Genomic DNA, 56,006 nt, shown 5'->3' with positions numbered 1-56,006 from the left:
CTCGGGGCCACGGGTGGTGATTAGCCACCATGCGCCGTTGCCGGAGTGTATCCCACCGAAATACCAAGGGGACTCGTTGTCGCCGGCCTTTGCTTCGGATTTGCGGGCACTGATGGGAAAAATGGATCTGTGGGTTCACGGCCACGTTCATGAGCCCGTTGATATACAGGTTGCAGGCACTCGCGTATTCGCTAATCCCGGTGCCTACCCGAATGAATATGAGCCGCCACTGTTTACTGCAGATAGAATTATTGAGGTGTAAGCGCATACCCTGCGCCGTTAATAAAGACTCAATTCAAGCAGATAAACGGTGGTGGCCGTTGCCTGATTTGACGCGAAGATAATGAGCTGGCGAATATCGGTCATATCCATCAGGCGTGTTGCGGGTGCTTGCTGAACATCAGCCAAACTCACAGTAAAGCGATTCACTCCGGGGTCGAGAACAAGTCGGGTGTTGAAACGGTCTTCATACGCATTGCCACTTCGCTCATGGGTGCGGTCGTTGATGCGTAACACCACGGTCAGTGGCGTTTGCTCGGGATTAAACAATGTCAGTGCCAGGTTCTGATAGTTGCTCCAGTCGCTCGCCAAATTGTTCAGCGATGCCCCTGAGTACTTTTCGGTTGTGATGTTCACTTCCAGGCTGAACTGATTGCCTACCGAATCGGCAAAGCGCGTAGAACGTTGTACGTTGCCATCCCAGAATATCTGGGCATTGGTAGTAGCGAAGTTATAAAGTTGCGGCACTTGTCGGGTTATCTGCCACTGTTGGTGACCGATGGCGGCCACGAGCCAAAGCTCCCATAGCAACAATATGGCTACGCCAATGCGGGCCAGCCACACGGCAAGTGATTTTTTTTCTGGCCATGAGAGGCACGCCAGCGCCAGCCAGGCACCTACTAGATTGCGCAGCATATCGTGCCAATCAACGTCGCGGCCTATCTCACTCTGAACCAGTTCAATCAGCCCGCCCGCAACAAGTACCACCACAGTGGTGACAGTGACTAATCGCCAGCCACCAAGTTTGCGTTGCGGCTGAAGTAACAGCGTTATCAGAAAGAAGAACAGGATGTGCCCCAGGTTCCACACGGCTTCATAAAACAGGCCGTTAGCCCAATCCGGGCCCCCGATGAAAAATAAAGGGAACAACGCAAAGATCAGGCTCGCCTGGGTGATTTTAGCACCCCAATGGGTGGAGTCGTTTTTATAACCCAATATCAGTTCCTGTAAGGCTGGGTGATAGGCTGGCACAGTTGGCTGGCCCTACCTGTGGCGAATGCTGCGCATTATGCTGGTGCCGAAGCTGTTTGTCGCAGATAGCATCCTTGAGGTGAATGGAGAACTCAATGAAAGAAGTTAAGCGCCCTGTTAATTCCCATAAGGCTTACCACGCCCATATATATTTTGAGAAAGAGACATTGTCTTTTGCGACCTCTTTGTGTGAGCAGGCGGGTCAGAAATTCGGCCTGAAGGTTGGTCGAATTCACCAAAAGATGGTTGGGCCTCACCCAAAGTGGAGTTGCCAAATCACATTTGGTGCTCAGCATTTTAATGAATTTGTAACCTGGCTCGACTTAAATAGAGAAGGTCTCACGGTTCTAATACATGCATTGTCCGGCAATGATTTAGAAGACCATACAATATACGCGTATTGGTTAGGAGACAGTGTTGAACTCGATTTATCCATGTTTGAGCCAAACACGTAATTTGTATGCGCAGTACTTGCGCTGGTGCTTGGCCGCAGCCGCTGCAGCAGGCAATATGAAGGCAGTTAAACAACTTTGAGGCTTGTCGTGACACTTTCTCGTGCTGATGATTTTATTGAAGTGACCACCCCTGAAGCGGCGGTTGATCGCCTTGCTACCTTGTATGGGCAAGCAACCAGCGCACTGCGCGCGGCTTTGAAGCAGTATATTAATGATCGCCAGCTACCGCAGGATGCCCAAAGCGCCTTCCGTTACCCTGAACTGCGCCTGACATATCAAACCCAGGGCGAGGTGCCCAGCAGCATACGTGCTTACGCGCGGCTGCAGGTGCCCGGTGTTTACAGTATTACGGTAACTCAGCCAGAGCCTTCAGGCGGTATTTGGAGAGCCAGCTGGGGTACATGATGCGGGATTTCGACGTAGTTGTGGAAGTGGGTTTGAGCCAGCTCAACATTCCCTATCCCTATGTTGTCGAGGAAGGTGACGAGCTGGGCGCTTCGGGCGTTACCGCCATCGAGCTGGCGCGGGTATTCCCCAGCACGGATCTGTCTGCCACCAACGATGGCACTGCTGATGGCCTATACGACTGGCAAGAGCTGGAGCAAATGCCGTTGGCGTTGTTTGATGCGGCGCGCACGGATTTTTCATTGCGCCGGCTGGTGCATTACACCGGCAGCGACTGGCAGCATGTACAGCCGTGGATATTGCTGACTAACTACCATCGTTATGTTGACCAGTTTATTCGGCACGGGCTGGATATGCTGCTGGGCGAATCACGCTTTCAGAGCATGGTATTGCCCGGTAATGTGGTGGTTGAGCGGGGGATGGCCGAAGATGAAATGCAGGCGATTATCGACTCCGTGGTCTGGCACCGGTTCCAGATGCCAGCCTACCACCTGAAGGCGAATGAGCCCGACCAGGGTATTACCCTGGTGAACATTGGCGTGGGGCCTTCCAACGCCAAGAACATTACCGACCACCTGGCCGTACTGCGCCCGCACTGCTGGCTGATGATTGGTCATTGCGGTGGGCTGCGGCAGTCGCAGGTGATTGGTGATTATGTGCTGGCTCATGCCTACATGCGCCGAGATGGCATCCTTGATCGGGTACTGCCGCCGTACATTCCATTGCCGGCGTTAGCCGAAGTACAGCAAGTGCTGCAACAGGCTGCGGCGGAGATCACCGGCGAGGAGGGTGACACGCTCCGGCGTCGGCTGCGTACTGGCACCGTTTTAACCTACGATGATCGTAACTGGGAGCTGCGCTGGGCGCAGGAGCGCCCGCAGATTAACCTCGCCCGCGCCATCGCGGTTGATATGGAGAGCGGCACGGTCGCCGCCCAGGGTTATCGGCTGCGTGTACCTTACGGCACCTTGCTGTGTGTGTCCGACAAGCCACTGCACAGTGAAATCAAGCTGCCCGGAGCAGCAGGGGCGTTCTACGAGAGAGCGGTTGCCCAGCATTTGCATATTGGCATCCGCGCGCTGGAACTGATGCGCAGCGAGCGTTACACCCTGCATTCGCGCAAGCTGCGTAGCTTTGATGAGCCGCCGTTTCGGTGAACCTGGCTCGCGTGGCTAATCAGCCACTGCCACGGCGGTGCATCCAGCAATCCCTGGCCTTGAATGATTGTCTCCCCGAGCTCCTTATTCAGCGCAATAGAATTGCACTCCCCATCTTGTTCCAGCGTGGCAACTAGCCGTGGTGCATGGGAAACCACCCAAACCTGGGTCTCCCGCGAGGCGCGGATAATCAAGCGCCCAAGGGCGGGCAGCAAATCCGGGTGCAGGCTGGTTTCGGGCTCGTTCAGCACCAACAGGGAAGGGGGCCTGGATGTGAGCAATGCGGCCACCAGAAGCAGGTAGCGAAGCGTGCCATCTGAAAGCTCGGCCTGGTTTAAGGGTCGCAAAAGCCCGTCCTGCAAAAACTGCAGCACGAAGCGGTTACCGGAATCGGCGGTAAAGTTAACTGTGGCTCCTGGAAACGCATCCTCAATTGCGTGATACAGCGCCTGCCGGTCACCAATCTCGTAGATGGTTCGCAGTGCTGCGACCAGGCTATGGCCGTCGTGATCAAGCACCGGGGTTCGGGTGCCTATCTGGGGTGTGCGAATGATGGAATCGGTATCGGTTCGGAACTGATCGTAAAAGCGCCAGTTGCGGATGGTTTGTCGAACCGCATGCACCTCTGGTACGGCCACCGGGTCGCTGATTTCGTTCAGAATACTTTCGTAGGAATTGAGGTGGGTGTTATACACGGCCCACTTTTGGCCGGAGCGCACTTTTACCACTGGACCAACCCGGTCGATCAGGCAGCTGCTGGGTCGGTAAACATCGCCAACCCAGATGCATTCACGCTTTATCTCCGGGTCGAACTGAAACATGGATGGGTCTTGGTAGCCGGCAAACCCCTGCGGCGCCGGCATGCCCAAGGATATGCCGTAACTGAAGTCCTCGCCGACAAAGCCCAGCCTCAAACGGGCATTTTGCTTTTTGGCGGCGCCTTGAACGGGCGCGGAGCCTCTCTCATGCCCTTGGTGAAGTTATCCGGCCCGGCCCAGAATGTGTAGTCTAGGCCGCCTTCCTGAGCAATCGACGAGATGAGGTTCCCTTTCGCGGTTTCCGCGAGTAACCGGAGCGATTTGTATAGGTTTGATTTGCCACAACCATTGGGCCCGGTAACTACGTTGAGGCCCGATAGGGGCGAAACAACGTTCTTCAGGCTGCGATAGTTGGATACGGCAAATGCGTTGATCATACGCTCAAGCTCAATGATGACTGGTTGAGCATGAAAGCGCCTTCACACTCCGATAGGGTGCAATGTTACGCGAAAAACGATCAGGCGACCGCATCGACCGGCCGGCCCAGATCCCGAAGAACGGTTTCAATGACCAGTGGGCTCCACAACAGCCGGTGATGCCCCAGGCCACTCGTGCGCAGTACCTGGGCGGTTTGCCAGTTGGTAGAGATTCGTTCACTTTCATCTGGCGCAATCGAAGTATCGTCGTCGTCAATAACGATCATGCCACGCTGGGTCAGTGATCGGGATAGCGCTTCCAGATCCAGCCTATCCCAAACCGAATTCCCGAAACGCTCTTCCATTAGCCGAAGATGAACGTCGAGAACGTTCTGACTTAACCCCCATTGCCGCCCCAGATTGTCCATCACAGCCGTTAAACTGAGTGGGGGCGCCAACATGACCAGATGCTGGGAGTGAAGTCCGTCCTTAATTGCTCTTACAGCCGCTATGCAACCCATGGAGTGCGCCAATATTCCGTGAACCCGGCCAACACTGTCAGCCACTTTCGCTGTGACCTCGGCCATCTCAAAGAGGTCGGTACTGCTGCCCTGAGCGCGCCCATGTGCGGGTGCGTCAAACAGAACCACGCGATAGCCAGCGTTTACCAACGGATTCACCCAGGCACCAAATTGAACGCCTGCGCCGGCCCAGCCATGAACGCCAAGAATGACGGGCCCCTTGCCCCAGGAATACACCGGAATGCTGTGGGCACCATGTTGGAGTTGGGTATAGCTGTCTGTATTGTCCAGCAGATGTTCATAGCGTAAGGGCAGTGGCAGGCGTGATGGCCGGAATGCCATGCGATTTACCAGTTGGCCCGCTTTCTGCGGTGCCATCCGAGCGTAAAGCTGCAAAGCCAGCCGAGTGGCTGAACGACCGACATGGCGAACTCCAGGCTTTTGAGAAATCGAGGTTTGAGTCTTCAGTGGTGAATTCATAGTGAAAGTCCTTCTTCCTGCTTTGGTTGATTACAGCTTCAGGTTAGAGCTTGCGGGCAGTCAGCAGGAGTGTCATATTCGACATATAAAATGCGGAAAGAGTCATTCTTATGTTTAATGTCGCGATTGTCGCTTTGCCTGGATGCCATGCCTCGGGTGTGCACGGAATAATGGATTTCTTTACTGTTGCCAATTTCGTTAGTGACAAACCGGCGGGTAGGCGCCAGCCGCTGTTCGATTGCCAGATAATCACCGTGGATGACCAGCCAGTGCGTGGCTACAGTGGTGCTGTGGTTACTCCGACCATTTCGCGCGGGGCCTTTCAGGCAGATTTGATTGTGGTGGGATCCTCAGTGGAAGCGGTTGTTGGTGCAAATCGCCTGGATCAAGCACTGGCCCCGGCGATACCTCTGCATGGTTGGCTTAAGAAGGCCGCGGCACGGGGTACGGTGATTGCGAGTGTTTGCACCGGCAGTTTTATACTGGCGGAGGCCGGCTTACTTGACGACCAGGTGGTCACCACCCATTGGCGCGCCGCCCCAATGTTCCGCAGCCGTTATCCACATATCCGCATGGATGCGGACCAATTGCTGGTGGATAACGGCCAGATCATCTGTGCTGGCGGGGCTTCGGCGTTTGTGGATCTGTGTGTTCATCTGGTGGAAAGGTTTGCCTCGCCTTCGGTCGCTCTTGCCTGCAGCAAAATGCTGGTGCTGGACGGTCGCCGAATGGAGCAAACGCCCTATATGGCGTTTTACAGCCAGAAGGTTCATCAGGATGATGCCATTCGCAAGGCACAAGCTTGGCTTGAAGGGCATTATGCCGACCCCGTGACCATCGATGAGGTTGCTGTCGTTGCGGGTCTTGGCGCCCGTACGTTCAAGCGCCGCTTCAAGGAGGCCACCGGAGAAACACCCATTGGTTATCTGCAACACCTGCGGGTTGAGGGTGCTAAACACTTGCTGGAATCCAGCCGTGAGCAAACTGCGCGTATTATCTGGAGTGTGGGTTATGAAGACGCCAGCTCGTTCCGACGTCTTTTCAAAAGGATGGCGGGCTGCACCATGGAGCAGTACCGCAAGCGTTTCAGTTATGTATCGCTATCTGCAGCTTAGGTGCTCCCCAGTGTCACCCGCAGTGCCAGCGGATACTCATCACAGATGAAGGTATTACAATACTTCGGTATCAGGATACTATTTATTGATAAAACCTGTGATATTAACACTCAGGTTGGCAGGCGCTGCATCCGGTAGCGCCGTTCCGGCCGGCCAATACTGCCATAGCTGACTTCAGCCACCAACGTGCCGGTGCCGGTCATGTATTCCAGGTAGCGCCTGGCTGTGGTGCGCGATGCGCCCATGGCGCTGCCCACTTCCTCTGCACTCCAGGGTTTGCCGCCGGCAATCAGTTCGCGAATCTTGTCCAGCGTAATGACATCTATGCCTTTTGGCAGCCGGTGGTGGCTGTCGTTGCCCGTGTCGCTGGCGTTGCGCGGGAGCAGGGCGTCTACTTCCTCCTGGCCCAGGTGTTTTAATGCCGATAAGCGCTCGTGGTGTTCACAAAAGCGGTTGATGGCTTCTTCCAGGCGCTCGAATACCAGTGGCTTCAGGATGTAATCAAACACCCCGCCGCGTAGGGCAGTGCGCAGCGTGTCCACTTCTTTGGCGGCGGTAATCAGAATCACGTCGCTGCTGTTGTTACTGGCACGCAGCTCGCGCAATAAATCCAGACCGCTGCCGTCGGGGAAATACACGTCCAGCAGTATCAAGTCAGGCTGCAGCACTTCTGCCTGTTCTCGGGCATCGGCCAGGGTGTGTGCAATACCGCACAGTTCCACCTGATCCAGGCGCTGAATAAAGCGGCGCTGGATTTCTGCAATCTGGCGGTCGTCTTCGGCGATCAGCAGTCGGATGGGGGTCACGGTTGGCTCCTGCCTGTGGGGTTTTTGGGTAAGTATAAGGTAAAGCGACTGCCGCCTGTCTCGCCCAGATTTTCTACCGTTACCGAGCCGCCCCAGCTGTCCAGAAACTGGCGGACGAGGTGCAGCCCAAAACCGTGTTCGTGGCCGGCTTTGCTGGTCACGCCTTTTTCAAAGATCCGGTTTTGCACTTCTGGCGCCACACCTGGGCCCTGATCTTCAACCTCAAAAATCAGCTCCTGGCCAAGATCGGTCATCGACAGCTGCACCCGGCCATTTGCCCCGGTGTGGCGGCGAGTGGCTTCCAATGCGTTATCAATCAGGTTGCCCAGCACGCTCACCAACTGATCCCGTGGCAGGTTGTTGGGCAGGTTGGCCATCTGGCTGCCTGGGTCTATGTCCAGGTGCAGGCCCATTTCCCGTGCCCGGTTGTGTTTGCCCAGCAGGCAACCGGCAATGATAGGATCTGGCACCGCCTCAAGCAGCAGGTGAATCAGCGCCTGATGGCTGCTGACTTCGCTGCCGATGAGCCCCAGCGCATCGTTGTATGCGCCCAGCTGAATCAGCCCGGCAATGGTGTGCAGCTTATTGGAGTATTCGTGGGTCTGGCTGCGCAGGGTGTCGGCGTATTGCTGGATGCGGGTCAGCTGCTGGCTGACCTGATCCAGCTCGTTGCGCAGGCGAAAACTGGCCACCACGCCAATAATCTCATCACCCTGGCGCATGGGCAGCCGGTTAACCACCATCTGGCGGTTGCGCAGCCATACCTCGCGATCGAAATCCGGTATGCCGCTGGTCAGTACCGACATCAGGTCGCTTTCGGGCAGCACTTCCAGAATGGGGCGCCCTGCCACCTGGCTGTCGGTGCTCAGCCCCAGGGTGGTCAGGGCCGCGCGGTTTACGGTGGTAATAATGCCGTGGCGGTTGATGGCAATAATGCCCTCACGTACCGATTGCAGTGTGGCGTCGCGCTCTTGGAACAGGCCGGCGATTTCTTCTGGTTCCAGGCCAAAAATAGCACGCTTGAAACGGCTTGCGATGACCACCGCCGCAAGAATACTAACCAGCAAAACCACACCCAGAACGCCGTACAGTACAAAATTATAGCGCTGCACCGTTGCCTCCACCTGGCGCACGCTGTATCCCACCGACACTATGCCAATAATGTCGCCGCTGCCGGGATCGAACACTGGCGCTTTACCACGCATGGATTCACCCAGATTGCCTAGCGCACGGGCCACATAGCCCTCACCCTCTACCAGTGCACGGTGGCCGTCATCGCCGTCGTCGTCTGCCATGGAGTGGCCGATACGCTCGGGTGATGGGTGGGCCAGGCGGATAGCGTTGTGGTCGCCAATCACAATAAACAGGGCTTCGTTGGTGGTGGCCAGTGTGCGGGTAAGGGTGTTGAGGGCGCTAATGTCCCGTTGCTGTATCCCCTGAATAATGGCGGGGCTGGCGGCAACGGTTTTGGCTACCATTAGCGCGCGCTGGCCAATTTCGTTGTACAGGGATTCGCTAAGGTAATAGCCGGCAAATACGCCGATAAACGCCGCTTGCAATGCGCTCACCAGGCCCAGGGTGAGAATCATGCGGGTTTTAAGTTTTGTGCGTCGCTTTGCAGGCATAGGCTTTGATCAAAGTTGTCCGTCGGCGAGAGGGTAAAGGGTAGAACACCGTCGTCGGGTTTGCCCGTGAACTTTATGCACACAATGCGCAGTAGTTTTTTTAAATGCGTTACGCCCGCAAACTTCAGCAACTACGCATTGCCTTCTACTCTGTTTACTGAAACAACAAAGAGGCAATGTATATGTTCATCAAAACAACAATAGCATTTGCGGCAGCGGCTGCGTTCAGTATGTCTGCCATGGCCTGGGAGCCCAGCGGCAAAGTAGAGTGCCTGGCACCGGCTGATCCGGGCGGCGGCTGGGATTTCACCTGCCGCAGCGTGGGTAACGTCATGCAACAGCTTGACTTGGTAGACGGCTCGGTACAAACCGTGAATATGGCCGGCGCAGGTGGCGGCGTGGCCTACGCTCACACAGTGAGCAAGCGTAAAAACGACGACAAACTGATCGTCGCGGCGTCTACTGCCACCACCACCCGGTTGGCGCAGAAGCAGTTCCCCGGTATGGATGCCTCCATGGTGAAGTGGATCGGCGCGCTGGGTGCAGATTACGGCATCATCGCGGTAAGCAAAGATTCCAAATATGAAAACCTGAACCAGCTGATGGACGCGTTGAAAGAGAACCCGCGCGCAGTCAAATTTGCTGGCGGTAGTGCCCGTGGCGGCTGGGATCATCTGAAAGTGCTTATTACGGCAAAGGCCGCTGGCGCTGAAAAACTGCCATCCATTCCTTACCTGTCGTACAACAACGGCGGCGAAGCCATGACCCAGGTTGTGGGTGGCCAGGTGGATGCCTTCACCGGTGATTTGCGGGTGCTGGCGGTGTTGTCTGAGGAGCGTCTGCCGGGCAAGTTCAGCAACATTCCTACCGCCCGCGAGCAGGGGATTGATGCGCTTGGCCCGAACTGGCGCGGATTTTATATGCCCAAAGATACCTCGGATGAAGCTCAGCAGTATTGGGTAGACGCAATCGACACCCTGTACGCCAGCGAAGAGTGGAAGGCGGTGATGAAGAGCAATGGCCTGATTCCGTTCCACCCCAAAGCCGGCGAGTTTGAAGGCTTTGTGACCAATCAGGTTCAGGAAATTGAAGACCTGTCCCGGGAAATAGGTCTGCTGAAATGACCGGCATGGGTGACCGTATTCTGGGTTTGTGCCTGCTGGTATTGGCGGTTGCCTATGGCTGGGTAGCGCAGCAATGGCCTGAACCCTTCGGCGGTGCCGAGGGAGTAGGGCCAGAAACCTTTCCCACCATGCTGGCGATCGTGCTGGTGGTGGGCAGCCTGTACCTGATGATCAAGCCAGATGCCGACGCCCGATGGCCCGTGGGGAAATCGGCACTGGAGCTGGTGATCTCAATCATTGTGCTGGTGGTTTACGCACTGCTGCTGGAGCCGTTGGGCTTTATTATCTCCACTACCCTGGCCGTTGGCGTTTTGAGCTGGCGCATGGGCGCGCCGCCCAAAGGGTCGTTTGTGACGGGGCTGGTGAGTGCCGTTGTGGTGTTTGGGTTGTTTAACTATGGGCTGTCTCTGAGCCTGCCCAATGGCTTGCTGGGAGGCTTTTGACCATGGAAACCATTGGCTTTCTGATGGATGGGTTTGCGGTGGCGTTGACACCGTACAACCTGATGTTTGCGCTATTTGGTGCCTTTGTGGGCACCTTGATTGGCTGCCTGCCAGGCCTGGGCCCGGCGAATGGCGTTGCCATTCTGATTCCGTTGGCCTTCACCTTGGGGCTGCCGCCTGAAACCGCGATGATTCTGCTCACTTCGGTTTACGCCGGCGCTATGTACGGCGGCCGGATTTCGTCGATTTTGCTGAATATTCCGGGCGACGAGCCGGCCATGATGACCTGCCTGGACGGCTATCCCATGGCACAACAAGGCCGTGCCGCAGATGCGTTGGCTATTTCAGCGATTGCGTCCTTCGCGGGCAGTCTGATCGGTACCATAGGCCTGATCATGCTGGCTCCGGTGCTGGCGCGCTTTGCGCTGACCTTTGGGCCGGCGGAATACTTCGCGCTGTTTTTGCTCGCGTTCGCCACGCTCGGCGGTATAACCGGCAAAAACCCGATGAAGACGGTAATCGCCGCAACACTGGGCATTATGATCTCTACCGTGGGTATCGACATATCCACCGGCACCCAACGCTACACCGGCGGTGTGCTGGAGCTGTATGAGGGCATCGACTTCATTTTGGCGATTGTGGGTCTGTTTGCCATATCCGAGCTTCTGTTTTTTGTAGAAGCGCGTATGGGCAAAGGCCGCAGCAAAGTGAAAGTGGGCAAGCTAACACTGAGCTTTAAAGAGATTGTGTCGACAATTCCCACCCAGCTGCGTGGTGGTGTGCTGGGCTTTATTGCCGGTGTGCTGCCGGGTGCCGGTGCGTCTTTGGGCAGCTTTATAAGCTACACCCTGGAAAAATCGGTGCTGGGCAAAAAAGGCCGCTTTGGCGAAGGCGACATTCGTGGCGTAGTGGCGCCGGAGGCGGGCAATAACGGTGCGGCGTCTGGCGCCTTGGTGCCAATGTTAACCTTGGGTGTGCCGGGTAGCGGCACCACAGCGGTGTTGCTGGCTATGTTGATTTCCCTGAACATAACGCCAGGGCCGCTGATGTTCACCCAGAACGCCGACATTGTGTGGGGTGTGATCGCCGCGCTGTTGATTGGTAACGTATTGCTGTTGGTGCTGAACATTCCGATGATTGGAGTGTTTGTAAGGCTGTTATCTGTGCCGCCGATGTACCTGCTGCCAATTGTGACCATGGTGGCGTTTGTGGGCATTTACTCCATCAGCCACAGCACCTTTGATCTGTATTTCATGATTGTCTTTGGGGTTGGCGGGTTCATTCTGCGCAAACTGGAAATTCCCATGGTGCCCATTATTCTGGGCCTGCTGTTGGGGCCAGAAATGGAGAAAAACCTGGGCCATGCGCTGATACTGTCTGACGGCGACTGGACAACGCTTTGGTCAAGCCCCTTGGCCATTGGTTTGTGGCTGGTAGCCGGCCTGGGCCTGGTGTTGCCACCGCTGTTCGGGCCCTTGCTACGCCGGCGCATGCGCTCCGCCATCAAGGAGGGGCCAGTGAGCGATTAAACGCCTTGGCACACCGTTTTGGCGGATAGGTAAGGGATAACGCACCGGGCTTTGCCCGGTGTTTTTTATGGAAAACCGTTATACTCGGGCTGAAATTTTCATACTACTCAGGATGTTATGTCAGATCTTTCACTAATTCAGTATGGCCTGGTTGCGCTCATTTTCATCTGGAGTGGGTTTGTACGTTCTGGCCTGGGCTTTGGCGGGGCGGTGCTGTCGCTGCCATTCCTGCTGCTGGTGAAAGACGACCCGCTGGTATTTCTGCCCATCATCGCGGTGCACCTGCTGGTGTTTTCATCGCTGACCATTTGGATGAACAACCGCAGCCACAACGGTAAAGGTGGTAAGGGCAGCCAGAAATTAACCGGGTTTGGGCCGGATGCTGCCGTAAAAGCGACGGAGAGCACGGTTGACTGGCCCTACCTGTGGCGAATGCTGCGCATTATGCTGGTGCCCAAGCTGATTGGCGTGTTTGGGTTGTTTACGCTGCCAGCAAATGTGTTGAGTGCGATTATTTTTGTGATCGTCGCAATTTACTCGGTGTCGTACATCATTAATCGGCCGTTTCGCAGCAACAGTAAAACCGTGGATGTGGCCCTGTTGATGGCAGGTGGTTACATCAGCGGCACCTCGCTGATAGGCGCTCCGCTGATTATTGCGGTTGCGGCGCAGCATGTTGCGCGGGAGAAACTGCGCGATACGCTGTTCGGCCTTTGGTTCATTCTGGTGTTGATCAAGCTGGCAGCGTTCATTTGGGTGGGGCTGGACCTGCAACTGATTCACCACCTGTGGTTGCTACCCTGCGCCGCCGCAGGGCATGTGATCGGGCTACGCTTTCATGAGCGCATTATGAAAGCCGAAACACCGGTGTTTTTCCGCCTGCTGGGAATAGTGCTGTTGATTGTCAGCAGTGTGGGTATGGTCAGCGTGTTGCTTTAACGGCATTAGGGTGCACCGGTAGGTTGCAGCCTTCGATAGGTCCCAGCCTTCGATAGCTTTCAAACTTTTTTGAAAAATACTGCCTCCAATTTCGGAGTTGTTGAGTAGTCATCCTGAGGCCTGCGCCAACAGAGTTACTTTGGGAGGGTCAATAACCAAAATTTGAGGATGACGCTATGAAACCTAATAACTTTTCAGAACATGGAAAATGGCCTAAAAAAACACTTCTTGCGCCGTCTGTATCCGGCATTCTGGTTGGGCTTTCAGGTTGTGGTTCCGACAATGATAACGATGACGTGGTCATAGATGGGCCGCCAGAATTTGCACCTGCGACCATTTTTGTGGCGAGTAACAGTGCATCGGACAATAACGTCCGGGTCCGTGATGAGGACCTTGGGCTGCAGAATACTTACACCACTGGCGCGAACGAGGGTGTGCTGATCAATCAGGCCGGCAGCCTGGTTCAGGCTGGTGATCTTGGAAGTACCGGCAACCTGGTAACAGCTTGCAGCGCGGCGACGCGGATGAGCGGTGACGCAAGTTATGAGATTACCGGCGCCAACACCACATTCGCCAACCCCAAAGGTATCGCCACGATCGCCAGCGACGGTCTTGTTGTGGTGGCTAACAACGGCGCCAGCACTTTATTGCTGATGGGTGCAGCGGCTGCTGGAAATGTTGGGCCGGTAGCAACAGTTGCGCTCACGGCCAATGCCTGGGACCTGGTTTACGATGATGCTTCCGATCGGCTGTTTGTTGCCCAGGTGGATGGCACGATTGCGGTTTTCGATGCCTTTTCTGCAGATCGCGGTGTTGGCGGTGCAAACCGCACGTTCTCCGTGGTTGATGGTGACGGCGAAGCGTCGGTCAACATGCACGGTATTGATTACGATGCCGAGAGTGACAGGTTGGTCATAGGCGATGTAGGTGTGGCCAGCTCAGCTGACGACGGCAAACTCTATGTGATCAACGATGCCAGTGTGGCAGATGGTGAAGTTACAGCGGCCACAACCTTTAAAGGCCCCAACACGCGTCTCGGTAACCCGGTTGACCTGCAGTTGGACGGCACGGATGTGCGTATTGCTGAGAAAGCCAATGGCGGCGGCGCGATTCTTGTCTACCAGAACATTTTCAGCCGGGCTGGTGGTGATGTTGCGGCGGATCTGGTTCTGGACACGCCAGCGCCTGAATCACTGGCTGTTGTACCGGATGCTGATCCGGCTCCCGGTGTGACCGATATTGTTGACCCTGCGACGGCATACCAGGTACTGACGACTAGCAATCCGGCAACGGGTTCGGCAACGTCCGGCCAACTGTTCACTAACGCCCGCACGCTGGCTGCAGCGCCCCAGCTGGCATTCGATACCGGCCTGGGAAGCATTGAGAATGTCACGCTTGACCGCGATGGCAATGCCTACATCACCTTTGATGATGGCACCACGGCCAATAGCGGCATTGCAGTTATTGGTGCACTCGGTGCACGTGATGGCTTTGATGCCAACCAGGACCGTACCATCACCGGTGCGAATACTCGCCTAATGTCGCCCAAGGGTATTGAGCTTGCAGATGATCTCGGCCTGATGATTGTCGCCGAAAATGGCGGCGCCGAAATGCTGGTGTTCAGTGCGTGCGCCAGCGGTAATGCAACCCCGGTTGTTGTCAGCACTGGCGGCGTGGCGCCATGGGAAAGTGATTATGATCCATCCGGTGATACGCTTTATGTCGCACTGACCAATGGCACAGTTGCCGCGTATGACGACTTCTCCCAGGACATGGGTGCGAGTGGGCCAGACCGGACTATTACTCCGGCTGTCGGTGGAACAGCGTTTTCCGCCCCCACAAACATCCATGGTATTCGCTACGATCAGGCTTCTGATACGTTAATTCTGGCAGATGTCGGGGCGGGTGGCGCTGACAATGACGGTGCATTGGAAACCATTTTGATGGCATCAACCGCTAACGGTGTGACCAACGTTGGTAAACGAATTGCCAATACTGGTGACGGCACTGATGTGACCGGGCTGGGTAATCCCGTTGATATCGCGTTTGATGGACAGGACTTGTATGTGGCTGAGAAAATTAATGGCCAGATCCAAATATGGAGAAACTTCCTGACAGATGCGTCTCTGGTTAACAACGCCGCTCCGAGCGACATTGTTGCAGCGACTGCGCCGGAATCGATTGTATTGATGCCGGAATAAAGCGACGCGGGTAATACAGGAAGCCCGGGCGATGCCCGGGCTTTTTTGTGGCTGGATATTCTCGGGTTTCCTAGATCGGAATTGCCCGTCCGATGTATTCGATCGGGCCGGTTGGTTTACCAATCGGCGAACCGGCTTCGTCTTCCAGGGTGATCTCGAACAGCTGGTTTTGCTCCAGCGGCGGCAGCTTATCCACATTGATGCTTAAGGTCTGGCCGGGCTTGACCAGCCCCAGCGACACAGGTGCGCTCCAGTCATCCGCCTTGGTCCAGAACTCGAGAGATTTACCCTGCGGCACTTCATAGGTGCCCAACGCCTTCAGGGTTAGTGTCTGGTGATTGCTGGCTTGCACCACCCATCCCGGTGAGTGCCCCTCTGGCGTCGCCAGTACCACCAGATAAGAAGGCTGTTGCGGCTGGCCTGAGAGCGCTACGCCAAGCAGCAACGCCGTGGCAAAGCCTGCGGCTGTCAGGCCACGCCACAGAGGCAGGTTGTGCCACCAGGTTTTCAGGAGCGGCAGTTGCGGTTGTTTGTCGTGCGCGGCGGCGAGGGCCTCAGCTTGGGCGCTATTGCTGATGCGCGCCCACACGCTGTCTGGCAACGGCATGGGGTCAACAACATCGCATAGCGGCACCAGCCTCTCTTCCCAATAGGCAACCAACTCCGCCAGCTCCTGATCTGTCTTCAGGCGTTCAATAACAGCTCGACGTTCTGCCTCTGGCAGTGTGCCCAGTACATACTGACCGGCAAGCTCATACGGAGATTCATGATCACTGGTTTTCATCCGAGGCACTCCCGTAACGACAGCAGGCTGCGCTTTATCCAGGATTTCACACTGCCCAAAGGGGCGCCGAGAAGGTCACTGATCTCACTTTGGGAGTAACCGTTAACGTACGCATGGTAAATACATGACCTGCGCTCAGGTTCCAGTTCCATAATGCAGTCCTGCACCCGGTTGTTGCTCGTACTACCCCAATGCGTTGAATTAATGCGCTCGCACCAATCACCGTCACGAGCATCGGGAATATCTTCGATGACCTCACTTTGAGTCACTTGCCGTTTTGAAAACCTAATAAAATCAAGGGCCAGGTGCCGTGCAATCGAGTAAATCCAGCTTCGTGAGTTGCCACGGGATGCATCGAACGTATGTGCTTTCTGCCAGATTCTCAAAAAGACGTCGTGTATCAGGTCCTCCGCAGTGGCACGGTCCTTCACAATATTAAAAACAACACCCATCAGGCGGCCGCTCTCTTCGAGGTAGAGCTCTCGCAATGCCTCCTTGCTTTGGTTGGCACAGGCGTGTAAACAGGCCTCATAATCAAACGCATCCGTCGTTATTGACACATTGTCTCCGCCAAGTTGTTTTATGATGTTATCGCCGTAGCTTTGCTCTGCAATACGGCTGAATCATGCCCGATTGTTAGTGACTTTGGCGCGTTATGCAATTCGTGTTGGATAATACGTTTTACCGGCGTGATCGGAGGCACCAAAAGCATATAATGTTGGTTTGGACTAGAGCTAAACACTTTAAATCAGGCTGTTATTCATCTTGGGGAGGGACTGCAATGTCCAACATAAATCAGAATTCCAAAGCGCGCGCCGGGCGCCGTATCAGCACGGGGTTGCTGATGTCCATTTTGCTGATCATTGGCGGATGTAGCTCACTGTACTACGACACCATGGAAAAACTGGGTATCGAGAAACGGGAGATTCTGGTTGATCGTGTTGGCGATGCCCGGGATGCTCAAAATGAGGCCCAGGAAACCTTCCGATCAGCGCTGGAACGCTTCCAAAGTGTGGTGAGTTCGCCCGACACCGAGCTTAAAGAGCGGTATGAGAAAATCAATGACGCCTATTCAGACAGTGAGTCCATCGCCGAAGAGGTGCGCGACCGGATTGATGCGGTGGAAGAAGTGTCCGGCGCATTGTTTGAAGAGTGGGAAGACGAGCTTGATCGATACAAAAGTACGTCTTTGCGCCAGAGCAGTGAGCGTAAGCTGAATGAAACCCGCGAGCAGTACAGTCAGCTGATTGACCGGATGCACAAAGCAGAAGAGCGTATGGACCCGGTTTTGCAAGCCTTTGAGGATCAGGTGCTGTTCCTCAAGCATAATCTCAACGCGCAGGCGATTGGCTCGCTTGAAGGCGAGTTGGGGCAAATTCGTCAGGATGTGGATGCCTTGATTCGGAATATGGAACAATCGATTGCCGAATCGGAAGCGTTTATTAAGCGCTTCCGAACGGAATAAGCCTCAGTGCAAGTGCTTTTAAACGATTCGCTTGCCATCCACTAGCTGAGAAACCTTCAGTGGGTTTCCATCGCGGAGCGCTTCAGGCAACAGCGCCTGAGGGAGGTTTTGGTAGCAAACCGGGCGTAAGAAGCGGTGGATAGCACTGCTTCCGACGGAGGTAGAGCGCGAGTCTGACGTTGCCGGGAACGGCCCTCCGTGCACCATCGCATGGCACACCTCAACACCGGTCGGCCAGCCATTTACCAGTATCCTGCCTGCCTTTTCTTCCAGCGTAGGCAGCAATGACCTGGCCTGTTCAGTATCAGCCTCTTCCATCTGAATGGTGGCCGTTAGCTGCCCTTCGAGTTTTTCTGTAACACGCTTGAGTTGTGCCATATCGTCGCATTCGATCACCACAGAGCTGGATCCGAACACCTCGTCCTGGAGGTTGTGATCGTTGATAAATGCTTCGGCAGAGGTGGTGAACAGAGCGGCCTGGCATTGATTTGGAGCTTCGCTTTCCACGCCATTACCCAGCGAGCGAACGCCGGCGTTCTCAGACAGCGCTTTGACGCCCTGCTGATATGCGCTGTGGATTCCCGGTGTCAGCATGGTCTGAGCTGCAACGGCGGTGATCGCCTTGGACGCCGCTGATACAAAATCATCAAGCGCCTGGCTGCGAACCGCAATGACCAGACCCGGGCTGGTGCAGAACTGGCCCGCGCCCATTGCCAGAGAGCCGATAAAGCCTTCAGCCAGTGCCTGGCTTCGTGTCTCGAGCGCTTCGGGGAGCAGATATACCGGGTTGATGCTGCTCATTTCAGCATAAACAGGAATCGGCTGAGGGCGAGCCTGGGCTGTTGCCATCAAGGCCATGCCACCGCGGCGTGAGCCGGTAAAGCCGACTGCCTTTACTCGCGGGTCCGATACCAACGCCTGGCCGATGTCGTTGCCGGAACCAAACAGCAGCGAAAACACCCCTTCGGGCATCTTGCATTGCTTGGCCGCAGCCTGCACCGCGCGCCCTACAAGCTCGGAGGTGCCGGGATGAGCAGAGTGTGCTTTGACAATAACCGGGCAGCCCGCAGCCAGGGCCGAAGCGGTGTCACCACCGGCGACGCTGAATGCTAGCGGGAAGTTGCTGGCGCCAAACACCACAACAGGCCCCAGGGCAATATGTTGCTGGCGCAGGTCAACTCTGGGTAGAGGTTTGCGCTCGGGTAGGGCCGGATCGATACGAACATCGAGCCATTCGCCTGCACGCACCACGGATGCGAACAGACGCAACTGGCCACAAGTCCGGCCCCGCTCGCCTTCTAAACGTGCGCGAGGAAGGCCGGATTCGAGCATACCGCGCTCGATCAGTTCATCGCCGATCGCCTCGATCTGGTCTGCAATAGTGTCCAGAAATTCAGCACGTAGTTGCGGTGATAATGTTCGAAATTCGAGACTTGCCGACTCAGCTAGCCCGCATGCGCGTTCGACCTCGGCCGAGCTGCCGCTTGCATAACCCGGATCAAGTTGCTCACCGGTGGCGGGGTTGATCGCGTGGATCGCAGCTCCGGTTGCGAAAAAAGCGTCTTGGCCGATTAGTTGCTGACCTTTAGGTTGCATATTTTTGCTCCTACATTGCACATAACAGAAAAAGGATTAGATCCTGGCGTATCGAAAATTAGCCCTGCCCGGCGGCCTGGAGTCGCCGAAAAGAGCTGGTTAAATAACTTCTTCAGAGCTCTGAGCTTTACTGGCTGGCTGCTTGAGCGGTTTTTTAATCGCAAGAAAGTAAACAAAAACGAGTGTGAGAACGACGAAGAACAAGCTGTCGAGGCTGGTAAAGAATGTCATCGGGTTGCCATTGGAAAGGGCTAGCGAGCGGCGTAGAAACTCTTCCAGGTTAGGGCCGAGAATGAATCCAAGTAGCATGGTGATGATCGGGAAATCATTCTTTCTCATGTAGTACGCCAGTACACCCAGCGCCAGCGCCATCATCATTTGAAAGGTTGAATACGTAGCCACGTAGCTGCCTACCACGGCAAGAAGGGCAATAGACCCATAGAGTACGTCCTTGCGGATTGCGACAATTTTGATGAAGTAGGGGCCTAGCAAAAACAGCGTTAAAGGAATCAATATCACAGCGCTGAATAAAAGTGAGGCAAGCACCGGCGCAATCAGATCAGCTTGCCCTGCCATCAGCTGAGGGCCCGGCTGAATACCGTTAATCACGAGTACTCCGAGCATGATTGCGGTAATTGGATCGCCAGGGATGCCGAACGTCAGCATCGGTACCAAGGCGCCACCGCACACGGCATTGTTGGCACTTTCGGATGCCGCAATCCCTTTTGGATTGCCCTTGCCATAGCTGTCAGGGTTTGAGGAGGTGCGTACCGTTTCAACGTAGGCCAGAAAGCTGCCCATCGATCCACCTGCTCCGGGTAGCGTTCCCACAAAGTAGCCAATCAACGACGATTTGACGTAACAGACAACGCCAATTTTACGAATGTCTGCTAACGGCGGGATGAAATCGCGACGTCTGATTTTTACCTTGCTCATCGCTTCTGTAGTTTGGCGAGCCTCTTTTTTGGCCCCGACTTGTATCAATATTTCACTGATCGCAAAGGTGCCAATAATCACCGGCATCAGATCTATGCCTGCCGTGAGGTCGCTGAACCCGAAGGTGAAGCGGGTAACGGGCTCCATCGCATCCAGGCCTATGGTTGCCAGCATTAAACCGATGCATGCCGCCATGGCAGCTTTAATCATCTTGCCGCGTTGCGCGATGACGATAACGATCACAGCAAACGCCAATAACGAAAATTTACCGGTGGTTTGTACCAGCAACGATGCCTCGGCAATGAATGGCGCGAGGCCAATCAGCAACATGGCACCTAAAGCCCCACCAACCATCGAGCCAATGGCAGCGTGCCCCAGTGCCAAGGCTCCTTTGCCCTGTTGTTGCATTGGATAGCCATCGAGGGCTGTCATCATTGATGAGGGCGCCCCAGGGATATTTATGGTGGTCGCTGTAATGCTGCCGCCACACATGCCCGCCATATAAATACTGGCGCAAGCCATCAACGCTGTGGTGACATCCAGGCTGTATGTCAGAGGTAATAACAACGCCAGCGCCAATGTTGCGGTCAACCCTGGAATGGCGGAAAAAACAGTACCGATTATAAAACCTGCTATTACGTAGGTCAGTACCAGAGGATCGAGCAGCGTTTTGAAGCTGGTGACTACAAGTATAATGAATTCCATAAGTTAACCCCTCAAGGTCGGGAGTCTAACTCCGAAAAGTAGTTCGAATATGAGATGCCCAAGCGCAACTATCACTATTGAAATTATGGCTTTTTGAACAAATTTTTCTTTTGATGAAAACATCAACATCATTGAAAAAACAAAAAGCACTGAGGGGATGAAATATCCGATAGTTGAAAAGGCAATAATGTAAATAAAGATGAGGCAAACAATGATTGGAGCAGCATATGGCTTGCTTTCATCACCTGCATCTGCCGCTCTTCTTTTTACAAGAACCCATTCTTTAAATAGGAGTATTCCACTGAACATCACTGCAAGTGAGCCTATGATCAGAGGAAAAAAAGATGGTTGAAGCCCCCCGTTCAGCACTGGGCTTCCGATGTTAATGGCAGTGACGAGATATCCGACAGAAACAATAAATATTAAAAACTGAAAGATGATTTTTTTATAAAAATAAAGCATATCAAGCACCTCTGGGTATCATCCCCCTGTCAGCGTTGCAGGGGGGCGCGCCGCATCGTTATAGATCGAGTTCGTCCATAACTTTGAACGTTTCAGATTGCAGGGTATTGATCCATTCCTGCACATCATTAACGCCTAACCAGTTTGGCGTTACACCTACACCCGATACCCAGGTTTGAAACTCTTCGCTATCAAAAGCATCTTTGAACGACGTTTCAAGCGAAGCGATCACTTCTTTCGGCGTATTCTTCGGAGCGGCCAGCAAGATGAAGCTTCCGGTCTCCAAGTCATAGCCTAGAGTGCTAATGGGTGAAACACTTGGAAACGATGGGTTCTGTATCGATGACAGCTCTACCAAGCTTTCACATCGCCAGACTCTATGACCCCGCTAAAATCACCCAGGCTTGAAATCGCTGCATCCAATTCACCGGACAGCAGAGCTTCGGCCTCAGCGCTTGACGATCCAGGGTAGGTGATAACGTTAAACTTGACCCCAGCCTGTTTCTCAAGGCGACGTACGGCAAGAAAAGGCCCTGACCCTCTGGGCGCAACGCCCACGCGTACGGTATTTGGTTCTGCTTTGGCAGCTTCAATCAGTTGCTCGAAACTGGTAAAGCCAGACTGTTCCGACACCACTACCGCGTCGGCTTCGCTTGTGATTCGAGCAATCGGCGTCATGTTGTCAAGCGAATAGCCTGGAACCATTTTGCCGCGCGGAAGCGTGATCACGCTGTCGTAGGTCAGCACACCGATGGTGTGGCCGTCGGGGCGAGCACGAGACATCTGCATCAAACCGGAAGCGGTCACGGCACCGGCGATATTTTCAATGTAAATTGAAACCGGCATTTTCTGCTCTGCAATACTGCCGAGCTTTCGGGATATGGCGTCGGCGCCACCGCCGGCTGGCCAGGGTACGATGAGGCGAATATCACGGGAAGGATACTCAGCCGCCGCGACGGTTGAGGTGAGCAGGCAAGCGCCAATGACGCAAAGGAGTTGGTTCTTCAATCTTTTTAAGATCATGATTATGTCTCTTTTTGTTTGATTGTGATTATTGTGTTCACCTCACGGGTCTGATGCCCACTATGCCTTTTGGTTGTTGTACTCCTCCAGAGTTTCCGCGTTGGGAGGGTACAGCCCAATGACTTTGCTTCCCGCCCGAACTTTATTCAGCACAAAATCCTCGAAGAGTTCCATTGCTAGTGCTTCTTCGGAAATTTCCGGTGCAATTTCCAGGGGGATAACGATGATGCCGTCACCATCGCCTACCAATACATCACCCGGATTAACCATGACGCCGCCACAACCGATCGGTACTTGTATGTCTACGGCGTGGTGCTTGGTGAGGTTGGTTGGGGCGCTTGGTTTGGCGCAAAAAATCGGCATGTTCATTTTAGATGCGTCGTTGAAATCTCTGATGCCCGCATCGGAAACAAAACCTGCACATTTGCGAACTTCCAATCGAGTGAGAAGGATGCTCCCTGCAGAAGCAGCTGTTGCGTCCTGACGACAGTCAGAAACCAACACCATACCTTCCGGGACGGTTTCAACGGCAAGGCGCTGAGGGTGCTCAGGGCTTTTGAATGCCGCAACGGTATCAACGTCTTCACGAGCCGGGATGTAGCGCAGGGTGAATGCCTGGCCGACCATCTTCAGGTTTTGGTTGTTGATGAGGCTGACACCCTGGATGTAGGTGTTGCGCAAACCTCTTTTGAACAGCGCTGTGTGCAGAGTTGCTGTCGACACGCGACGCAGATCGTCAATAACCTTCTGACTTGCCTGCATATTGTTAGTACTTGTTGTCATGCATATCTACCTTGACTGAATGGAACACACCCTGACTGTACGATATGAAATTTTACAAATCAAACAACTTTTTACAACTTGGTTGATTTTGTAATATTCTATTAGACCGTAGTCGATAGAAGGGCGTTTCAGAGAAGCGGCCTGCAGGAAATTGTCTTGCGGAAAAATGCTTTAAAATGATAAAGTTCGGCGATGTTTCCGCTCGTTTAGCGATGATAAACATACTGTGAACGAAGATTTCATAGTCGCTGTGTAAATGATTTGTTCGCCATATTGGTCATTAGAGCTGTTAAAAGTTGTCTATTTTGGCATTTTTCACCCTGTTTTTGGTTGTATAACTATGCAGATGCAAAAACAAGAAATCAGTCGGTCGCTCTCTTCAGTGGCTTACCAGAAAATTCTGGTGGCAATCATTAGTGGCGAGTATCCGGCGAACGAGAAGCTTCCTAGTGAGGCGAAGCTTTGCGAAAAGTACAGTGTTTCCCGACCTGTGTTGAGGGAGGCGTTAACCCGACTAAAAGAAGACAACCTGATTGTGTCACGGCGAGGGTCAGGTAGTTTCGTCATTAAGCGCCCGGATGATGCGGTCCTTTCATTCTCCAAGATTTCCAGTATTTCCGGTATTCAGCGGTGTTTTGAGTTTCGCACCGATCTGGAAGGCAGCGCCGCGGGTCTCGCTGCTACGCGGCGTACAGCTGATCAGCTTGCTCGCATCGTTGCAGCGGCAGAAAAAATTGATGAAGCAAACAGGCTTCATGCCATTGCCAGCGAAGAAGATTTCGAGTTTCACCTTGCGATTGCCGAGGCGGCTAATAACCAGTATTACTCGACGGTGATGAAATCGTTAAGGGAGAATATTAAAGAAGGGATGAACATCACCCGGACGCTATCATTACAATCCACGGACGTTAATCGCATGATATTGGTTCAGGATGAGCATAAGGCGATTCTGAAACACATCATCGATGGCGATGCCGAGAACGCAGAGTTAGCTATGAAAAGACACCTGAATAGCGCCAGGATCAGGATGTTTGAGGGAACCGATGATTAGCCGTGTGAGTTTGGTTAGCGTGTTACTTTAAGGGTACTGATTGAGCCGGCTGCGCGGCTTTCGACGTGAAGGTGAACACAGTTGGTTACTGCGTCGCCACAACCGATAGCGGAGGCATGTATGAAGTACATCTTTGAAGTGCGCATCAGGGAAGGCTATACCGCCGAGGACTATGCGGATGCCTGGGTGCGTGCAAGCGAGTTGATTCAGCGTGCGCCGGGCGCGAGGGGAACGGAGTTGCATCGCAAAATCGATGATCCGAATACGCTTATCGCCATTGCCCACTGGGACAGCAAAGCCAGCCGGGATTCGATGGAGGCGCAACCCAACCCCGACGTAGCTGAAATTATTCGCAGTGCTGCGCCGTTTTGTGAAATCCGGCCTCTTGGTGAGTTTGAGAATCCCGAGTGGGTGGTTAATCCAACCCCTGGGGTTGCCAGTACGTGACCGGTTCTCTATGACCTCAGTGGGTTACAGGCAGTTCAGTTGTTGGCCCGAACACTTCGTAGTGTAGTTGGTCGTCTGTAAACCCGATGCTGTTAAGTATGCCCTTAAGAGCCGACATAAAGGGCATAGGGCCGCAGAAGTACACATGGGCTGTTTTGTCGGTGAGCCACTTATCGAGAATATCCGCGGTTAAGTACCCAGCCCAATCGGCACCCTCGCCAAACTCAAATGCACGTCGCAGATCCAGCCCAGATGACTTTTGTAGCTCTGCCAGCTCTTGGTGAAAAATCTGGTGTTCGGCGCTGCGGCAGCATTCAACGAACTGGACGTTTTCGGCAGAAATGCCAGATGCCAGAGCTTCTTTGAGCATACTGAACAGAGGCGTGATGCCAACGCCACCGGAAATAAAGACGTGTTTCGGGGCATCTTTGTTCAGCATGAATTGCCCATTAGGCGCACTCAGTTCAACCGTATCACCAGCCACACATTGGTGAAGTTGCTGCGAGGCAGCCCCTTGAGTTTCGGCCTTTACAGAAATCCGGTAATAATCCTCTGTGCCCCAGGACGAGAGTGAGTATTGCCGGATTTCATCATAGCTGTCACCGGTTCCAGTCAGTTTGATGCCAAGGTACTGACCGCCGGAATACGCGCAAATATCGCCACCATCGTTTGGCTTGAGGTAAAACGATTTAACTTCCGGTGTTGCCTCAATAATCTGATCAATGGTGAAGGGGCGAAATCCGCGCCAGCCACCTGGCTGAGCTTCCTTTTCGCTGTACATGCTTTCTTCAGTATCGGTAAAAATCTGTGCCAGCACGCCGTAAGCTTCTTCCCACGCGGTGAGTGCTTCGTGGTTATCTGGCAACTGCAATACATCTTTAATAGCTGCGATCAGGTTTTCCCCTACAATTGGATAGTGCTTGGGCTCAATGCCAATGCTGGCGTGCTTGCTGGCGATTCGCTGTACGGCGGGTACCAGCACTTCAATTTGATCAATGTTTTTGGCGTAAGCAAAAACGGCATCTGCCAAGGCTGATGACTGGCCTCCGCCGCCACTGCGCTGATTGGCCATGTTGAATATGTGCTGCAGGTCGGGGTTGTTGGCAAACAACCTTTTATAAAACTCTTGGGTGATGGCTTGGCCGTTTTCGGCCAGTAGTGGCACCGTTGACTTAACGGTCGCAATAGTATGTTCAGAGAGCATGAGGTAACCTTTAAAGAGTATGTTAAATACATTTTAAAGGTTACAGGGTGATATCAGATGCAGTCAAGGTGGACTTTTGGGGGCGACCATTCGAAAGGGTGTGGGGAATGAATGATAATGGCTAAACGATCAACGCTGGGCCATCAAGGCTTCTGCAGGGAAGCGCAAGGGCCGGATGAAACAAAATCCAACCAGTGTTGTCTAATTGGTCACACCTCGACTGGAAGGAATGCAACATGGCCAGGCTTTTCGCTCTCGTGACTGTAATGCTGCTTTTTACCAGCAACGCCCTGGCGTCGGAGCCGCCTGTTTACACCGGGCTGCTAGGCAACACTGCCGTTGGTGGGTACGACGCTGTAAGTTATTTCGAAGCAGAGGCCCAGCCGAGGGCTCCGCCAAGCACACAATCGAGTATAAAGGCGCTACCTGGAGGTTCGCGAACTCCGAAAATCTTGCGCTCTTCAAAGAAGATCCGGAACGATACGCGCCAGCCTACGGTGGTTATTGTGCCTGGGCTATAAGTCAGGGCACCCTGACCAAAGGCGATCCGAAATACTGGTCTGTCAGAGATGGGCGGCTGTACCTGAATTATAGCAAATCAGTGCACGATCAATGGCTGGAAGATCCTGAAGGCTTTATTCTACAGGCGAATGAAAAATGGCCAAAGATACTGGAATAGAATTCCGGGTTTCCAATAGCTGAGGCATGGATGAAGCACATTTTGAAGTGCATATCCATGAGGGCGATGCCGCCGAGGACTACGCGGATGCTCAGGTACGGGTAAGCGAGTTGATTCAGCGTGCATCGGGAGCGCGGGGAACTGAATTGCACTCCGACATCAGGATCTTTCCCTATGCGCCACCCATTCCAAAGCATGTTTAACCTTCACCGGCATGAAATCTTGCCGGTGCTTGTGGCGGTGTTGTATTTTTTCTGTGTGCTGACCGCGCTTATGGTGCTGCGTCCTGCCCGGGAGGCGTTGGGTATTCAGGGCGGTATCGATACGGTGCGCTGGCTGTTCATCGGCACCGCAGTGGTCACGCTGGCCGTTAACCCGGTGTTCGGCTGGCTGGTCAGTAACTTGCCCCGGCGCCTGTTCATCTCTGCTACTTACCTGTTTTTCAGTGTTAGCCTGCTGGTTTTCTACGGCCTGATGACGCTGACACCCAATGTGATCGGTGTAACCACAGGCCAGGTGTTTTACGTGTGGTTCAGCGTGTTCAACCTGTTTGTAACCATGGTGTTTTGGGCACTGATGGCGGATCGTTTTTCGTTTGATCAGGGCAAACGGTTCTTCGGTTTGATTGCGGTTGGAGGCACTTTGGGCGCCATTTTCGGGCCTTGGTTAGCGGGGCGCCTGGCCCAGCCCCTGGGCACACCGGCCCTGCTGTTGGTGGCAACTGGCTTTCTGGTTCTGGCGCTGGTTGCCGCCCTGATTCTTATTCACCTGCAGCCTTATTCGCCGTCACAACGGCGAAGCCCGGAGGACCCGCTCCCCGTCGACGAGCATGCGCGCATTGGCGGCAGTGCTTGGGAGGGGCTGCGGGCGGTATGCCGTTCCCGCTACCTGATGGGCATTGCCGCTTATGTGGTAATTCTTGCCGTGATGGCTACCTTCATCTATTTCACCCGGTTGCATATGGTGGCGGCGATGGGAGAGAGCACCGACCTGCGCACCACTTTGTTTGCCCGCATTGATCTGATTACCCAAATTGCCACTCTGGTAATGCAGGCGCTGGTGGCGGGCCATCTGATGAGGCGGCTTGGGGTAGCGGTAACCCTGGCGCTGCTTCCGCTGACGGCTGCGCTGGGCTTTATCGGCCTTGCGATGGTGGGGTCGTTTGCGGCCCTGGTGGTGTTTGAAGCCACCTTCAGGGCCGTGCAGCGTTCGCTGATGCGCCCCGCCCGGGAAACCCTGTATACCGTTGCCAGTCGTGAGGAGAAATACAAGGCCAAGGCGTTTATCGACACCTTTGTTTACCGCTCTGGTGATGTGGTGGGCGCGCACACAGAAGGTCTTCTGGCCCGTTTGGGAATGGGCCTGGCGGGCATCGCGGCTGTTGCTGTTCCGCTTGCCCTTATGTGGGCGGCTCTGGCTTTCTGGCTTGGCCGATCCCAAAAACAAAAGGCGCTGGCTCATGAGCTAACCCGTGCAGAACAAGAAAGGAGAATGCCATCATGATATCCCGTCGCACCTATCTCAAACTGGCCATGGCGGTTGGCGCCAGCCTTGCTATGCGGCCTGGCATGCTGTGGGCAGAAGATCGCGAACTGGAGCTGATCACCCGCCCCATCCTTCCACAGGCGAGCGCCTGCCGGGCGTGGGCCTGGGCAGTTCCGCCAGTTTCTCCAGCACTGCCCGAAGCGAGGATTTCGAGGCCTTGCGGGAAGTGCTGGCTGCGCTGGTTAAAGAGGGCGGTTCGGTATTTGACACGGCCCCGAGCTACGGGGCGTCGGAGGAAGTCGCCGGGCAAATCGCCAACGAACTGGGCATTGTCGACAAGTTATTCTGGGCGACCAAACTGAACGTAGCCGGCTGGGGTGGCCGCACCGCCAATCTGGAAGAAGCCCGGGCCCAGGTGGAAACCTCTTTCGAACGGATCGGCAAAAACCCCATTGACCTGATTCAGGTCCACAACATGGCGGACATTCCCAACCAGCTTGGCCTGTTAAAGGAACTTCGGGCCGACGGCCGGGTGCGCTACATTGGCGTGACAACCACCTTCCAGCAGCAATATGAGGGCCTGGAAACGGTGATGAAAAACGAGCCCATTGATTTCATCGGCGTTGATTACGCCGTCGACAACCTGACCATGGAAGAGCGCATTCTGCCCCTGGCCAAAGACAAAGGCATTGCGGTGCTGATATACGCGCCGTTCGGCCGCGCCCGCCTGTGGGATAAGGTGAAAGGCAAGGAGCTGCCAGATTGGGCGGCAGAATTTGATGCTCACTCCTGGGCCCAGTTCTTCCTGAAGTTCGTACTCTCGCATCCGGTAGTAACCGCCACCACACCGGCTACCAGCAAAGCCCGCCACATGATCGACAATATGGGGGGCGCCATGGGCGCGCTACCCGATGAGGCGTTGCGCAAGCGCATGGTTGCCCATATCGAGGGCCTGTAAATTTTCCAGGATGGTTGCAGAGCCAATGGCGGCTGGCTTAAACACTGCACGGCGTTAACGTCCTTTAAACAGAGACCCCAGCACACCGCGCAAGATACCCCGTGTCATTTCACGACCCATTGTGCGCGCAATGCTTTTTGCCATGGTTTCAAAAACTCCCTGGCGTGAAGAACGTCGTGTTTGTGCAGGTTTTTTGCTTTTACTGGCTGGGGCTTCATAAATCCGGTTTTTATCAAGGGTTGCCTGCTCGGCTTCTTTGGCAGCCTGCTCTGCACGCTTTTGTAGTATTTCGTAGGCAGATTCGCGGTCAATAACGTCATCATAGCGAGGGCCAAACTCACTGAGGCTGAGAATGCGGTTTCGTTCTTCAGCCGTAGCAGGCCCGAGGCGTGAAGAGGGCGGCCGTATCAGCGTCTGGTCAACAATCGATGGCATGCCCTTGGCATCGAGGGTGGAGATCAGGGCTTCGCCAATGCCGAGTTCGGTGATGACCTTTTCAGTATCGAGGCTGGGGTTTTCCCTGAAGGTTGAAGCGGCCGCGCGAACGGCTTTTTGGTCACGGGTGGTAAATGCTCTGAGAGCGTGCTGTACCCGATTGCCAAGCTGGCCGAGTATCTTATCGGGGATATCGGTGGGGTTTTGTGAAACAAAATAAACGCCTACACCTTTGGAGCGGATCAATCGCACCACCTGCTCAACTTTTGTTAGCAGGGCTTTCGGCGCGTCCTCAAATAACAGGTGTGCTTCGTCGAAAAAGAACACGAGCTTGGGTTTTTCAGGGTCGCCGACTTCCGGCAACTCTTCAAACAACTCGGCCAGCAGCCAGAGCAGAACGGTGGCATAGAGCCTTGGTCGTTGGATGAGTTGGTCTGCCGCTAGCAAGTTGATGTGCCCGCGGCCAGCCGCATCGCAGCGCATCAGATCGGTTAGCTCCAGAGCCGGTTCGCCAAAGAATTGATCGCCCCCCTGTTGCTCAAGTTGCAATAAGCGTCGTTGTATCGCGCCTACGGAGGCTTTACTGACGTTGCCATATAGAGCGGTGAGTTCCTGTGACTGCTCGGAAACAAAGGTCATTAATGCACGCAAGTCTTTGAGATCCAGCAACGCCATGCCGTGATCATCGGCGAGCTTGAAGGCGATGTTGAGTACGCCTTCCTGAGTATCGTTGAGTTCGAGCAGGCGAGACAGTAAAAGAGGGCCCATATCCGAAATGGTGGCCCGCACCGGATGGCCCTGGCTACCAAAAACGTCCCAAAATACCGTGGGGAAGCCCGCAAACAGATAGGGTTCAAGGCCGACCTCAGCTGCGCGTTTGGTAAGAAAAGGCTTTGGGGTGCCTGGTTGAGAAATGCCAGACAAATCGCCTTTCACATCGGCCATAAACACCGGTACACCTTGAGCGGAAAAGCCTTCTGCAAGAATTTGCAGGGTGACCGTTTTTCCGGTGCCGGTTGCTCCGGCGATAAGGCCATGGCGATTGGCACGACTTAGCAACAGGCTTTGAACGTAACTGCCTTTGCCTATGAAAACCAAATTTTCCGGCACCGGATTCACTTCCTCTGTTACCACCCTTCCGAAATCACAGCTTGTCGAATGCCGTGTCGAAATCTTTGGCAGCAGCCTCTGTGAACTCAAAATTCTTCCGAATATACCCCAGCGTAGCCTTTTCGGTGTCTGTCACGCTGGTGCCATCCTGAGCAGATTTGAGTAGGTCGGCGACTTCGTCTTTGGACAATTTACCTTCACCCTGCCCAGTGGTGTGTTTGCGAGCTAGATCCAACAGTTCTTTTTCGTATTTTTGACCATCAATCGTTTCGTAAGCCATAGCAAAGCCAACTCCATTTAACTGTGGTTCCGAAGCGCTCGGAACATAGCGGCCCTCCGCTGCGGGAGGAGAGTGAAAGGCTGTGCCATCCAACTGGCCTGTCAGTTTTATACAAGCACAGGGGATGCGGTTGCGCAAATAATGAGCAGAAAAATCCATTTTCCCATATGGGGTATCAAAGGGTAACGGCTGAGTTATCAGAGCAGTGCGCCTGAACGGGCATGTTCAGGCGCAGATTAGCTTGGCTAAACGATTATCGATTGGCCATCAAGGCTTCGAGTTCATCGGCGCCACCAATCAGTTGGCCGTCGATAAATATTTGAGGGGTTGTACCTCGGCCCGTTACCGCCTGCAACGTACTGTATGACAGGCCGGCGGCGCCCAGCGTTATCTCTTCATACTTGTAGCCCTTTTTCTGTAGCAGCGTTTTGGCGCGAGTACAGTGCGGGCAGCCGGGCTTGGTGAATAGGCTCACCCGTGCCGGCAAGGTCACATCTGGCTTGATGTGATGAAGCATTGTGTCGGCATCTGATACTTCAAACGGGTCGCCAGGCTTGTCCGGTTCAATGAACATTTTCTCGATTACGCCGTTTTTGACCAGCATCGAATACCGCCAGCTGCGGTCACCAAACCCTATGTCGCTCTTGCTAACCAGCATGCCGATTTCACGGGTAAAATCGCCGTTGCCGTCGGGAATAAACTCGATGTTGTCAGCGTGCTGATCTTCCGCCCATGCCTGCATGACGAACGGATCGTTCACCGACAGGCAGATTACCCGGTCTACGCCCAGCTCTTTGAAAACCGGCGCCAGCTCGTTATATCGCGGCAAATGCGTGCTTGAACAGGTGGGTGTAAACGCGCCCGGCAAGGCGAACACAACAACCGTTTGATCGGTAAATAACTCGTTGCTGGTTACCGACTGCCACTCGTTGTCACGACGAATGGGAAACGTAACCTGGGGGACCTTCTTACCTTCCGATGAACTTAGCATTATAAATTCCTTGGAGTTGATGGGATTCTCTTGGACTTCCAAACTGTATCGTAATCAAACCCCTCTGGACACTGAACTACACCTTCGAAGTGCACATCACAGAGCTATATCGCCGAGGAGTGCGGATGCGCGTCTAGCCGTTGGTCATTGAGTTTGCGTATTATGGATGCACAAAACTCGCCCTTAGAACTCTTTTTACGGAGTGCTCGATAATGTTATTCGACCCCGACTTAAAGTCGGCCTCTCAGAAACACGTTCGGATTTATGCCATCTATGAGGTGCTGTTCACTTTGGTGGATTTCGCAGCGGCGTTCCAGTTCATTGTTGGGAGTGTTCTGTTCTTCAACGAGAGCACGACTTATGAGGCCACTTGGCTGTTCCTGGTTGGCAGTATCTGTTTCGCCTTGAAGCCAACCATTAAAGTTATCAGGGAGTGCCACCTGTTGAGGCTCGGAGACATCGAGCTGCTTGCAAAAAGGGCAAGGGAGTAGGAGGCTTGCATCCGTTACCTTGCGGTTACTAAGCAACCATTTACCAACCACTGCGAGCCGGGCCACACAGATCCCCGTGCTGCAGATAAATAGCGGTGTATTAAAAGCATGAATGATGAGCAACCGAACAATCCATTGCACGGGCTTACGCTTGAGCGAGTGGTAACACGCCTGCAGGAACACTACGGCTGGGAAGGGTTAGCTCAAAGAATCGACATAAAATGCTTCAAAAATGACCCGTCTATCAAGTCGTCGTTGAAGTTTTTGCGTAAAACCCAGTGGGCCAGAGACAAGGTTGAAAGTTTGTATATATCAACATTTGTGTAAACGTTTGGACCGAGAAAATAAAAAAGCCCTACGCTTTCACGTAGGGCAAAGATAATAGGGTAAGCCGGCTAGGGTTGAGCCTGAAACGAGTTCCTAATGGGAACGTATCAGTGGCTCGGGGACAGCTTGGAAGCTGCAACCTCAAACATTGAACGACATGCTGCGTTGAGTTTTGCCGCCGCTGAGCTCAGCTGCTTCGCGATGTACTCGTTGCGTTCTTTTTTAGCACGTGCCACAAGATCGTGAATTTCGACAATGCTAGGCGTATTTGAGAGCTCTGTAGTCATGGGGCTATTCTCCTTGGTTGCACCACTCAATTTCTATGTGATCTATGCTACTGAGATCGTTGTGCTTGGAAAAGCGATCCTTTCTAAGCACAATGATGAGAAAACCTCATGGTATGTGGTAACACTTATGCGTCGTCTTCCCCCGCTGAATGCATTAAGAATGTTTGAAGCATCCGCTCGCAAAGGCAGCTTTGTAGCCGCTGGAGACGAGTTGGCTGTAACTGCGTCTGCAGTAAGTCACCAAATTAGAACACTTGAAGAATATTTGGGAGTGAGTCTGTTCAGCCGTAGCAAGCGAAAGGTGGAGCTGACGCCGCCCGGAGAGCAGTACCTGGTGTCTGTCAGGCATGCTTTGGATGAAATCGAAATGGCCACTCACAGGCTGTCAGCCAGTAAAGAATCCAATGTGGTTCGAATCAGCGTAGCGCCCAATTTTCTGATTCGGTGGCTGATGCCGCGCATATCTCGTTTCAGAGAAATCTATCCGGATATTGAGCTGCAGATAAGCGCCTCTTTAGGGTTGCTCGATTTCAATGAGACGAACACGGATATGGCGGTCTACTATGGGAACGGCGAATGGGATGACATCGAGGTTTACTTCCTGCAGAGGGTAAGGCTTGTGCCTGTGTGTAGCCCGAAGCTTTTGGAGGGAGATTACCCTTTGCTGGTTCCGAGCGACCTGCGCTATCACACCTTAATCTATGTGAGTACACGTAAGTGGGAATGGGATAGCTGGTTACAACTGGCCGAAGCGGAGTTTGTTACGCCCCAGAACAGCCTTCAGCTGTCCAGCGGCCAACTAACCACGGCTGCAGCGCAGGAAAACCTGGGCGTTGCGCTTGCAGACCCCACGCTGACGTCCAGGGAGATCAGTTCCGGGAACCTGGTGGTGCCGTTCGATATTCCGCTTGATACCCGGAAAGCTTTTTATCTGGTTTATCAGAAGTACCGTCCGTTGACGTCGGGTATGAAGGCCTTCAAAGAGTGGATAATCAGTGAAATGCAGGCCACGGACGCGTACGGCGTAGAGAAAAAAGAGTCGCCTTGATTCTTTGTCAATCCTGCTGCCTAAAGACGAGGTCACCCTGACCAGCCGGCAATAATCGGTACATACACGATCAACAGCAGCACGCTGATCAATGTCAGCAAGTAGGGAACGATAGCCCGGGTGATGCGCTCCAGTGGCAGCTGTGTGATTGAGGAAGCCACATAGAGGTTGATCGCCACCGGCGGGGTGATCATGCCAATCGCCAGCCCCACCACGATAATCAAGCCAAAGTGAATGGGGTCGATTCCCAGCTGAAGCACCAGGGGCAGCAAAACGGGCGTTAGAATAATCAAGGCGCTGGCGGTTTCGATGAATACACCGGTCAGCAGGATTATTCCAACCACCAGCAGCATGATGACGTAAGGGTTGGTGGAGATAGACAGCACGGCTTGTGCAATGGCGCCGGGCACCTGCCAACTGGAAAGCGTCCAGCTCAGCACCGCCGACGTGGCGATGACCAGCATGATCACGGAGGTGGTAATCGCCGAGCGAATCAGGATGCGATACACGTCGGGCAGCTTGAGATCCCGGTAAATGAACAGCGAGACCAGCAGCGCGTAATTGACCGCCACCACAGCCGCCTCACTGGGCGTGAAGATACCCGAAAATATCCCCCCCAGAATGATTACCGGCGTCATCAATCCCCAGCTGGCGCTTTTCAGCGTGCGCCAGATGGTGCTTAGAGAAAGCGGTGTGCCTTTAGGGTACTGGCGCTTGTAGGCTTGCATAATGGCAATCGCCATCAACCCCAGCCCCATGGCCAGCCCCGGCAAAAAGCCGTTCAGGAACAGCTCGGTTACCGATTGCTGGGCAATTACGGCATAGATAATCATGGGCACGGAAGGTGGAATCACCACGCCCAGGGTGCCGCTTGCCGCAATCAAGCTGGCGGCAGATGCCGGATCGTAGCCTTTCTTGCGTAATTCTGGCACCAGGCTTGAGCCAACTGCTGCCGTGGTCGCAGCTCCCGAGCCTGAAATCGCCGCGAAGAACATCCCCGCCATCACGGAGACCAGCGATAAACCGCCCCGTAGAAAGCCGAACAGAGAGTCAGCGAAGTTGACCAGCCTCTCGCTCACCTTGCCTTGGGCCATCAGATCGCCGGCAAGAATGAACATGGGGATAGCCACCAGGGCAAAGGAATTGATGCCCTGAAACATCTGCTGGGTAACCACCATAAGCGGCACGCCAGCCTGGCTTAGGGCGACCATGGTGCTGGCCCCTATCGCCAGGGCAATAGGTACGCCCAGCAGCATGAGCCCGAAGAACAGCCCGAACAGTAACAGCGTCATGGGGCGGAATCCTCAACGCGTTCGCCATCCAGCAGCAGCTCTAGCAGATCAACCAGGGCATACCAGCTCATCACGGCTGCGGTAAACGGAATAATGGCGTAAACGTAGGTCATGGAGACCCGTAGGGATGCAGATTTTTGAAAGCTTTGCACTTGCATATAGCGATAGCCGATCACCACCAAGGCCACCATGAAGGCTAACACCGCCAGAGTGGCGGCAATGCGTGCCACTTGCCGTAGGCGCACGGGTAAGGCGTCCACGGCAAAGGTCACGGCAATATGCCGGCCACGCTGAAAAGCCAGGGTGGCTGCCAAAAAGGTGATCCACACCAGCAGAAAACGAGCGACCTCTTCGGTCCAGCCAACTGCGCTGAATAGCACGCGGGAGACAATCTGCAGGGTGATCACCCCAATCAGCGCCGCCATGGCCGCAAAGACTGCGGGCTGGATGATTGCATCCAGCCCGCGCTCAATTCGTTTTAGCGGTTTCAACAACGATTGGGTAGCTGAGCCCACTTACTTGAGCGCCTCCTGAATGCGCGGCAAGTAATCACCGAACTGTTTTCCGTACTGCTCGTATACCGGTGCTACGGCCGCCTGGAAGGCTTCGATATCCGGGTTGTCGTTGATCTGCATGCCGGCTTCGCGCAGCTCGGCCAGTTGCTCGGATGCCATCTCGGCGTTTATTTTACGCTCATACTCGGCGGCTTCCTGGGCGGCTTGGGTTACCACCTCCTGAGCGGCTTCCGGCAGTTTGGACCAGGCTGGCATACCCATAACGAATATGGCCGGGGCATAGGTATGCCGCGAGAGGGTCATGTAGTTCTGGGTTTCGTTAAGCTTAAAGGAGTGAACCACATTCACCGGGTTTTCCTGCCCATCAATGGTGCCTTGCTGCATGGCGGTTAGGGCTTCGGTCCACGCCATTGGAATGGCGTTGGCGCCTAACGCACGGAAGGTATCCACATACACCGGGTTTTCCATCACGCGAATGCGCAGGCCGTCCATGTCTTCTGGTGAGTTGACCGGGCGCTCGCTGTTGGTCAGGTTGCGAAAGCCGCGCTCGGCATAGGCCAGGCCTTTCAGGTTAACTTCGGAGAGCTTGTCGAGCAGTTCCTGGCCAATGGGCCCATCAAGCACATCGTATGCTGCTTGCGGTGAAGGAAACAAAAACGGCAGCTCAAAAACCGCCATTTCTTCAACAAAATTCGCCACAGGGCCGTTAGTGATCACCCCCATATCGACGGTGCCAATCTGCATGCCTTCCAGCAGGGTGCGCTCATCACCCAGCGAGGCGTTGGGATACAGCTCTATGCTCACCGCACCCTCGGTACGCTCTGCGACCAAATCCTGGAATTTTACGGCGGCAATATGAAAACCATCTTGCTCATTGACACATGTGCCAGGCGCAGAGTGACTGGATCCATATCGGTAAAGTCGGATGCAAAAGCGGTGCTGGCGAAAGCCAGGGAGATGCCGAGCGTAAGCGCATTCAAAGCGAGTTTTTTCATTGTAATTTTCCTTGATGGCTAAGGGATAGTGCATTCAAAAGAATGCATTTTTGCTAATAGTGGGAGGGAACCCTTTGCCTGCATGTTATGCCAATGGTTTATGTTCAGCAATCTGCAAGGAGGGTTGGGGTCGGGCCTGTTCCTGCCGTCACTTTCCACCACCACCTTGTGCCTGACCGCACCATAACTGAGCAGGCTGGTTTCCGCTGCACGCTTTTAGGTCCGAAGCTGAAGCTTCGGAGCCGTGTACTGATTCATGTTTTCAAAGTAAGAGTCTGATAAATAAACAACTTTTATAAGTCTGGAACAGCTCATGCACAGGAGGCTTGCGTTGCTGACGAACTGCACAACCCACTAGAATGCAAAGGACGATGAAATGAGCATCAGTAAACACGTGAAACTAAGCCTCTCTGCACTGGCACTTTCCATCTCTTTCAACTCCGTTGCAGCGGAAGATCCTATCAAGGTCGGCATTCTGCACTCCCTCTCCGGCACCATGGCGATCAGTGAATCCACCCTGAAAGACACTATGCTGATGCTGATCGAAAAGCAGAACGAAGCCGGCGGAGTGCTGGGTCGTCAGCTTGAACCGGTTGTTGTGGATCCTGCCTCCAACTGGCCGCTGTTTGCCGAAAAGGCCCGTGAGCTGCTGGCAAAAGAAAAAGTCGACGTGATCTTCGGCAACTGGACCTCGGTTTCCCGTAAATCCGTACTGCCGGTGATAGAAGAACTCAACGGCTTGTTGTTTTACCCGGTTCAGTACGAGGGTGAAGAATCCTCCGAGAACGTGTTCTATACCGGTGCAGCGCCCAATCAGCAGGCGATCCCGGCGGTTGATTACCTGATGAACGACATCGGCGTTGAGCGCTGGGTTCTGGCAGGTACCGACTACGTCTACCCGCGCACCACCAACAAGATCCTCGAGACCTACCTCAAGGACAAAGGCGTGGCCGCTGCCGACATCATGATCAACTACACGCCGTTTGGTCATTCCAACTGGCAGGCCATCGTTTCCGACATCAAGGCGTTTGGTAGTGCAGGTAAGAAAACCGCTGTGGTTTCAACCATCAACGGTGATGCAAACGTGCCGTTCTACCGAGAACTGGGCAACCAGGGTATCGAGGCCGCCGACATCCCGGTGGTTGCCTTCTCCGTAGGTGAGCAAGAACTGTCTGGCATAGACACTGGCCCTCTGGTGGGGCATCTGGCGGCCTGGAACTACTTCATGAGTGTGGAGAGTGACGCCAACTACGATTTCATCGATGCCTGGGCTGCCTATTCCGACAACGAAGATGCCGTTACCAACGACCCCATGGAAGCGCACTACATCGGCTTCAATATGTACATTGAGGCGGTCAAGAAGGCCGGCACGGCGGATGTAGACGCCGTGAAAGACGCCATCATCGGCGTTTCCGTTCCCAACCTCACCGGTGGTTACGCCACCATGATGCCGAACCATCACATCACCAAGCCCGTGCTGATCGGCGAGATTCAGGACAACGGCCAGTTCTCCGTGGTCTGGGAAACGCCGTCTACCGTGGCGGGCGACGCCTGGTCTGATTTCCTGCCGGGTTCCAAAGATCTGATCAGTGACTGGCGCAAGCCGCTGTTCTGCGGAAACTTCAATGTGGTTTCCGGTACCTGCGGTGGCCAGGCGAAAGTCGCTGCTGAGTAAGGTTTAAGCGGTCTGCACCGTGATACGGGCGAGGTCTGATCCTCGCCCGTTTTCTCGAACAGCGTTTTAACTTACAGCCCCCTTATTCATCAGGACAGGACACAAACATGGGCATCTTCCGATTGCTCAGCCATCTGCTGCTAACAGTCTTCGTGCTATACCCCGGCCTTGTGCAGGCTCAGGTAGACGATTCGGAAGCGCAGCAGTTGCTTACCTCTCTGGCAGAATCTTCGTTTGCGGAAAAGAAAGAGGTGGTCAACCAGATCGCCGGTAGTGGCGATGAGCGCGCCCGAGGCTGGCTCGAATCTTTCGCCAGCAATAAACTGGGCCGCATCGAATCCAGCGGGCAATTCATTATTGTGCTGGAAAACCGGGGCCGTGACTGGACTGTGGAAAGCGCACTCACCGGCGAAAACCTCGGTGAAATTTCCCGCCGCGACATAGACACCGTTCGTGTTAACAACGCACTGCGCAATGAACTTGAAAGCATTCTCTCGGTGCTTGATCTGAAGAGCCCTGAAGAGCACAACCGGTTAACTGCCGCCCGCGCCCTCAAAGGCAGCGTGGATGGCGTTCTCGCCGAGCGACTACCGGAATTGATGAGCGACGAAAAGAGCGACTCTGTTCGGGCGGCACTCACCGAAGCCCTGGCTATTTATCAAGTGGAAGAGCAGGGCGATGTTGCTGCTGTAGCGACCCTCTCCGGCAGCCTCAACTCACAAGCCCGCGCTGCCCTGCAACAAGCCATGCGTAGCGACGATGCCGCGCTGGTAGCCGCAGCCACTAAAGCCATGGCAAGCATCGAACAGAAGCTGAAATTGAACCGCGCGGCTGAGACTCTGTACTTCGGATTGTCGCTCGGCTCGGTACTGATGCTGGCCGCCATTGGCCTTGCCATCACCTTCGGCGTGATGGGCGTCATCAACATGGCCCATGGCGAACTGATCATGCTGGGTGCCTATACCACTTGGGGCATGCAGCAATTGCTGCCGGGCCAGCCCGGCCTGGCATTGATCCTGTCCATCCCTGCAGGTTTTCTGGTGGCGGCACTGGCGGGCATCGCGATAGAGCGCACCGTGATCCAGCACCTGAAAGGCCGACCGCTGGAAACCCTGCTGGCCACCTTCGGTGTCAGCCTGATTCTGCAGCAGCTTGTGCGCACCGTGATCTCCCCGCTCAATCGCACCGTGATCACGCCGGACTGGATGAGCGGCTCGGTGATGATCAACGAAGCACTGTCTTTAACACTTAACCGCCTGTACGTGATCGGCTTTGCGCTGGTGGTGTTCGCGGGCCTGATGCTGATCATGCGCAAGACCCGCCTTGGGCTGGAAGTGCGCGCAGTGACCCAGAATCGAGCCATGGCCCGCTCCATGGGTATCAAGGCTACGAAAGTGGACATCCTCACCTTCGCGCTTGGTTCCGGCGTCGCCGGCCTGGCCGGTGTTGCACTCTCGCAGATCACCAATGTCGGGCCCAACCTGGGCCAGGCCTACATCATCGATTCCTTCATGGTGGTGGTGTTCGGCGGCGTGGGTAACCTCTGGGGCACCCTGCTGGCGGGTATGACGCTGGGCACCATCAACCAGCTTCTGGAACCTTGGGCCGGTGCAGTACTCGCCAAGATCATGGTGCTGGTTTTCATCATCCTGTTCATTCAGAAACGCCCCCGGGGACTCTTTCCCCAGAAGGGCCGTGCGGCAGAGGGTTAAGGTATGTGGTTAATGAGACCCTTGCAGGAGCGTTCAACTCGAATTTTCCTGGGCGTGCTCTTCGCCTCCCTGGCGCTTGTCAGTGTGCTGCATGTGTTCATGCCGCAGGACAGCGCCCTATACGTAAGCGCCTACACCGTTACGCTGCTGGGCAAGTATCTGTGCTACGCATTGCTGGCGGTGGCGGTGGATCTGGTGTGGGGCTACCTCGGTATCCTCAGCCTGGGCCACGGCGCTTTCTTTGCCCTGGGTGGCTACGCCATGGGCATGTACCTGATGCGCCAGATTGGCGATCGCGGCGTCTACGGCGACCCGTTGCTGCCGGATTTCATGGTGTTCCTGAACTGGCAGGAACTGCCTTGGTACTGGCTGGGTTTCGACATGGCCTGGTTCGCCTTTGTGATGGTTCTGCTGGCGCCGGGGATTCTTGCCCTGGTGTTTGGCTTCCTGGCCTTTCGCTCACGGGTGACCGGTGTATACCTGTCTATCATCACGCAGGCGCTGACCTTTGCGCTGATGCTGGCCTTCTTCCGCAATGAGATGGGCCTTGGCGGCAACAACGGCCTGACGGATTTCAAGGACATGCTCGGCTTTGATCTGCGCACCGATGCCACCCGGCTTGGGCTGTTTATCGCCACCGGCATTGCGCTGGCCATGGGTTACCTTATCTGCCGCGGCATTGTGACCAGCAAACTGGGCCGCGTGAGTGTTGCCTGTAGGGATGCCGAGGCACGCACACGCTTCCTTGGTTATCGGGTGGAGCGGGTGCAGCTGTTCGTGTTTGTGGTCTCCGCCATGCTGGCAGGTGTGGCAGGTGCGCTGTATGTGCCCCAGGTGGGCATCATCAACCCCAGCGAATTCTCGCCGCTGTTCTCCATCGAAGTGGTGGTCTGGGTGGCACTGGGTGGCCGCGCCACGCTATACGGCGCCGTCATTGGGGCGATATTGGTGAACTACGGCAAAACCGTGTTCACCGGCATCATGCCCGATGCCTGGTTGTTTGCCCTCGGTGGTCTGTTTGTTCTGGTGACCGTGTTCCTGCCCAAAGGCATTGCCGGCCTCTTGTTCAAACCACGGAAGTCCAGCGACGCCAGTAACACGCCCCCGGCGAAGGAGGCTACCGCATGAGCATTCTTCAGGAACTGACCAACAGGGATAGGGTATTTGAATTTCTTGCGCCAGCACAGTCCCCTGTGGACGTGCGGCACGGCCCCATTCTGTACCTGGAAGATGTGAACGTGAGCTTTGATGGCTTCAAGGCCATCAACAATCTCAACCTCACCATCGACGACGGTGAACTGCGCTGCATCATCGGCCCTAACGGCGCCGGCAAAACCACCATGATGGACATCATTACCGGCAAAACCCGCCCGGACACCGGCTCGGTGTGGTTTGGCAGCCGCCACAACCTGCTCACCCTGAGCGAGCCAGACATCGCCTCCCTCGGCATCGGTCGCAAGTTCCAGAAGCCCACGGTATTTGAAGCGCTGACGGTGTTCGAGAATCTGGAACTGGCCATGGCGGCGGACAAGCGGGTGTTCCCGACGCTGACTGCACTGATGACACCGGAATACCGGGATCGCATCGATGAAGTGCTGGAAATGATTGGCCTGAAAGAGCTGCGCCAGGCCCTCGCCGGCATCCTCTCCCACGGTCAGAAACAGTGGCTGGAGATTGGCATGCTACTGATGCAGAAGCCGCGCCTGCTGCTGGTGGATGAGCCGGTCGCCGGCATGACCGAACAGGAAATGGAACGTACCGCCGAACTGCTTACCAGTCTGGCCGGCAAACAATCGGTGGTGGTGGTAGAGCACGATATGGGCTTTGTGCGCTCCATCGCCCGCAAAGTCACCGTTCTGCATCAGGGCAGCGTGCTGGCGGAAGGCTCAATGGACCAGGTCTCAAACGACCCGGAAGTGATCAAGGTATATCTCGGGGAGGAAGCCTGATGCCAACTGAAAGCCTGATGCTGAAGATCGACAAGCTCAACCAGTATTACGGCGAAAGCCACACTCTCTGGGATCTGGAACTGGACGTACCCCAGGGCCAGTGCACCTGCGTGATGGGGCGAAACGGCGTGGGCAAGACTACTCTGATGAAATGCATCATGGGCGAGGAAAGCGTAAAAAGCGGCTCCCTCGTGTTCGCCAAGGACGTGGAACTCGCCCAAAAGAAAATAGAAGACCGTGCCCGCCTCGGCATTGGTTATGTGCCCCAGGGCCGGCAGATTTTCCCGCTGCTGACCGTGGAAGAAAACCTCCGCACCGGCCTGGCCGTGCGCAAAGACGGCTGCAAGGTAATCCCCGCACGGGTGTACGAGTTGTTTCCGGTACTGAAAGAGATGCGCCACCGCCGGGGCGGCGACCTTTCCGGCGGCCAACAGCAACAGCTCGCCATTGGCCGTGCGCTGGTGATCGAACCCCGCCTACTGATCCTCGACGAACCGGGGGAAGGCATTCAGCCCAACATCGTCGCCCAGATTGGCGAGGTTATCCGCAAGCTGATCAAGGAAGACGGCCTCACCGTGTTGTTGGTGGAGCAAAAGCTGCCGTTTGCCCGCAAATACGCCGACCGCTTCGCCATCCTTGATCGGGGCCGCCGAGTGGCCGAGGGAGAGATCGCCGGCCTGACCGATGAGCTGATCAAAAAGCACCTGACGGTATGACGGCTTTCCAACGGGTAGAACAGTGCCGCCAACCAGATCAGGGCTCGGGACACCGATTCGATCTGGAGCGACGCTGGGCTGCCGGCTTGTCTCTTGGCTTTGAAGCACGAGCGGAAGTGGTAAGGGGGGAAGAGAGCAAACCGGTTACACGTCTGGCGCACCGAAAACACCATGGCCCGTTAAGAGTGCAGCGGCCGTTCTATCCGGAAGGGCGAAACGGCTGCTGCCACGTTTACCTGTTGCACCCGCCCGGCGGGTTGGTCAGCGGTGACGAGCTTCGCATCGAGGCCTCGGTGGGAGAGGGCGCCCATGTGCTGCTAACCACGCCTGCCGCCGCCAAGCTCTACAAAGCCGATAGCCACGGCGTTGCCTGGGGGCAGCACACCCGCCTGCAGGTAGCTAACAACGGCATCCTCGAATACCTGCCCCAGGAAACCCTCGCATTTGATGGCTCCCGGGGCGAACAGACCACCACCATCGAACTGCAAACTGGCGCCAAATGCATCGGCTGGGAAATCCTCGCCCTCGGCCGCCCGGCCAGCAATTTGCCGTTTGTCTCCGGCCACCTGGAACAACGTTTTCGCCTGCTGCTGGGCGGCCGCCCACTGTGGCTTGAGCGCCAGCTTATGGACCCCGCACATCCCCGGTTCAAAGGCCATTGGGGCCAAGGCGGCGCTACCGTACAGGCCACCCTGTGGGTTGTCGGCCTGGAAGATGAAAGTGGTGCTATTGAAGCGCTGCGGGAAGCCCTGCCAGCGAACCCGCGATGGGCCGTCACTCGGCGCCGTGGCGTATTGCTGCTGCGCTATCTGGGGCAGGAAAGAAACGAAGCCTGGGCGCTTTGCCAACAAGCCTGGGAACTGCTCAGGCCAAAGCTCACCGGCCAGCCTGCCAGCGTTCCCCGAATCTGGCTGACCTGAACAACATGCGCATAGCGGAGTGATAAACCATGGAATTGACGCCCAGAGACAAAGACAAACTGATGCTGTTCACCGCCGGTCTGCTGGCCGAACGCCGCAAAGCCCGGGGCCTGAAACTGAACTACCCGGAAGCCATCGCCCTGATCAGCGCTGAAATCATGGAGGGCGCCAGAGCAGGGCAGTCCGTCGCGGAGCTGATGAGCAGCGGCGCGGAGATTCTGACCCGCGACGACGTAATGGATGGCATCGCCGACATGATCCCGGAAGTGCAGGTGGAAGCGACCTTCCCGGACGGCACCAAACTCGTCACCGTCCACAACCCCATTGTTTGAGGTGCGCGCCATGATTCCCGGTGAATACCAGCTCAAAGACGGCGATATCGAACTCTGCGAAGGCCGCGAACGCATCACCATCGACGTCGCCAACACCGGCGACCGCCCGATTCAGATCGGCTCCCACTACCACTTTGCCGAGGCGAATCCCGCGTTGATTTTCGATCGGGTTAAAGCAAAAGGCTACCGGCTGGACGTCGCCGCTGGCACGGCCATTCGTTTCGAGCCGGGCCAGTCGCGGCAGGTCACTTTGATTCCTTTTGCAGGCCATCGCGAGATCTACGGTTTCCGGGGCGACGTTATGGGCAAACTGGAGGCGCAGACATGAAAATAACAAGGCAAGCCTACGCCGACATGTACGGCCCCACCGTGGGCGATCGCGTGCGGCTGGGTGATACCGAACTGTGGATTGAGGTCGAGAAAGACCACACCCACTACGGCGACGAAGTAAAATTCGGCGGCGGCAAAGTCATCCGCGATGGCATGGGCCAAAGCCAGCGCGCCGACGACACCGTGATGGACACTGTTATCACCAATGCATTGATTCTGGATTGGTGGGGCATTGTTAAAGCCGACATTGGCCTGCAAAACGGCCGTATCGCCGCCATCGGCAAAGCCGGCAACCCCGACACCCAGCCAGACGTCACCATTGTCATCGGCCCCGGCACCGAAATCATCGCCGGCGAAGGCAAAATTCTCACCGCCGGTGGCATCGACTCTCACATCCACTTCATTTGCCCGCAGCAGATTGAAGAAGCCCTCATGAGCGGCATTACCACCATGCTTGGCGGCGGCACCGGCCCGGCCACCGGCACCAACGCCACCACCTGCACACCCGGTGCCTGGCACATGGGCAAAATGCTCCAGGCCGTCGACAGCCAGCCCATGAACATCGGCTTCCTGGGCAAAGGCAACACCAGCCTGCCCGAAGCTCTGGAGCTGCAAATTAAAGCCGGTGCCATCGGCTTGAAACTGCACGAAGACTGGGGCACCACCCCAGCTTCCATCGACAACTGCCTCACCGTGGCGGATAAATACGACGTACAGGTGGCCATTCACACCGACACCCTAAACGAATCCGGCTTCGTGGAAGACACCCTCGCCGCGTTCAAAGAGCGCTGCATCCACACCTACCACACCGAAGGTGCCGGAGGCGGCCACGCGCCGGACATCATCACCGCCTGCTCCAAACCCTACGTGCTGCCGTCGTCCACCAACCCGACGCGGCCCTACACCGTGAACACCATCGACGAACACCTCGACATGCTGATGGTGTGCCACCACCTGGACCCCAACATCCCGGAAGACGTCGCCTTCGCCGATTCACGCATTCGCCGCGAGACCATCGCAGCGGAAGATATCCTGCATGACCTGGGCGTTATCTCGATGATCGCCTCTGATTCCCAGGCCATGGGCCGGGTAGGGGAAGTGGTGTGCCGCACCTGGCAAACCGCCCACAAGATGAAAGTTCAGCGTGGCCTGCTGCCGCAAGATGAAAGCCTGGGCGCCGACAACTTTCGCGCCAAACGCTACATTGCCAAGTACACCATCAACCCCGCCATCACCCACGGCATTGGCCACGAAGTGGGCTCGGTAGAAGTGGGCAAGCTGGCGGACCTGGTGCTTTGGAACCCGGCGTTTTTCGGCGTAAAACCGGCCTCATTGTGAAGGGCGGCATGATTGCAGCTGCGCCCATGGGCGATCCCAACGCCTCAATCCCCACGCCCCAGCCCGTGCATTATCGGCTTATGTTTGGTGCCTTCGGCAAAGCCGCCAGTGCCACGCGCCTGACGTTCGTCAGCCAGGCTGCATTGGATGCGGGCATTGGCAAAGAACTGGGCCTGGACAGCCCGCTGGCGGCCTGCAAGAACGTGCGGCAGGTGCGCAAGAGCGATATGAAACTGAACGACGCCTGCCCGCACATCACCGTAGACCCGCAAACCTACGAAGTGCACGCAAACGGCGAACTGCTTACCTGTGAGCCGGCCTCTGAACTGCCGCTGGCCCAGCGCTACCACTTGTTCTGAGCCGGAAACCGGAGAACCTTATGCTGGAACTGATTAAACGTATCACCAACGTGGAAACTTCCGAAATCCACGACAACCTGACTCTGCCCTACGAACTGCGCATGCGGGGCCGGTTGCGCACCACCACAGAAACCAGCCAGGACGTTGGCCTGTTTCTGGATCGCGGCCCGGTGCTGCGAGACGGCGACCTGCTGCAAGCCAGAACTGGCGAAATCATCCGCATCCGCGCAGCGGAAGAGCCCGTGGTAACCGCCCGCATAGAAGCCGGCCTGCCGCTGGCGCGGTTGTGCTATCACCTCGGCAATCGCCACGTCTCTCTCGCCATCGGTGAGAATGATCAGGGCGGCTGGGTTCGCTTTCCGCCAGACCATGTGCTGGAAGAACTGGCCGAGCATCTGGGTGCTGAGGTTGTTCATCACACGGCATCCTTTGATCCCGAACCGGGTGCCTATGCGCAGACCGGAAAAGCCGATAGCGGCCACAGCCACGGGCACGGCCATCACCATGCTCACTCCCATTAACAGCCCAGCGGCCGCATCGAACGACTTGGCATTGCTGGGCCTGATGCAGCTGGTCAGCCCTGCGCTGCCCATTGGTGCTTTTGCCTGGTCTCAGGGTCTGGAAAGTGCCTTTGAGCTGGGTTGGGTAAATAACGAAACAGACTTGCAGCAATGGCTGGAAGGCGTACTGGAAGATGGCCTGAGCCGCTGCGAGTTGCCTTTGCTGGTGCGCTTGCAAACCGCCTGGGCGGTAGACGATGCGAAAGCCATTGCACAGTGGAACAACTGGCTGCACGCCACCCGGGAAACCGCCGAACTGAGCGACGAAGACACCCGCCTTGGCGCTGCATTGGTCACCCTGCTGCGCAACCTGGGCCTGCTGCCGGATGCGAGCCTGATCCCGCAGGAACCCGGCTACATCACCATGTTCGCCTGGGTGGCCCATCACCGGAATGTACCCGAGCGCCTGACCTTACTCGGCTTCGCCTGGGCCTGGCTGGAAAATCAGCTGGCGGCTGCCTGCAAGGCGCTGCCCCTTGGCCATACCGCCGCCCAACGCATCACTGAACACATGCGCCCGCTATTGGTAACGGCTGTGGAAGCCGCCCTGCAGCGGGACGACGAAGAGCTTGGCCCGATATTGCCCGGCCTGGCCCTCGGCAGCGCCTTACACGAAACCCAGTATTCGCGGCTTTTCAGAAGCTGAAGAACAAACGCTGATTACAAGAGACACGGAGAACACGCCATGAAACATTGTTTGAGAGTTGGAGTAGGTGGCCCGGTAGGCTCCGGCAAGACCGCCCTGTTGCGCCAGCTGTGCAAAGCCCTGAAAGACCACTACGACATAGCCGTGGTCACCAACGACATCTACACAAGAGAAGACGCCGACTTCCTGCTCAAGCACGACGCCCTGCCAGCCGACCGCATACTGGGCGTGGAAACCGGCGGCTGCCCGCACACCGCCATCCGCGAAGATGCCTCCATGAACCTGGCGGCCATCGACGACCTGCAAAGCCGACACCCGAATCTGGAACTGGTGATGGTCGAATCCGGTGGCGACAACCTTTCCGCCACCTTCAGCCCGGAACTGTCTGACCTCACCTTGTACGTGATCGACGTATCCGCCGGCGACAAAATCCCCCGCAAAGGCGGCCCCGGCATCACCAAATCCGACCTGCTGATTATCAACAAAATCGACATCGCCGAATACGTCCACGCCTCGCTGGACGTGATGGAGCGGGACTCCAAAAAGATGCGCGGCGAACGGCCGTTTGTGTTTGCCAACCTTTATGACGGGGTAGGGCTGGAGACGATTATCAGCTTTATTCTGGAGCGCGGGATGCTGCCGGAACGACGCCCGGAAAAACTTGCCGAAACCGCCTGAAGGCCCGGTGAACAGAATCTATTGAAAACCAGGAGAAACATTATGAAAGCAATCACCCGAGTACTGATGGCCACCGGCCTGATGGTTACCGCGACAGCGGCCTCTGCTCACGTCGGCCACGACGCAGGCACCGGCTTCACCAGCGGCCTGCTGCACCCCATGCAGGGCCTGGATCATCTGCTGGCCATGGCCGCAATCGGCTTCTGGAGCGTGCGCCAATCCGCCACACTAAAAAACAGCACACCGCTGTTCGTCATCGGCGGCATGGTCGTCGGCGCTGGCATTGCCTGGGGCGGCTTGAGCCTGCCGGGCGTGGAAACCGGTATCGCACTTTCGGTGCTGCTGGCAGGTATTCTGATTGCCACCATGGCCAAGCTGCCGACCGCTGTGGGCGGCTCCCTGGTTGCGGCGTTCATGGTGTTTCATGGGTTTGCGCACGGAGCTGAAATGCCCGCCGGAGCGGCGTTGGTGGCTTACCTTGCCGGGTTCTCTATCGCTACGGTGGCGTTGACGTGTGTGGGGCGTGGGCTTGGTGCTTTGATGCTCAAGACAGATAGCCGGGTTGGCCGAACGTTGGGCGGTGTTGTGGCAGCAGTTGGGGCTTTTTTGGTAGCTGGTTGAAAATTGGCCAGGAAAACATTCTACGATGTTACTGGCTATTGGAGCCGGCTTCACGTCGGCTCCGGCATGGTAATCCCCCCGAAAACACCCCACTAAAACGGGGGGATTACCACCCAAACTGACCGTTTTCCGGACGGATGGTCGTATCTGGTTGGATAACAACCCGGTGTAAAATGCCACACGCCCATTCGTCATTGGCCGCAAAGCTGGCCCTTCAGCCAGGCGCTAAAGGATGCACACGCCAGCGCCAGAATCTATAACCTGATCGAAATGGCGCTAGCCAATGGTCTTGAGGCCTAAGCATGCCTGGTGGAAGCACTCATCAAAGTGCCATCATCATCGACAACCGACGATGATGGCAACCAGTTGTTGCCATGGAATCAGGGCGAAATCATTCCGGTGTAGTTCGTGGGGCGCTTACAAATAAATTTAACCCCTCAAGCTCCCTGCTATTCTCCAATACGGGCAGTCTGGGCCGCTGTAGTGCGTTCAAATTCAGCTACTTCTGCAACCACATACGCGACATGATGGCTCGTATCAATCTTAATCCAAGTTGTCGGCCCGCCACCTATTTCTTTATTTGCGCATCGCTGAATTTCGTTGTCTCCCCAGCTAAAACCGGAACAAAGGTAGTGACCAGAATTAATTAAAGTTTGGGCTAGTTCGCAATGCTGGAAACCACCAATTGGCTTTCTGATTACATGCCCCCTGACGATGAAAAATTCATCGTCAATGGTATATCGGATTTTGGCGTTAGTGTTTCCATATCCTGTCTCACCGGTGCTAGGGCCTCTAACGCCATAATCCCCAAAATATATACGGAAGGTGGGGTGTTGTTTTCGAGCATTTTTCCAAAGCAGCATTTCTCTTCGCAATACTGAGCCACAAGAATCTCGGTCTTTAATCACCTTGTCAATCGAGTTCGGCAGAGAGCACCCAGCAATAGAGTATGTTGAAAAACCATAACCAGTAATTTGAGAAAATAGTGAATCAAAACTGTTAAATATATCTACTATTGGCAGTGCACTCAGATCCTCGAGGTCAAGAGTAACGTGACAGTTAGCCGGATTGATCTCAAGATAATTAAGAATTTCACTCAATCGTTCGTGAAAGTGAGTGGGGTCGCTAACATCATCAAATGCAAATCGCTCTAGCCTGATACAAAATTTACCAGTGTGCATTCTCGATATGCTTTTTAATGCTAAACGATATTCGTCATCATCCCAGCGATCATAGCCAACAACAGGTACGACATTAACGCCATCACTCTTCAAAGAGTTGTAAAGGTAGTTTAAATGGTGCTCCCCTGTTTCGACCTTGTCGGCTGGATCCTGCCAATGGTATGTGTCGAACATCGCATACATGCCAGGCCGAAGCTCGCCTATCTTTCGACTTACTTCGGACAAAAAGGTGGCCTTAGCATGTGGATTGTCTTTGTATTTTTTGAGCTCCGGTTTGAATCTAGGAACCTCGAACAAAGGTATCATGCTGTTCGTTACATTTTGTGACGCATTACGAAGCGAATCAAATTCAGCATCTTTTGCTTTTAATATGGGGAAGTAGAGAATGTTCATAACTAAGCCTCAATTTTCTCGTCGGATGGAAACAACTGGCGTATTTGGTTCTGTCCCACCAAGTCGGAGAACAGGCTATAATTCCCCGATTCCCTTCGGAGTCGACCGGCGATTACTGCCGGGTGGATCTTCAAATCCTTTGCAAATCTTTCAATCGTGTCCTTGCTTGGCGTCGTATAAGCATCGCTTCTCCGCCACTTTACACGCGGAATAAAGGCTTCGGTTGCTAAGCGGTTGGCCTCTGCCTCTTTTCGATCTTCGGATGATGTATCTAAATCATCCAAAAAGGCCTCATTGTTACCAACATGCTTCCAAATATGAGCGACTTCGTGCACCAACGTAAACCAAAAATGATCAATCCTGTCATACCTCAACGTGAGACTGATAATAGGGGTTCCATCAGAATCTTTAAGAGCGGCTCCGTCCAACAGTGTGCCTTTCAGTGCAGGTTCAATTACTACAGCGATGCCTGATTTCTCTAATTGCTCAATCGCTAATAAAGGACCCGTATCAAACCGACTTAGCTGAGCAAGCTCTTTCAAATAATTGGCAGAAAGTACATCAGTTTCATAACGGCCTAAGTTGCTCTTTTTGTCCCGAGCTTTCTGAATTACCCGTGCTAACCAAGCATACAAGGCATACCTAGATGTTGGCGTTTCCGCCTCCCCAGAAAATGTTTTACGAAATGATGCGGCACCGAATTGCAGCCCAGCATCTGAAATGAAGCCTTTCACCAAATCTTCAACGTTGTCCTTGGCTACTTTTCCCAAATTTTCTATCCAACCCCGGCGCGCCATTTCTTTGATCGGAAACTTCGACCAATCTACAGATCGCTTGTTGATAGGGGCGTCGGGAAGCGAAGCGCCAATCAATGTTTCGGCAGAGATACCCAAGCCGATAGTCAGTGCCCGAATCATCTGGACGGTTAGAGGCCGTTTGCGATTTAGCACCTCAGAAACTCGACTGCTCGTGCCGAAATAAGGCACTAGGTCAGCTTGCTTCAAGCCCTTCTCGTTCATGCGGAATAAAATGGCGTCGACTGGATCCGGGCTTTCCACTGGATACTTTGAATTTTCATGCGCTTCTAGCAAAACTGTAAGCAGCTCAAGTCGTTCACTCTTTTTAGAGTTCAACTTGGGATCTTCAGCAATTAGAGCCTGAACCTCATCAAGGTAAGCTATATATTGTTCCTCTGTGCGAATTACTTTAGCGTCCATCATTTCTGTCTTCACTGAAGGCCGGTGATAACGGCGATGCCTTGTTGGAAAGCAATTTGCAGGGAAACCTCTTTGTTACAGTTGCTTATGGGGAAAATGAAGCTGCCCGGCTGAGACTGTCGAGCGTTCGGAAACTGTTGACTCACATCCGCTGGTCTTTTCCAGTTCGCGTCAGTAAGTTCTGCGACCCATGCGCATATCCAAGTACGCGCCGATTCGTCCGTGCGCGAAAGGCACTGTAATTTTCCCCGTCCTATAAGTCGCATAGCTTAACGTTTCCCAATTTGGGAACATTATGCGCGTAATCAGAGGAGGTTTCAAGCTCCCAAATTGGGAAATTGGATGGCTGCTGCATCGCGGGAGTTTCGTGATGACGGTCTTAGAGGAAAAACCCGAATTGTCGCCCGTAGACGTCGACATCGAATGCCGTGCCAATGGGGATCACGGCAACGCTTCTGATATCTGTAGGTTTTAGCTCAGCGTCGGTTCTGTGAGCTCACAGCTTTTTATAGGGCACGATGAACCAAGTTTATTGCGGCTCCACCGGCAAGGTGCAGCGAATGGATTGCCAAGCTTGTTCAGCTGACTCGTATTTACGTGCAGATTATAGTCGTGTGTCGCACAGCACAGCTCGATGAATAGGCCCCTGTAACTAGCGCGCAACCAACCCGCCTCTATTTCAAGCTTCGTCTGCACGGACCCGCCGTTGTGCTCTAGACGGGTGTAAGTCAAAACAGGTGCAAGGCGAGCCATGACGGAAAAAACCGGAACAGGTTTATTCTTTTGTGGTGGATGGGGAATCCGTAAGTCGATGACTGCGCCGGGCGGGGCGAACTATACTTTGGATACTGTTCGCAGAAGGGGGCGCTCAAGATAGACGGTGATATGGTGCACAAGATGAGTTATGAGGAATAGATCCATGCGCAGGCTATTCTTCGGACTGGAGATTCCCGCTCGTATCAAAGCCCGCCTGTTGAAGACCACGGCAGAGATGTCCGCTGCCAAATGGCAAAGTGTTGAGCAGATACACATCACATTGCTGTTCCTTGGCGACGTGGAAGAAGAACGTCTATCGGCGGTGTGCGAGGCTGCCCGCAATATTCCCCTGGCGCCTTTTGAGCTGAGTGTTACGGGGCTGGGTTGTTTCGGTCAGCCTTGTGCCCCTCGAAATCTTTGGGCGGGAGTCCAGCCGACGGCTCCCGTTGCCAGTCTCCATAGCGCGATTAAAGGCCAAATGGAGAACCTTGGATTAACAACTGAAAGTCGGGCATTCCGTCCCCATATCACCCTGCCAGATTCAAGCGCCAGCCCGGTTCGGTTCAGGGCTTGCTGGCCGAGTATGGGGAAACGGCTTTCGGGTCGTTTCAGGTGGATCAGTTCGTACTCTTTGAGAGCGAACAAGGCTCCGGTGGTTCGGTATACACGGTGATTGAACGCTTTCCTTACATGACTCGCGCCATGTGATCGTCGCCAAGGTTGGTCACACGAAAACCGGGACAGATTTATTTTCCAGTTTCCGTATTGTTCCTGGCAGGCCAGCAATTGCCGGCGCCGGCCTTAGCGAATTTTTAGCAGTGCATCTTCGATGTCGGTGCTGTCTTCTGGGCGGACGACCCGCGCTATTTCTTCACCATCCTTCAAAAAAATCAGGGTCGGCCAGAGCTTAACGCCAAACGTCCGCCCCAATCTGCGGCCTTTGCCATCTTCAACCTTCACATGCGGAACGCTTGGGTGATTGTCCATTGCCGCCTTGATGTCCGCCTGAGCACCCTGGCAGATCCCGCACCAGTTGGTGCCGAATTCGATCACCATTGGGCCCGTGCTCTGGTCCAGCTCATCACGGCTCAGGGTTTCGGGTGTATATCGGCTGGTGTACGACATGGTGTCTCCTTGTTGGGTTATCCGTTTGGAAAATAAATCTGTCCCGGTTTTCTGAGGTCGTCGAGTGTTAGTGCTCCTTTAATCGGGCAACCCGGAACGCTTCTCTGGTGTCATTTCCTTTTCCCACTCGGCTTCGTCGCCCGGCGCTGGCAGAAACCGGCCAAACTCGATCATCTGAGTGGCTGGAATGTCCTGCAGATAAATCCAGACGTCCTCAGCCGTTGTGCCCGTGATTTGCACTACCTTTTCAAGCATCTGGCTCATCAGGGCCTGCTTGACCTCGGTATTGCGGCCCTCGCGTACCAGTCCGTGCACATACACCTGGGGCGCTGAGTTTACGCGGCCACCGACAAAGTGCTCACCCTCGTTGGTCGCAAAAAACAGAACCTGGGCGAAGAAGTGGGGCGCGCCGGTTTGCGTGTGATGGGCCGTTGTGATGGCCTCCGCTATCTGTGATTTCTGCTGCAGCGACAGGGAAAGATTCGCGACTGTTACAGTGTAAGTGGGCATTGGGAAGTCCTAACGAGCGTTGCATGTATGCATGGGTCTGGCCAAGATGGAAAGTGGGGTAGCTTGTTTCACTATAGCAACGCTTGTCAGCATGGCCACGCGCATGGAAAACCGAGACAGACTTATTTTGTGCACACTGTTTTTTTGACGTTATCAGCCCATTTCGAAAAATATCTATCAAACAAGAGCTATCAAACAATCATGACGAGAAAGACATTAGGTTTAACCCGAAAACGAAATAAAGACGCTAAACCAGTGGCTGAGGAAGCCGAAGCTATGGTTGAGGTGGAAGGTGAGGCCGATCCACAAAAACGTTTTTTAAATGGTGTGGCTATCAATCCAACGCCGGGGATTCGCTTGGAGTCAGGTTCAGAAAAACTCACGGTGCGCGCGATGGATTTGATCACGCCGATTGGCATGGGGCAGCGAGGTTTGATAGTTGCGCCGCCGGGGTCTGGAAAATCGACGATTTTGAAACATATTTGCCAGGCGGTGGGAAAGGCGTATCCCGAGATTAAACTTTACGCGTTATTGATAGATGAGCGACCCGAAGAGGTCACTGATTTCAGGCGTAGCGTCCCGGCTGAGGTACACGCTTCTTCTTCGGATGAAAGCTATGCTCATCACGTTCGCGTTGCCGATGAACTTCTTGATATCGCCCGCCAGCAAGCGGGCGAGGGTCACAACGTCATGATTGTGATTGACTCTCTCACGAGGCTTTCGCGTGTGCATAATGCGGAGCGAAAGAGCAGCGGTCGTACTATGTCTGGCGGGGTGGATGCCCGAGCGATGGAGATTCCGCGGAGGTTGTTTGGCGCTGCACGAAACATTGAGAATGGCGGCTCGCTGACCATTTTGGCGACTGTTTTGGTGGATACCGGCAGCCGTATGGACCAGGTTATCTTTGAGGAATTTAAGGGCACGGGGAACATGGAGCTGGTTTTATCGAGAGACGTTGCGAATCAGCGAATCTTTCCCGCGCTGGATATTTCGAAAAGCAGTACACGCCGTGAAGAGCTGCTGTTGGATCCAAAAGATTTAGACAAAATAAGAGCATTGCGCCGGGCGCTTGGCGGTCTTAAACCGCTAGAGGGCACAAAAAAGTTGGTTGAGCTGCTTGAGAAGTACCCCACAAATGCCGAGCTTCTGAAAAACATCCCCGGGCCAGGATGATGATGCGTGTGAGTGATGACCTCGGGAAAATCGGGACAGTTCTATGAGCTAATCTGGTCGGTAACTACTGAATGGGAAACCGTTATGAAACTGATCCTTTTGCTCGCCGCTGTATTGGTTGTTGGTCTGTTGGTGACTCAGCAACTGAACAGGGGTAAGGAAGCCAACGCTGAACAGGCCGCGGAAATGGGGCCAACAAGCCGCCAAAGGTTCCGACGAGCCCGGGCGGTGTGCCGAAGTTTGAAGACGACATGAAGAAGTTTATGGAGGATGAGGCGGCCAAGCAGGCGGAAAAGATTGATCAGGCCACGCAGTAAAGGCGGGCAATTCGGCTTTAAAGTTCCGAGATGCCCATTTTGGGTATATAATTACCCAAAATGGGTTTTAGGGGCGTAATTTACATGCCAGCAGTAACAACATCGAACCGCACTGGATTAGCGGATGCCCTGTTCTCACAAACCCGCCAAAAGGTGCTGCGACTGTTCTTCGCACGTCAGGAAAGGGACTTTTCGATCAAAGAGCTCATCGAGCAGGCGGAAGCAGGTTCGGGGGCTGTGCAGCGGGAACTGGCACGTCTGGTGGATAGCGGCCTGGTGCAAGTGAAGCTGCAGGGGCGCCAGAAACGATATAGAGCCAACCCGGACTCGCCCGTTTTTCCGGAGTTGTCTTCTCTTGTCTCCAAACTGCTCGGTCCAGAACAACAGGTTGAAGATGCTCTCAATTCGATTAGTGATAAAATCGATCTGGCCCTGATTTATGGTTCGGTGGCGAAGAAGACCGATCATGCTAATAGCGATATCGACCTCATGTTGGTATCGGATTCCCTCACCCTGGAGGAGGCTTTTGAAGCGTTGGAGCCAGCAGAAACCAAGCTTTCCCGTACCATCAACCCAACCCTCTACAAGCAAGAAGAGTTTAAGAAACGTCGAGCTAACAATAACCCTTTTTTGAGGAAGGTCCTGGAAGGACAGTACATATTATTGAAAGGAAGCATCAATGAATGAAGAAGCACTGGAGAACCTGGTCCGGATACACAAACTCCACCATGAGGTGTTCGGCGACAATTAGGATGACCGGTTAACGACAACTATCTTGGCCGGTTGGGTGTAACAATTGGCCCCTTGTTTTCCATGGTGGAGCAAAGGGTGCCAGGCCAACACATAACCAACCGACAAGAGGAGCTGTTCATGCAGCACCGACAAAATGGCGCAAGCCAGGAAGTGGCTGCCGCCAAGGCGGGT

At 54.8% G+C, this 56,006-nt stretch carries 59 protein-coding genes and 3 pseudogenes (1 of these 62 running past the window's edge); 35 read left to right on the top strand and 27 right to left on the bottom strand.

Annotated elements, in window-relative coordinates:
• Nucleotides 1-262, top strand: partial view of a metallophosphoesterase gene (locus tag BCA33_RS13950; protein WP_071266762.1) — the 3' portion only. 500 nt of this gene lie to the left of the window's left edge; the window shows 262 of its 762 coding nt (coding positions 501-762); the start codon falls outside the window, past its left edge; its stop codon occupies nt 260-262.
• A 17-nt stretch (nt 263-279) separates the two neighbouring features.
• Here the strand turns inward: BCA33_RS13950 and BCA33_RS13945 are convergent, their stop codons facing one another.
• Nucleotides 280-1,215 carry a hypothetical protein gene (locus BCA33_RS13945; RefSeq protein ID WP_083394760.1) on the bottom strand — a complete coding sequence of 312 codons (936 nt, stop codon included), beginning with the start codon at nt 1,213-1,215 and terminating at the stop codon, nt 280-282.
• Between the two features lie 131 nt (nt 1,216-1,346).
• Between BCA33_RS13945 and BCA33_RS13940 the strand changes: the two genes are divergently transcribed.
• On the top strand, nt 1,347-1,706 hold the full coding sequence (locus BCA33_RS13940; protein ID WP_071266760.1) for a DOPA 4,5-dioxygenase family protein: 360 nt from the start codon (nt 1,347-1,349) through the stop codon (nt 1,704-1,706).
• A gap of 87 nt (nt 1,707-1,793) precedes the next feature.
• Nucleotides 1,794-3,268, top strand: a pseudogene (gene amn / locus BCA33_RS13935) (AMP nucleosidase).
• Nucleotides 3,269-3,291: 23 nt separating this feature from the next.
• Here amn and BCA33_RS13930 read toward each other — a convergent pair.
• Together BCA33_RS13930 and BCA33_RS13925 are read right to left on the bottom strand one after the other, a co-directional pair.
• Nucleotides 3,292-4,463, bottom strand: a pseudogene (locus BCA33_RS13930) (AAA family ATPase); the annotation flags it as partial.
• A gap of 80 nt (nt 4,464-4,543) precedes the next feature.
• A complete protein-coding gene (locus tag BCA33_RS13925; RefSeq protein ID WP_071266758.1) occupies nt 4,544-5,443 on the bottom strand; it encodes an alpha/beta fold hydrolase in 900 nt (299 codons plus the stop codon).
• A 110-nt stretch (nt 5,444-5,553) separates the two neighbouring features.
• Here BCA33_RS13925 and BCA33_RS13920 point away from each other — a divergent pair, with 110 nt between their 5' ends.
• Complete coding sequence (locus BCA33_RS13920; RefSeq protein WP_071266756.1) at nt 5,554-6,558, top strand: GlxA family transcriptional regulator; 1,005 nt, start codon at nt 5,554-5,556, stop codon at nt 6,556-6,558.
• A gap of 110 nt (nt 6,559-6,668) precedes the next feature.
• On the opposite strand, the gene BCA33_RS13915 is transcribed toward BCA33_RS13920, so the two are convergent.
• Nucleotides 6,669-7,364 carry a response regulator gene (locus BCA33_RS13915; RefSeq protein WP_071266754.1) on the bottom strand — a complete coding sequence of 232 codons (696 nt, stop codon included), beginning with the start codon at nt 7,362-7,364 and terminating at the stop codon, nt 6,669-6,671.
• On the bottom strand, nt 7,361-8,989 hold the full coding sequence (locus BCA33_RS13910; protein ID WP_071266752.1) for a sensor histidine kinase: 1,629 nt from the start codon (nt 8,987-8,989) through the stop codon (nt 7,361-7,363). The genes BCA33_RS13915 and BCA33_RS13910 overlap by 4 nt, the downstream gene beginning before the upstream one ends.
• 182 nt (nt 8,990-9,171) lie before the next feature.
• Between BCA33_RS13910 and BCA33_RS13905 the strand changes: the two genes are divergently transcribed.
• The 5 genes from BCA33_RS13905 (at nt 9,172) to BCA33_RS13885 (ending at nt 15,225) form a co-directional block, all read left to right on the top strand.
• Entirely contained in the window at nt 9,172-10,113 is a 942-nt protein-coding gene (locus BCA33_RS13905) for a tripartite tricarboxylate transporter substrate binding protein (protein WP_071266750.1), read from the top strand.
• Entirely contained in the window at nt 10,110-10,556 is a 447-nt protein-coding gene (locus BCA33_RS13900) for a tripartite tricarboxylate transporter TctB family protein (RefSeq protein ID WP_071266748.1), read from the top strand. Before BCA33_RS13905 ends, BCA33_RS13900 begins: the two co-directional genes overlap by 4 nt.
• Nucleotides 10,557-10,558: 2 nt before the next feature.
• Nucleotides 10,559-12,085, top strand: coding sequence for a tripartite tricarboxylate transporter permease (locus tag BCA33_RS13895; RefSeq protein WP_071266746.1), 1,527 nt, complete (start codon nt 10,559-10,561; stop codon nt 12,083-12,085).
• 117 nt (nt 12,086-12,202) lie between these two features.
• Nucleotides 12,203-13,024 (top strand): TSUP family transporter, encoded by an 822-nt coding sequence (locus tag BCA33_RS13890; RefSeq protein WP_071266744.1) that lies wholly within the window; start codon nt 12,203-12,205, stop codon nt 13,022-13,024.
• Between the two features lie 176 nt (nt 13,025-13,200).
• Nucleotides 13,201-15,225, top strand: coding sequence for a hypothetical protein (locus tag BCA33_RS13885; RefSeq protein ID WP_071266742.1), 2,025 nt, complete (start codon nt 13,201-13,203; stop codon nt 15,223-15,225).
• A 70-nt stretch (nt 15,226-15,295) separates the two neighbouring features.
• On the opposite strand, the gene BCA33_RS13880 is transcribed toward BCA33_RS13885, so the two are convergent.
• Complete coding sequence (locus tag BCA33_RS13880; protein WP_071266740.1) at nt 15,296-16,009, bottom strand: anti-sigma factor; 714 nt, start codon at nt 16,007-16,009, stop codon at nt 15,296-15,298.
• On the bottom strand, nt 16,006-16,569 hold the full coding sequence (locus BCA33_RS13875; RefSeq protein ID WP_071266738.1) for a sigma-70 family RNA polymerase sigma factor: 564 nt from the start codon (nt 16,567-16,569) through the stop codon (nt 16,006-16,008). The genes BCA33_RS13880 and BCA33_RS13875 overlap by 4 nt, the downstream gene beginning before the upstream one ends.
• A 221-nt stretch (nt 16,570-16,790) precedes the next feature.
• On the opposite strand from BCA33_RS13875, the gene BCA33_RS13870 reads away from it, so the two are divergent.
• Nucleotides 16,791-17,474 (top strand): DUF2959 domain-containing protein, encoded by a 684-nt coding sequence (locus BCA33_RS13870; protein WP_071266736.1) that lies wholly within the window; start codon nt 16,791-16,793, stop codon nt 17,472-17,474.
• 18 nt (nt 17,475-17,492) lie between these two features.
• On the opposite strand, the gene BCA33_RS13865 is transcribed toward BCA33_RS13870, so the two are convergent.
• The 6 genes from BCA33_RS13865 to BCA33_RS13845 form a co-directional block, all read right to left on the bottom strand.
• Nucleotides 17,493-19,070, bottom strand: coding sequence for an aldehyde dehydrogenase (NADP(+)) (locus BCA33_RS13865; RefSeq protein ID WP_071266734.1), 1,578 nt, complete (start codon nt 19,068-19,070; stop codon nt 17,493-17,495).
• A 99-nt stretch (nt 19,071-19,169) separates the two neighbouring features.
• Complete coding sequence (locus BCA33_RS13860; RefSeq protein ID WP_071266732.1) at nt 19,170-20,711, bottom strand: tripartite tricarboxylate transporter permease; 1,542 nt, start codon at nt 20,709-20,711, stop codon at nt 19,170-19,172.
• A gap of 3 nt (nt 20,712-20,714) precedes the next feature.
• Nucleotides 20,715-21,173: a tripartite tricarboxylate transporter TctB family protein gene (locus BCA33_RS13855; RefSeq protein WP_071266730.1), complete on the bottom strand. Its 459-nt coding sequence runs from the start codon at nt 21,171-21,173 to the stop codon at nt 20,715-20,717.
• 58 nt (nt 21,174-21,231) lie between these two features.
• Nucleotides 21,232-21,531 (bottom strand): tripartite tricarboxylate transporter substrate-binding protein, encoded by a 300-nt coding sequence (locus BCA33_RS20855; RefSeq protein WP_217632676.1) that lies wholly within the window; start codon nt 21,529-21,531, stop codon nt 21,232-21,234.
• The gene (locus BCA33_RS13850) at nt 21,525-22,196 is read right to left on the bottom strand and encodes a tripartite tricarboxylate transporter substrate binding protein (protein ID WP_217632675.1); all 672 of its coding nucleotides are present in this window, start codon (nt 22,194-22,196) and stop codon (nt 21,525-21,527) included. Before BCA33_RS13850 ends, BCA33_RS20855 begins: the two co-directional genes overlap by 7 nt.
• Before the next feature lie 60 nt (nt 22,197-22,256).
• The gene (locus BCA33_RS13845) at nt 22,257-22,979 is read right to left on the bottom strand and encodes a ribonuclease activity regulator RraA (RefSeq protein ID WP_083394759.1); all 723 of its coding nucleotides are present in this window, start codon (nt 22,977-22,979) and stop codon (nt 22,257-22,259) included.
• A gap of 340 nt (nt 22,980-23,319) precedes the next feature.
• On the opposite strand from BCA33_RS13845, the gene BCA33_RS13840 reads away from it, so the two are divergent.
• Both BCA33_RS13840 and BCA33_RS13835 read left to right on the top strand, forming a co-directional pair.
• Nucleotides 23,320-24,030: a FadR/GntR family transcriptional regulator gene (locus BCA33_RS13840; protein WP_217632674.1), complete on the top strand. Its 711-nt coding sequence runs from the start codon at nt 23,320-23,322 to the stop codon at nt 24,028-24,030.
• A 120-nt stretch (nt 24,031-24,150) separates the two neighbouring features.
• Nucleotides 24,151-24,477 carry an antibiotic biosynthesis monooxygenase gene (locus BCA33_RS13835; protein WP_071266728.1) on the top strand — a complete coding sequence of 109 codons (327 nt, stop codon included), beginning with the start codon at nt 24,151-24,153 and terminating at the stop codon, nt 24,475-24,477.
• A 16-nt stretch (nt 24,478-24,493) separates the two neighbouring features.
• Here BCA33_RS13835 and hmpA read toward each other — a convergent pair whose 3' ends face one another.
• Nucleotides 24,494-25,681 (bottom strand): NO-inducible flavohemoprotein, encoded by a 1,188-nt coding sequence (hmpA, locus tag BCA33_RS13830; RefSeq protein ID WP_071266726.1) that lies wholly within the window; start codon nt 25,679-25,681, stop codon nt 24,494-24,496.
• 229 nt (nt 25,682-25,910) lie between these two features.
• Between hmpA and BCA33_RS22570 the strand changes: the two genes are divergently transcribed.
• From BCA33_RS22570 to BCA33_RS13815, 3 genes are all read left to right on the top strand, one after another.
• A complete protein-coding gene (locus BCA33_RS22570; RefSeq protein WP_302848226.1) occupies nt 25,911-26,360 on the top strand; it encodes a YHS domain-containing (seleno)protein in 450 nt (149 codons plus the stop codon).
• A gap of 174 nt (nt 26,361-26,534) precedes the next feature.
• Entirely contained in the window at nt 26,535-27,863 is a 1,329-nt protein-coding gene (locus BCA33_RS13820; RefSeq protein ID WP_071266725.1) for an NTP/NDP exchange transporter, read from the top strand.
• Nucleotides 27,832-28,803 carry an aldo/keto reductase gene (locus tag BCA33_RS13815; protein WP_217632673.1) on the top strand — a complete coding sequence of 324 codons (972 nt, stop codon included), beginning with the start codon at nt 27,832-27,834 and terminating at the stop codon, nt 28,801-28,803. The genes BCA33_RS13820 and BCA33_RS13815 overlap by 32 nt, the downstream gene beginning before the upstream one ends.
• Nucleotides 28,804-28,857: 54 nt before the next feature.
• On the opposite strand, the gene BCA33_RS13810 is transcribed toward BCA33_RS13815, so the two are convergent.
• The 3 genes from BCA33_RS13810 to BCA33_RS13800 form a co-directional block, all read right to left on the bottom strand.
• A complete protein-coding gene (locus BCA33_RS13810; RefSeq protein ID WP_071266724.1) occupies nt 28,858-30,348 on the bottom strand; it encodes a helicase HerA-like domain-containing protein in 1,491 nt (496 codons plus the stop codon).
• A 34-nt stretch (nt 30,349-30,382) separates the two neighbouring features.
• Nucleotides 30,383-30,628 carry a hypothetical protein gene (locus tag BCA33_RS13805; RefSeq protein WP_071266801.1) on the bottom strand — a complete coding sequence of 82 codons (246 nt, stop codon included), beginning with the start codon at nt 30,626-30,628 and terminating at the stop codon, nt 30,383-30,385.
• Between the two features lie 253 nt (nt 30,629-30,881).
• Complete coding sequence (locus tag BCA33_RS13800; protein WP_071266722.1) at nt 30,882-31,619, bottom strand: glutathione peroxidase; 738 nt, start codon at nt 31,617-31,619, stop codon at nt 30,882-30,884.
• A gap of 212 nt (nt 31,620-31,831) precedes the next feature.
• On the opposite strand from BCA33_RS13800, the gene BCA33_RS13795 reads away from it, so the two are divergent.
• Together BCA33_RS13795 and BCA33_RS13790 are read left to right on the top strand one after the other, a co-directional pair.
• Nucleotides 31,832-32,110 carry a YrhK family protein gene (locus tag BCA33_RS13795; protein ID WP_139173009.1) on the top strand — a complete coding sequence of 93 codons (279 nt, stop codon included), beginning with the start codon at nt 31,832-31,834 and terminating at the stop codon, nt 32,108-32,110.
• Nucleotides 32,111-32,218: 108 nt separating this feature from the next.
• Entirely contained in the window at nt 32,219-32,437 is a 219-nt protein-coding gene (locus BCA33_RS13790) for a VF530 family DNA-binding protein (protein ID WP_071266720.1), read from the top strand.
• Between the two features lie 107 nt (nt 32,438-32,544).
• Here BCA33_RS13790 and BCA33_RS13785 read toward each other — a convergent pair whose 3' ends face one another.
• On the bottom strand, nt 32,545-32,724 hold the full coding sequence (locus BCA33_RS13785) for a hypothetical protein (RefSeq protein WP_071266718.1): 180 nt from the start codon (nt 32,722-32,724) through the stop codon (nt 32,545-32,547).
• Here BCA33_RS13785 and gcvA point away from each other — a divergent pair.
• Nucleotides 32,723-33,772, top strand: coding sequence for a transcriptional regulator GcvA (gene gcvA / locus BCA33_RS13780; protein WP_254774410.1), 1,050 nt, complete (start codon nt 32,723-32,725; stop codon nt 33,770-33,772). The two genes, BCA33_RS13785 and gcvA, sit on opposite strands and share 2 nt — an antisense overlap.
• A gap of 32 nt (nt 33,773-33,804) precedes the next feature.
• Here the strand turns inward: gcvA and BCA33_RS13775 are convergent, their stop codons facing one another.
• From BCA33_RS13775 to BCA33_RS21950, 4 genes are read right to left on the bottom strand one after another with little or no spacing between them, the layout of a single operon-like run.
• Complete coding sequence (locus BCA33_RS13775) at nt 33,805-35,064, bottom strand: TRAP transporter large permease (protein ID WP_071266716.1); 1,260 nt, start codon at nt 35,062-35,064, stop codon at nt 33,805-33,807.
• A complete protein-coding gene (locus BCA33_RS13770) occupies nt 35,061-35,579 on the bottom strand; it encodes a TRAP transporter small permease (RefSeq protein WP_071266714.1) in 519 nt (172 codons plus the stop codon). The genes BCA33_RS13775 and BCA33_RS13770 overlap by 4 nt, the downstream gene beginning before the upstream one ends.
• The gene (locus BCA33_RS13765; protein WP_254774409.1) at nt 35,580-36,410 is read right to left on the bottom strand and encodes a TRAP transporter substrate-binding protein; all 831 of its coding nucleotides are present in this window, start codon (nt 36,408-36,410) and stop codon (nt 35,580-35,582) included. It lies immediately after the preceding gene.
• Nucleotides 36,411-36,421: 11 nt separating this feature from the next.
• Nucleotides 36,422-36,574 carry a hypothetical protein gene (locus BCA33_RS21950; RefSeq protein WP_254774408.1) on the bottom strand — a complete coding sequence of 51 codons (153 nt, stop codon included), beginning with the start codon at nt 36,572-36,574 and terminating at the stop codon, nt 36,422-36,424.
• A 376-nt stretch (nt 36,575-36,950) separates the two neighbouring features.
• On the opposite strand from BCA33_RS21950, the gene urtA reads away from it, so the two are divergent.
• The 13 genes and pseudogenes from urtA to BCA33_RS13700 all read left to right on the top strand — a co-directional run bounded on the left by urtA (nt 36,951) and on the right by BCA33_RS13700 (nt 48,410).
• Nucleotides 36,951-38,249, top strand: a complete 1,299-nt coding sequence (gene urtA / locus BCA33_RS13760; protein ID WP_071266712.1) for an urea ABC transporter substrate-binding protein — start codon at nt 36,951-36,953, stop codon at nt 38,247-38,249.
• Between the two features lie 107 nt (nt 38,250-38,356).
• Entirely contained in the window at nt 38,357-39,961 is a 1,605-nt protein-coding gene (urtB, locus tag BCA33_RS13755) for an urea ABC transporter permease subunit UrtB (RefSeq protein WP_071266710.1), read from the top strand.
• Nucleotides 39,962-39,964: 3 nt separating this feature from the next.
• Nucleotides 39,965-41,089, top strand: a complete 1,125-nt coding sequence (gene urtC / locus BCA33_RS13750) for an urea ABC transporter permease subunit UrtC (protein WP_071266708.1) — start codon at nt 39,965-39,967, stop codon at nt 41,087-41,089.
• Nucleotides 41,086-41,910, top strand: coding sequence for an urea ABC transporter ATP-binding protein UrtD (urtD, locus tag BCA33_RS13745; RefSeq protein ID WP_071266706.1), 825 nt, complete (start codon nt 41,086-41,088; stop codon nt 41,908-41,910). The genes urtC and urtD overlap by 4 nt, the downstream gene beginning before the upstream one ends.
• 17 nt (nt 41,911-41,927) lie before the next feature.
• A complete protein-coding gene (gene urtE, locus BCA33_RS13740; protein WP_071266795.1) occupies nt 41,928-42,626 on the top strand; it encodes an urea ABC transporter ATP-binding subunit UrtE in 699 nt (232 codons plus the stop codon).
• Complete coding sequence (locus BCA33_RS13735; protein WP_071266704.1) at nt 42,623-43,546, top strand: urease accessory protein UreD; 924 nt, start codon at nt 42,623-42,625, stop codon at nt 43,544-43,546. Before urtE ends, BCA33_RS13735 begins: the two co-directional genes overlap by 4 nt.
• 29 nt (nt 43,547-43,575) lie before the next feature.
• Nucleotides 43,576-43,878: an urease subunit gamma gene (gene ureA, locus BCA33_RS13730; protein WP_071266701.1), complete on the top strand. Its 303-nt coding sequence runs from the start codon at nt 43,576-43,578 to the stop codon at nt 43,876-43,878.
• Nucleotides 43,879-43,888: 10 nt separating this feature from the next.
• Nucleotides 43,889-44,206 carry an urease subunit beta gene (locus BCA33_RS13725; RefSeq protein WP_071266699.1) on the top strand — a complete coding sequence of 106 codons (318 nt, stop codon included), beginning with the start codon at nt 43,889-43,891 and terminating at the stop codon, nt 44,204-44,206.
• A pseudogene (gene ureC, locus BCA33_RS13720) lies at nt 44,203-45,905 on the top strand (urease subunit alpha). The gene BCA33_RS13725 and the pseudogene ureC overlap by 4 nt, the downstream one beginning before the upstream one ends.
• Nucleotides 45,906-45,925: 20 nt before the next feature.
• Entirely contained in the window at nt 45,926-46,426 is a 501-nt protein-coding gene (gene ureE, locus BCA33_RS13715) for an urease accessory protein UreE (RefSeq protein WP_071266697.1), read from the top strand.
• A complete protein-coding gene (locus BCA33_RS13710; protein ID WP_071266695.1) occupies nt 46,410-47,111 on the top strand; it encodes an urease accessory protein UreF in 702 nt (233 codons plus the stop codon). Before ureE ends, BCA33_RS13710 begins: the two co-directional genes overlap by 17 nt.
• 39 nt (nt 47,112-47,150) lie before the next feature.
• A complete protein-coding gene (gene ureG / locus BCA33_RS13705; protein WP_071266692.1) occupies nt 47,151-47,789 on the top strand; it encodes an urease accessory protein UreG in 639 nt (212 codons plus the stop codon).
• Between the two features lie 42 nt (nt 47,790-47,831).
• Entirely contained in the window at nt 47,832-48,410 is a 579-nt protein-coding gene (locus BCA33_RS13700) for a HupE/UreJ family protein (protein WP_071266690.1), read from the top strand.
• Between the two features lie 449 nt (nt 48,411-48,859).
• On the opposite strand, the gene BCA33_RS13695 is transcribed toward BCA33_RS13700, so the two are convergent.
• Genes BCA33_RS13695 through BCA33_RS19870 form a run of 3 tightly spaced genes read right to left on the bottom strand, consistent with a single transcriptional unit; the run spans nt 48,860 to nt 51,467 of the window.
• Entirely contained in the window at nt 48,860-49,984 is a 1,125-nt protein-coding gene (locus tag BCA33_RS13695; protein ID WP_071266688.1) for a beta family protein, read from the bottom strand.
• A gap of 2 nt (nt 49,985-49,986) precedes the next feature.
• Nucleotides 49,987-51,204 carry an ImmA/IrrE family metallo-endopeptidase gene (locus tag BCA33_RS13690; protein WP_254774407.1) on the bottom strand — a complete coding sequence of 406 codons (1,218 nt, stop codon included), beginning with the start codon at nt 51,202-51,204 and terminating at the stop codon, nt 49,987-49,989.
• 8 nt (nt 51,205-51,212) lie between these two features.
• Complete coding sequence (locus BCA33_RS19870; RefSeq protein ID WP_083394758.1) at nt 51,213-51,467, bottom strand: type II toxin-antitoxin system HigB family toxin; 255 nt, start codon at nt 51,465-51,467, stop codon at nt 51,213-51,215.
• A gap of 653 nt (nt 51,468-52,120) precedes the next feature.
• Between BCA33_RS19870 and thpR the strand changes: the two genes are divergently transcribed.
• Entirely contained in the window at nt 52,121-52,630 is a 510-nt protein-coding gene (thpR, locus tag BCA33_RS13685) for an RNA 2',3'-cyclic phosphodiesterase (RefSeq protein WP_254774406.1), read from the top strand.
• 128 nt (nt 52,631-52,758) lie between these two features.
• Here the strand turns inward: thpR and BCA33_RS13680 are convergent, their stop codons facing one another.
• The gene (locus BCA33_RS13680; RefSeq protein ID WP_071266686.1) at nt 52,759-53,082 is read right to left on the bottom strand and encodes a thioredoxin family protein; all 324 of its coding nucleotides are present in this window, start codon (nt 53,080-53,082) and stop codon (nt 52,759-52,761) included.
• 78 nt (nt 53,083-53,160) lie between these two features.
• Entirely contained in the window at nt 53,161-53,592 is a 432-nt protein-coding gene (locus tag BCA33_RS13675) for a tautomerase family protein (protein ID WP_071266683.1), read from the bottom strand.
• 63 nt (nt 53,593-53,655) lie between these two features.
• Here BCA33_RS13675 and rho point away from each other — a divergent pair, with 63 nt between their 5' ends.
• The 3 genes from rho (at nt 53,656) to BCA33_RS13660 (ending at nt 55,769) form a co-directional block, all read left to right on the top strand.
• Nucleotides 53,656-54,765, top strand: a complete 1,110-nt coding sequence (rho, locus tag BCA33_RS13670) for a transcription termination factor Rho (RefSeq protein WP_254774405.1) — start codon at nt 53,656-53,658, stop codon at nt 54,763-54,765.
• A gap of 84 nt (nt 54,766-54,849) precedes the next feature.
• Nucleotides 54,850-55,020, top strand: a complete 171-nt coding sequence (locus BCA33_RS20525; RefSeq protein ID WP_175469791.1) for a hypothetical protein — start codon at nt 54,850-54,852, stop codon at nt 55,018-55,020.
• Nucleotides 55,021-55,166: 146 nt separating this feature from the next.
• On the top strand, nt 55,167-55,769 hold the full coding sequence (locus tag BCA33_RS13660) for a nucleotidyltransferase domain-containing protein (RefSeq protein ID WP_071266676.1): 603 nt from the start codon (nt 55,167-55,169) through the stop codon (nt 55,767-55,769).
• Nucleotides 55,770-56,006 lie beyond the last annotated feature (237 nt).

It is taken from the genome of Marinobacter sp. AC-23 (assembly GCF_001858325.1).
In the GTDB taxonomy this organism is placed as follows: Bacteria; Pseudomonadota; Gammaproteobacteria; order Pseudomonadales; family Oleiphilaceae; genus Marinobacter.
The sequence above is the reverse complement of the archived record's forward strand: the minus strand, read 5'-3'. Positions and strand labels throughout refer to the sequence as shown.

Bases quoted from the DNA above. Each gene is read 5' to 3' on its own strand.
- BCA33_RS13940 (WP_071266760.1), top strand. From the start codon at position 1,347: ATGAAAGAAGTTAAGCGCCCTGTTAATTCCCATAAGGCTTACCACGCC.
- BCA33_RS13925 (WP_071266758.1), bottom strand. From the start codon at position 5,443: ATGAATTCACCACTGAAGACTCAAACCTCGATTTCTCAAAAGCCTGGA.
- BCA33_RS13920 (WP_071266756.1), top strand. From the start codon at position 5,554: ATGTTTAATGTCGCGATTGTCGCTTTGCCTGGATGCCATGCCTCGGGT.
- BCA33_RS13910 (WP_071266752.1), bottom strand. From the start codon at position 8,989: ATGCCTGCAAAGCGACGCACAAAACTTAAAACCCGCATGATTCTCACC.
- BCA33_RS13905 (WP_071266750.1), top strand. From the start codon at position 9,172: ATGTTCATCAAAACAACAATAGCATTTGCGGCAGCGGCTGCGTTCAGT.
- BCA33_RS13900 (WP_071266748.1), top strand. From the start codon at position 10,110: ATGACCGGCATGGGTGACCGTATTCTGGGTTTGTGCCTGCTGGTATTG.
- BCA33_RS13895 (WP_071266746.1), top strand. From the start codon at position 10,559: ATGGAAACCATTGGCTTTCTGATGGATGGGTTTGCGGTGGCGTTGACA.
- BCA33_RS13890 (WP_071266744.1), top strand. From the start codon at position 12,203: ATGTCAGATCTTTCACTAATTCAGTATGGCCTGGTTGCGCTCATTTTC.
- BCA33_RS13885 (WP_071266742.1), top strand. From the start codon at position 13,201: ATGAAACCTAATAACTTTTCAGAACATGGAAAATGGCCTAAAAAAACA.
- BCA33_RS13880 (WP_071266740.1), bottom strand. From the start codon at position 16,009: ATGAAAACCAGTGATCATGAATCTCCGTATGAGCTTGCCGGTCAGTAT.
- BCA33_RS13870 (WP_071266736.1), top strand. From the start codon at position 16,791: ATGTCCAACATAAATCAGAATTCCAAAGCGCGCGCCGGGCGCCGTATC.
- BCA33_RS13865 (WP_071266734.1), bottom strand. From the start codon at position 19,070: ATGCAACCTAAAGGTCAGCAACTAATCGGCCAAGACGCTTTTTTCGCA.
- BCA33_RS13860 (WP_071266732.1), bottom strand. From the start codon at position 20,711: ATGGAATTCATTATACTTGTAGTCACCAGCTTCAAAACGCTGCTCGAT.
- BCA33_RS13855 (WP_071266730.1), bottom strand. From the start codon at position 21,173: ATGCTTTATTTTTATAAAAAAATCATCTTTCAGTTTTTAATATTTATT.
- BCA33_RS13850 (WP_217632675.1), bottom strand. From the start codon at position 22,196: ATGATCTTAAAAAGATTGAAGAACCAACTCCTTTGCGTCATTGGCGCT.
- BCA33_RS13845 (WP_083394759.1), bottom strand. From the start codon at position 22,979: ATGACAACAAGTACTAACAATATGCAGGCAAGTCAGAAGGTTATTGAC.
- BCA33_RS13840 (WP_217632674.1), top strand. From the start codon at position 23,320: ATGCAGATGCAAAAACAAGAAATCAGTCGGTCGCTCTCTTCAGTGGCT.
- BCA33_RS13835 (WP_071266728.1), top strand. From the start codon at position 24,151: ATGAAGTACATCTTTGAAGTGCGCATCAGGGAAGGCTATACCGCCGAG.
- hmpA (WP_071266726.1), bottom strand. From the start codon at position 25,681: ATGCTCTCTGAACATACTATTGCGACCGTTAAGTCAACGGTGCCACTA.
- BCA33_RS22570 (WP_302848226.1), top strand. From the start codon at position 25,911: ATGCAACATGGCCAGGCTTTTCGCTCTCGTGACTGTAATGCTGCTTTT.
- BCA33_RS13820 (WP_071266725.1), top strand. From the start codon at position 26,535: ATGCGCCACCCATTCCAAAGCATGTTTAACCTTCACCGGCATGAAATC.
- BCA33_RS13805 (WP_071266801.1), bottom strand. From the start codon at position 30,628: ATGGCTTACGAAACGATTGATGGTCAAAAATACGAAAAAGAACTGTTG.
- BCA33_RS13800 (WP_071266722.1), bottom strand. From the start codon at position 31,619: ATGCTAAGTTCATCGGAAGGTAAGAAGGTCCCCCAGGTTACGTTTCCC.
- BCA33_RS13795 (WP_139173009.1), top strand. From the start codon at position 31,832: ATGTTATTCGACCCCGACTTAAAGTCGGCCTCTCAGAAACACGTTCGG.
- BCA33_RS13790 (WP_071266720.1), top strand. From the start codon at position 32,219: ATGAATGATGAGCAACCGAACAATCCATTGCACGGGCTTACGCTTGAG.
- gcvA (WP_254774410.1), top strand. From the start codon at position 32,723: ATGGGGCTATTCTCCTTGGTTGCACCACTCAATTTCTATGTGATCTAT.
- BCA33_RS13785 (WP_071266718.1), bottom strand. From the start codon at position 32,724: ATGACTACAGAGCTCTCAAATACGCCTAGCATTGTCGAAATTCACGAT.
- BCA33_RS13775 (WP_071266716.1), bottom strand. From the start codon at position 35,064: ATGACGCTGTTACTGTTCGGGCTGTTCTTCGGGCTCATGCTGCTGGGC.
- BCA33_RS21950 (WP_254774408.1), bottom strand. From the start codon at position 36,574: ATGAAAAAACTCGCTTTGAATGCGCTTACGCTCGGCATCTCCCTGGCT.
- urtA (WP_071266712.1), top strand. From the start codon at position 36,951: ATGAGCATCAGTAAACACGTGAAACTAAGCCTCTCTGCACTGGCACTT.
- urtB (WP_071266710.1), top strand. From the start codon at position 38,357: ATGGGCATCTTCCGATTGCTCAGCCATCTGCTGCTAACAGTCTTCGTG.
- urtC (WP_071266708.1), top strand. From the start codon at position 39,965: ATGTGGTTAATGAGACCCTTGCAGGAGCGTTCAACTCGAATTTTCCTG.
- urtD (WP_071266706.1), top strand. From the start codon at position 41,086: ATGAGCATTCTTCAGGAACTGACCAACAGGGATAGGGTATTTGAATTT.
- urtE (WP_071266795.1), top strand. From the start codon at position 41,928: ATGCTGAAGATCGACAAGCTCAACCAGTATTACGGCGAAAGCCACACT.
- BCA33_RS13735 (WP_071266704.1), top strand. From the start codon at position 42,623: ATGACGGCTTTCCAACGGGTAGAACAGTGCCGCCAACCAGATCAGGGC.
- ureA (WP_071266701.1), top strand. From the start codon at position 43,576: ATGGAATTGACGCCCAGAGACAAAGACAAACTGATGCTGTTCACCGCC.
- BCA33_RS13725 (WP_071266699.1), top strand. From the start codon at position 43,889: ATGATTCCCGGTGAATACCAGCTCAAAGACGGCGATATCGAACTCTGC.
- ureE (WP_071266697.1), top strand. From the start codon at position 45,926: ATGCTGGAACTGATTAAACGTATCACCAACGTGGAAACTTCCGAAATC.
- BCA33_RS13710 (WP_071266695.1), top strand. From the start codon at position 46,410: ATGCTCACTCCCATTAACAGCCCAGCGGCCGCATCGAACGACTTGGCA.
- ureG (WP_071266692.1), top strand. From the start codon at position 47,151: ATGAAACATTGTTTGAGAGTTGGAGTAGGTGGCCCGGTAGGCTCCGGC.
- BCA33_RS13700 (WP_071266690.1), top strand. From the start codon at position 47,832: ATGAAAGCAATCACCCGAGTACTGATGGCCACCGGCCTGATGGTTACC.
- BCA33_RS13695 (WP_071266688.1), bottom strand. From the start codon at position 49,984: ATGAACATTCTCTACTTCCCCATATTAAAAGCAAAAGATGCTGAATTT.
- BCA33_RS13690 (WP_254774407.1), bottom strand. From the start codon at position 51,204: ATGATGGACGCTAAAGTAATTCGCACAGAGGAACAATATATAGCTTAC.
- BCA33_RS19870 (WP_083394758.1), bottom strand. From the start codon at position 51,467: ATGCGACTTATAGGACGGGGAAAATTACAGTGCCTTTCGCGCACGGAC.
- thpR (WP_254774406.1), top strand. From the start codon at position 52,121: ATGCGCAGGCTATTCTTCGGACTGGAGATTCCCGCTCGTATCAAAGCC.
- BCA33_RS13680 (WP_071266686.1), bottom strand. From the start codon at position 53,082: ATGTCGTACACCAGCCGATATACACCCGAAACCCTGAGCCGTGATGAG.
- BCA33_RS13675 (WP_071266683.1), bottom strand. From the start codon at position 53,592: ATGCCCACTTACACTGTAACAGTCGCGAATCTTTCCCTGTCGCTGCAG.
- BCA33_RS20525 (WP_175469791.1), top strand. From the start codon at position 54,850: ATGAAACTGATCCTTTTGCTCGCCGCTGTATTGGTTGTTGGTCTGTTG.
- BCA33_RS13660 (WP_071266676.1), top strand. From the start codon at position 55,167: ATGCCAGCAGTAACAACATCGAACCGCACTGGATTAGCGGATGCCCTG.